This window comes from Streptosporangium sp. NPDC053982 (genome assembly GCF_055585205.1).
This window is the reverse complement of the sequence record NZ_JBVJKQ010000001.1, coordinates 282,163-338,340: the sequence shown is the minus strand read 5'-3', so window position 1 is coordinate 338,340 and position 56,178 is coordinate 282,163. Positions and strand designations below refer to the sequence as shown.

The 56,178-nt window shown below is 71.8% G+C and carries 52 protein-coding genes (1 of these 52 only partly in view); 28 read left to right on the top strand and 24 right to left on the bottom strand.

Annotated features, from left to right (window positions below):
* The 3 genes from ACZ6W9_RS01530 to ACZ6W9_RS01520 all read left to right on the top strand — a co-directional run.
* Window positions 1-690, top strand: partial view of a carboxylesterase/lipase family protein gene (locus ACZ6W9_RS01530; RefSeq protein ID WP_389958647.1) — the final stretch only. 861 nt of this gene lie to the left of the window's left edge; only the last 690 of its 1,551 coding nucleotides appear in the window; the start codon falls outside the window, past its left edge; its stop codon occupies window positions 688-690.
* Window positions 691-700: 10 nt separating this feature from the next.
* Complete coding sequence (locus tag ACZ6W9_RS01525) at window positions 701-1,924, top strand: sensor histidine kinase (RefSeq protein ID WP_389958644.1); 1,224 nt, start codon at window positions 701-703, stop codon at window positions 1,922-1,924.
* Between the two features lie 71 nt (window positions 1,925-1,995).
* Window positions 1,996-2,640, top strand: a complete 645-nt coding sequence (locus ACZ6W9_RS01520) for a response regulator (protein WP_389958642.1) — start codon at window positions 1,996-1,998, stop codon at window positions 2,638-2,640.
* A gap of 130 nt (window positions 2,641-2,770) precedes the next feature.
* Here ACZ6W9_RS01520 and ACZ6W9_RS01515 read toward each other — a convergent pair whose 3' ends face one another.
* The 6 genes from ACZ6W9_RS01515 to ACZ6W9_RS01490 form a co-directional block, all read right to left on the bottom strand.
* Window positions 2,771-3,652: a glycosyltransferase family 2 protein gene (locus tag ACZ6W9_RS01515; RefSeq protein ID WP_389958639.1), complete on the bottom strand. Its 882-nt coding sequence runs from the start codon at window positions 3,650-3,652 to the stop codon at window positions 2,771-2,773.
* 254 nt (window positions 3,653-3,906) lie between these two features.
* Window positions 3,907-4,674, bottom strand: coding sequence for a CDP-alcohol phosphatidyltransferase family protein (locus ACZ6W9_RS01510; RefSeq protein ID WP_470116537.1), 768 nt, complete (start codon window positions 4,672-4,674; stop codon window positions 3,907-3,909).
* Window positions 4,652-5,692, bottom strand: coding sequence for an iron-containing alcohol dehydrogenase family protein (locus ACZ6W9_RS01505; RefSeq protein ID WP_389958633.1), 1,041 nt, complete (start codon window positions 5,690-5,692; stop codon window positions 4,652-4,654). The genes ACZ6W9_RS01510 and ACZ6W9_RS01505 overlap by 23 nt, the downstream gene beginning before the upstream one ends.
* A gap of 5 nt (window positions 5,693-5,697) precedes the next feature.
* A complete protein-coding gene (locus tag ACZ6W9_RS01500) occupies window positions 5,698-6,432 on the bottom strand; it encodes a phosphocholine cytidylyltransferase family protein (RefSeq protein WP_470116536.1) in 735 nt (244 codons plus the stop codon).
* 104 nt (window positions 6,433-6,536) lie between these two features.
* Entirely contained in the window at window positions 6,537-7,196 is a 660-nt protein-coding gene (locus ACZ6W9_RS01495) for a DUF5941 domain-containing protein (RefSeq protein WP_470116535.1), read from the bottom strand.
* Window positions 7,197-7,281: 85 nt separating this feature from the next.
* Window positions 7,282-9,168 carry a CDP-alcohol phosphatidyltransferase family protein gene (locus ACZ6W9_RS01490; RefSeq protein ID WP_470116534.1) on the bottom strand — a complete coding sequence of 629 codons (1,887 nt, stop codon included), beginning with the start codon at window positions 9,166-9,168 and terminating at the stop codon, window positions 7,282-7,284.
* Between the two features lie 154 nt (window positions 9,169-9,322).
* Between ACZ6W9_RS01490 and ACZ6W9_RS01485 the strand changes: the two genes are divergently transcribed.
* Both ACZ6W9_RS01485 and ACZ6W9_RS01480 read left to right on the top strand, forming a co-directional pair.
* Window positions 9,323-10,735, top strand: a complete 1,413-nt coding sequence (locus ACZ6W9_RS01485; RefSeq protein WP_362929021.1) for a bifunctional cytidylyltransferase/SDR family oxidoreductase — start codon at window positions 9,323-9,325, stop codon at window positions 10,733-10,735.
* A 182-nt stretch (window positions 10,736-10,917) separates the two neighbouring features.
* Window positions 10,918-12,714, top strand: coding sequence for a hypothetical protein (locus ACZ6W9_RS01480; protein WP_389958621.1), 1,797 nt, complete (start codon window positions 10,918-10,920; stop codon window positions 12,712-12,714).
* 97 nt (window positions 12,715-12,811) lie between these two features.
* Here the strand turns inward: ACZ6W9_RS01480 and ACZ6W9_RS01475 are convergent, their stop codons facing one another.
* Window positions 12,812-13,843, bottom strand: a complete 1,032-nt coding sequence (locus ACZ6W9_RS01475; protein WP_389958618.1) for a glycosyltransferase family 2 protein — start codon at window positions 13,841-13,843, stop codon at window positions 12,812-12,814.
* Between the two features lie 71 nt (window positions 13,844-13,914).
* On the opposite strand from ACZ6W9_RS01475, the gene ACZ6W9_RS01470 reads away from it, so the two are divergent.
* Together ACZ6W9_RS01470 and ACZ6W9_RS01465 are read left to right on the top strand one after the other, a co-directional pair.
* The gene (locus ACZ6W9_RS01470; protein WP_389958615.1) at window positions 13,915-15,492 is read left to right on the top strand and encodes an LCP family protein; all 1,578 of its coding nucleotides are present in this window, start codon (window positions 13,915-13,917) and stop codon (window positions 15,490-15,492) included.
* Window positions 15,493-15,548: 56 nt separating this feature from the next.
* Window positions 15,549-15,908 carry an STAS domain-containing protein gene (locus tag ACZ6W9_RS01465; RefSeq protein ID WP_362929013.1) on the top strand — a complete coding sequence of 120 codons (360 nt, stop codon included), beginning with the start codon at window positions 15,549-15,551 and terminating at the stop codon, window positions 15,906-15,908.
* 80 nt (window positions 15,909-15,988) lie between these two features.
* Here ACZ6W9_RS01465 and ACZ6W9_RS01460 read toward each other — a convergent pair whose 3' ends face one another.
* Window positions 15,989-16,972, bottom strand: coding sequence for an ArsR/SmtB family transcription factor (locus ACZ6W9_RS01460; protein ID WP_389958612.1), 984 nt, complete (start codon window positions 16,970-16,972; stop codon window positions 15,989-15,991).
* A 360-nt stretch (window positions 16,973-17,332) separates the two neighbouring features.
* Between ACZ6W9_RS01460 and ACZ6W9_RS01455 the strand changes: the two genes are divergently transcribed.
* The gene (locus ACZ6W9_RS01455) at window positions 17,333-18,007 is read left to right on the top strand and encodes a helix-turn-helix domain-containing protein (RefSeq protein ID WP_389958609.1); all 675 of its coding nucleotides are present in this window, start codon (window positions 17,333-17,335) and stop codon (window positions 18,005-18,007) included.
* Between the two features lie 51 nt (window positions 18,008-18,058).
* Here ACZ6W9_RS01455 and ACZ6W9_RS01450 read toward each other — a convergent pair whose 3' ends face one another.
* Both ACZ6W9_RS01450 and ACZ6W9_RS01445 read right to left on the bottom strand, forming a co-directional pair.
* Window positions 18,059-18,508 carry a type II toxin-antitoxin system VapC family toxin gene (locus ACZ6W9_RS01450; protein ID WP_470116533.1) on the bottom strand — a complete coding sequence of 150 codons (450 nt, stop codon included), beginning with the start codon at window positions 18,506-18,508 and terminating at the stop codon, window positions 18,059-18,061.
* Entirely contained in the window at window positions 18,493-18,726 is a 234-nt protein-coding gene (locus tag ACZ6W9_RS01445) for a CopG family transcriptional regulator (RefSeq protein ID WP_389958604.1), read from the bottom strand. Before ACZ6W9_RS01445 ends, ACZ6W9_RS01450 begins: the two co-directional genes overlap by 16 nt.
* 234 nt (window positions 18,727-18,960) lie before the next feature.
* Between ACZ6W9_RS01445 and ACZ6W9_RS01440 the strand changes: the two genes are divergently transcribed.
* Genes ACZ6W9_RS01440 through ACZ6W9_RS01430 form a run of 3 tightly spaced genes read left to right on the top strand, consistent with a single transcriptional unit; the run spans window position 18,961 to window position 22,522 of the window.
* A complete protein-coding gene (locus tag ACZ6W9_RS01440) occupies window positions 18,961-20,163 on the top strand; it encodes a TetR family transcriptional regulator (protein WP_389958602.1) in 1,203 nt (400 codons plus the stop codon).
* Window positions 20,160-20,783, top strand: a complete 624-nt coding sequence (locus ACZ6W9_RS01435) for a transcriptional regulator (RefSeq protein ID WP_470116532.1) — start codon at window positions 20,160-20,162, stop codon at window positions 20,781-20,783. The genes ACZ6W9_RS01440 and ACZ6W9_RS01435 overlap by 4 nt, the downstream gene beginning before the upstream one ends.
* Entirely contained in the window at window positions 20,780-22,522 is a 1,743-nt protein-coding gene (locus tag ACZ6W9_RS01430) for a pyruvate, phosphate dikinase (protein ID WP_389958597.1), read from the top strand. Before ACZ6W9_RS01435 ends, ACZ6W9_RS01430 begins: the two co-directional genes overlap by 4 nt.
* A 7-nt stretch (window positions 22,523-22,529) precedes the next feature.
* Here ACZ6W9_RS01430 and ACZ6W9_RS01425 read toward each other — a convergent pair whose 3' ends face one another.
* Entirely contained in the window at window positions 22,530-23,498 is a 969-nt protein-coding gene (locus tag ACZ6W9_RS01425; RefSeq protein ID WP_470116531.1) for an endonuclease/exonuclease/phosphatase family protein, read from the bottom strand.
* Between the two features lie 709 nt (window positions 23,499-24,207).
* Window positions 24,208-25,137, bottom strand: a complete 930-nt coding sequence (locus ACZ6W9_RS01420) for a hypothetical protein (RefSeq protein ID WP_389958589.1) — start codon at window positions 25,135-25,137, stop codon at window positions 24,208-24,210.
* Window positions 25,138-25,490: 353 nt separating this feature from the next.
* On the opposite strand from ACZ6W9_RS01420, the gene ACZ6W9_RS01415 reads away from it, so the two are divergent.
* Complete coding sequence (locus tag ACZ6W9_RS01415; RefSeq protein WP_389958586.1) at window positions 25,491-25,715, top strand: hypothetical protein; 225 nt, start codon at window positions 25,491-25,493, stop codon at window positions 25,713-25,715.
* 238 nt (window positions 25,716-25,953) lie between these two features.
* On the opposite strand, the gene ACZ6W9_RS01410 is transcribed toward ACZ6W9_RS01415, so the two are convergent.
* Window positions 25,954-27,117: an acyl-CoA dehydrogenase family protein gene (locus ACZ6W9_RS01410; protein ID WP_362928971.1), complete on the bottom strand. Its 1,164-nt coding sequence runs from the start codon at window positions 27,115-27,117 to the stop codon at window positions 25,954-25,956.
* Between the two features lie 147 nt (window positions 27,118-27,264).
* Between ACZ6W9_RS01410 and ACZ6W9_RS01405 the strand changes: the two genes are divergently transcribed.
* Window positions 27,265-28,584, top strand: coding sequence for a UDP-glucose dehydrogenase family protein (locus tag ACZ6W9_RS01405; protein WP_389958583.1), 1,320 nt, complete (start codon window positions 27,265-27,267; stop codon window positions 28,582-28,584).
* A gap of 155 nt (window positions 28,585-28,739) precedes the next feature.
* Here the strand turns inward: ACZ6W9_RS01405 and ACZ6W9_RS01400 are convergent, their stop codons facing one another.
* Complete coding sequence (locus tag ACZ6W9_RS01400; protein ID WP_362928967.1) at window positions 28,740-29,048, bottom strand: antitoxin; 309 nt, start codon at window positions 29,046-29,048, stop codon at window positions 28,740-28,742.
* A gap of 131 nt (window positions 29,049-29,179) precedes the next feature.
* Here ACZ6W9_RS01400 and ACZ6W9_RS01395 point away from each other — a divergent pair, with 131 nt between their 5' ends.
* A complete protein-coding gene (locus ACZ6W9_RS01395) occupies window positions 29,180-29,644 on the top strand; it encodes a hypothetical protein (RefSeq protein WP_389958581.1) in 465 nt (154 codons plus the stop codon).
* Window positions 29,645-29,681: 37 nt separating this feature from the next.
* Here ACZ6W9_RS01395 and ACZ6W9_RS01390 read toward each other — a convergent pair whose 3' ends face one another.
* Window positions 29,682-30,287, bottom strand: a complete 606-nt coding sequence (locus tag ACZ6W9_RS01390; protein ID WP_470116530.1) for a TetR/AcrR family transcriptional regulator — start codon at window positions 30,285-30,287, stop codon at window positions 29,682-29,684.
* 70 nt (window positions 30,288-30,357) lie between these two features.
* Here ACZ6W9_RS01390 and ACZ6W9_RS01385 point away from each other — a divergent pair, with 70 nt between their 5' ends.
* Entirely contained in the window at window positions 30,358-31,626 is a 1,269-nt protein-coding gene (locus tag ACZ6W9_RS01385) for an FAD-binding oxidoreductase (RefSeq protein WP_389958576.1), read from the top strand.
* 261 nt (window positions 31,627-31,887) lie between these two features.
* Window positions 31,888-32,619 carry a helix-turn-helix domain-containing protein gene (locus tag ACZ6W9_RS01380; protein WP_389958573.1) on the top strand — a complete coding sequence of 244 codons (732 nt, stop codon included), beginning with the start codon at window positions 31,888-31,890 and terminating at the stop codon, window positions 32,617-32,619.
* A 276-nt stretch (window positions 32,620-32,895) separates the two neighbouring features.
* On the opposite strand, the gene ACZ6W9_RS01375 is transcribed toward ACZ6W9_RS01380, so the two are convergent.
* Window positions 32,896-34,413, bottom strand: a complete 1,518-nt coding sequence (locus ACZ6W9_RS01375) for an alpha/beta hydrolase (RefSeq protein ID WP_389958571.1) — start codon at window positions 34,411-34,413, stop codon at window positions 32,896-32,898.
* Window positions 34,414-34,756: 343 nt separating this feature from the next.
* Between ACZ6W9_RS01375 and ACZ6W9_RS01370 the strand changes: the two genes are divergently transcribed.
* Both ACZ6W9_RS01370 and ACZ6W9_RS01365 read left to right on the top strand, forming a co-directional pair.
* On the top strand, window positions 34,757-36,379 hold the full coding sequence (locus ACZ6W9_RS01370) for an alpha/beta hydrolase (RefSeq protein ID WP_470116529.1): 1,623 nt from the start codon (window positions 34,757-34,759) through the stop codon (window positions 36,377-36,379).
* A gap of 106 nt (window positions 36,380-36,485) precedes the next feature.
* Window positions 36,486-37,760, top strand: coding sequence for a phthiocerol/phthiodiolone dimycocerosyl transferase family protein (locus ACZ6W9_RS01365; RefSeq protein WP_470116528.1), 1,275 nt, complete (start codon window positions 36,486-36,488; stop codon window positions 37,758-37,760).
* Window positions 37,761-37,923: 163 nt separating this feature from the next.
* On the opposite strand, the gene ACZ6W9_RS01360 is transcribed toward ACZ6W9_RS01365, so the two are convergent.
* On the bottom strand, window positions 37,924-38,556 hold the full coding sequence (locus ACZ6W9_RS01360; RefSeq protein ID WP_389958564.1) for a hypothetical protein: 633 nt from the start codon (window positions 38,554-38,556) through the stop codon (window positions 37,924-37,926).
* A gap of 197 nt (window positions 38,557-38,753) precedes the next feature.
* On the opposite strand from ACZ6W9_RS01360, the gene ACZ6W9_RS01355 reads away from it, so the two are divergent.
* Both ACZ6W9_RS01355 and ACZ6W9_RS01350 read left to right on the top strand, forming a co-directional pair.
* The gene (locus ACZ6W9_RS01355; protein WP_470116527.1) at window positions 38,754-39,074 is read left to right on the top strand and encodes a hypothetical protein; all 321 of its coding nucleotides are present in this window, start codon (window positions 38,754-38,756) and stop codon (window positions 39,072-39,074) included.
* A gap of 15 nt (window positions 39,075-39,089) precedes the next feature.
* A complete protein-coding gene (locus ACZ6W9_RS01350) occupies window positions 39,090-41,840 on the top strand; it encodes a DNA methyltransferase (protein WP_470116526.1) in 2,751 nt (916 codons plus the stop codon).
* A 49-nt stretch (window positions 41,841-41,889) separates the two neighbouring features.
* On the opposite strand, the gene ACZ6W9_RS01345 is transcribed toward ACZ6W9_RS01350, so the two are convergent.
* Both ACZ6W9_RS01345 and ACZ6W9_RS01340 read right to left on the bottom strand, forming a co-directional pair.
* On the bottom strand, window positions 41,890-42,126 hold the full coding sequence (locus ACZ6W9_RS01345; protein ID WP_470116525.1) for a DUF397 domain-containing protein: 237 nt from the start codon (window positions 42,124-42,126) through the stop codon (window positions 41,890-41,892).
* Window positions 42,111-42,941 (bottom strand): helix-turn-helix domain-containing protein, encoded by an 831-nt coding sequence (locus tag ACZ6W9_RS01340; RefSeq protein WP_470116524.1) that lies wholly within the window; start codon window positions 42,939-42,941, stop codon window positions 42,111-42,113. Before ACZ6W9_RS01340 ends, ACZ6W9_RS01345 begins: the two co-directional genes overlap by 16 nt.
* 333 nt (window positions 42,942-43,274) lie before the next feature.
* On the opposite strand from ACZ6W9_RS01340, the gene ACZ6W9_RS01335 reads away from it, so the two are divergent.
* Together ACZ6W9_RS01335 and ACZ6W9_RS01330 are read left to right on the top strand one after the other, a co-directional pair.
* Window positions 43,275-43,568 (top strand): hypothetical protein, encoded by a 294-nt coding sequence (locus tag ACZ6W9_RS01335; protein ID WP_470116523.1) that lies wholly within the window; start codon window positions 43,275-43,277, stop codon window positions 43,566-43,568.
* Between the two features lie 216 nt (window positions 43,569-43,784).
* Window positions 43,785-44,603, top strand: coding sequence for an alpha/beta fold hydrolase (locus ACZ6W9_RS01330; RefSeq protein WP_389958561.1), 819 nt, complete (start codon window positions 43,785-43,787; stop codon window positions 44,601-44,603).
* A gap of 134 nt (window positions 44,604-44,737) precedes the next feature.
* Here the strand turns inward: ACZ6W9_RS01330 and ACZ6W9_RS01325 are convergent, their stop codons facing one another.
* Entirely contained in the window at window positions 44,738-44,971 is a 234-nt protein-coding gene (locus tag ACZ6W9_RS01325) for a DUF397 domain-containing protein (RefSeq protein WP_389958559.1), read from the bottom strand.
* A 1,103-nt stretch (window positions 44,972-46,074) separates the two neighbouring features.
* Here ACZ6W9_RS01325 and ACZ6W9_RS01320 point away from each other — a divergent pair.
* The 5 genes from ACZ6W9_RS01320 (at window position 46,075) to ACZ6W9_RS01300 (ending at window position 50,967) form a co-directional block, all read left to right on the top strand.
* A complete protein-coding gene (locus ACZ6W9_RS01320) occupies window positions 46,075-46,404 on the top strand; it encodes a hypothetical protein (RefSeq protein ID WP_389958556.1) in 330 nt (109 codons plus the stop codon).
* Between the two features lie 270 nt (window positions 46,405-46,674).
* Window positions 46,675-47,079, top strand: a complete 405-nt coding sequence (locus ACZ6W9_RS01315) for a YbaB/EbfC family nucleoid-associated protein (protein WP_470116522.1) — start codon at window positions 46,675-46,677, stop codon at window positions 47,077-47,079.
* The gene (locus ACZ6W9_RS01310; protein WP_389958551.1) at window positions 47,076-47,435 is read left to right on the top strand and encodes a hypothetical protein; all 360 of its coding nucleotides are present in this window, start codon (window positions 47,076-47,078) and stop codon (window positions 47,433-47,435) included. The genes ACZ6W9_RS01315 and ACZ6W9_RS01310 overlap by 4 nt, the downstream gene beginning before the upstream one ends.
* A gap of 6 nt (window positions 47,436-47,441) precedes the next feature.
* Window positions 47,442-50,585 (top strand): ADP-ribosyltransferase, encoded by a 3,144-nt coding sequence (locus ACZ6W9_RS01305; RefSeq protein WP_470116521.1) that lies wholly within the window; start codon window positions 47,442-47,444, stop codon window positions 50,583-50,585.
* A 13-nt stretch (window positions 50,586-50,598) separates the two neighbouring features.
* Window positions 50,599-50,967 (top strand): hypothetical protein, encoded by a 369-nt coding sequence (locus ACZ6W9_RS01300; RefSeq protein WP_389958546.1) that lies wholly within the window; start codon window positions 50,599-50,601, stop codon window positions 50,965-50,967.
* A gap of 446 nt (window positions 50,968-51,413) precedes the next feature.
* On the opposite strand, the gene purE is transcribed toward ACZ6W9_RS01300, so the two are convergent.
* The gene (gene purE / locus ACZ6W9_RS01295; protein ID WP_389958544.1) at window positions 51,414-51,917 is read right to left on the bottom strand and encodes a 5-(carboxyamino)imidazole ribonucleotide mutase; all 504 of its coding nucleotides are present in this window, start codon (window positions 51,915-51,917) and stop codon (window positions 51,414-51,416) included.
* A 151-nt stretch (window positions 51,918-52,068) separates the two neighbouring features.
* On the bottom strand, window positions 52,069-53,226 hold the full coding sequence (locus ACZ6W9_RS01290; RefSeq protein ID WP_389958541.1) for a 5-(carboxyamino)imidazole ribonucleotide synthase: 1,158 nt from the start codon (window positions 53,224-53,226) through the stop codon (window positions 52,069-52,071).
* Between the two features lie 330 nt (window positions 53,227-53,556).
* Here ACZ6W9_RS01290 and ACZ6W9_RS01285 point away from each other — a divergent pair, with 330 nt between their 5' ends.
* Window positions 53,557-54,036 (top strand): GtrA family protein, encoded by a 480-nt coding sequence (locus ACZ6W9_RS01285; protein ID WP_470116520.1) that lies wholly within the window; start codon window positions 53,557-53,559, stop codon window positions 54,034-54,036.
* On the opposite strand, the gene ACZ6W9_RS01280 is transcribed toward ACZ6W9_RS01285, so the two are convergent.
* Together ACZ6W9_RS01280 and ACZ6W9_RS01275 are read right to left on the bottom strand one after the other, a co-directional pair.
* The gene (locus tag ACZ6W9_RS01280) at window positions 54,020-55,294 is read right to left on the bottom strand and encodes an ATP-binding protein (protein WP_470116519.1); all 1,275 of its coding nucleotides are present in this window, start codon (window positions 55,292-55,294) and stop codon (window positions 54,020-54,022) included. The two genes, ACZ6W9_RS01285 and ACZ6W9_RS01280, sit on opposite strands and share 17 nt — an antisense overlap.
* A gap of 3 nt (window positions 55,295-55,297) precedes the next feature.
* Complete coding sequence (locus ACZ6W9_RS01275; protein WP_012888073.1) at window positions 55,298-55,966, bottom strand: response regulator transcription factor; 669 nt, start codon at window positions 55,964-55,966, stop codon at window positions 55,298-55,300.
* Window positions 55,967-56,178 lie beyond the last annotated feature (212 nt).

Below are 56,178 nucleotides of genomic sequence, written 5' to 3'. Positions count from 1 at the left end.
GCGGTGCCGCAGATCATGAACGTCTTCCAGGCGTACGCCTACGGCAACGAGGTGCTCCCCGTCTCCCCCGCGGAGGCGATCCGCGCGGGGCGCTTCCACCGGGTGCCGGTGCTCGCGGGCGCGACCCGTGACGAGCACCGGCTCTTCGTCGGGCTGAACTACGACGCGGCGGGCGCGCCGATGACCGCCGGGCAGTACGGCACACTGGTCGCCGAGGCGTTCGGCGACGACGCCGCGCGGGTGATGCGGGAGTACCCGCCCTCCTCCTACCGCTCCCCCGGCGAGGCGTGGGCCGCGGTGATGACCGACCGGATGTGGGCCAGGGGCGTGCACGAGCAGAACACGCTGCTGGCCCGGCACGTCCCCGTCTACGGCTACGAGTTCGCCGACCGGGACGCGCCGATGTTCCTGCCGCTGGAGGCGGACTTCGACTGGGGCGCCTACCACGCCTCCGACCTGCCGTACCTCTTCCCGGAGAGGAAGGCCCGGCTGACGGCCGCCCAGTCGCGGCTGGCGGACCGGATGACCGGCTACTGGACGAACTTCGCCCGCACCGGGTCGCCGAACGGCCCCGGCCTGCCCGCGTGGCCCCGCCTGTCCGAGGGCCCCCGGAGCACCCTGTCGCTCGCGCCGGACGCGATACGGCCGGTCGACTACGCGGCCGGGCACCGGCTGGACCTCTGGGAATAACCTGGTGCGCGTGGACGGGTCCTGGAAGCCGGGGGCGTCAGCCTTCTCCTTCTGGGCGGGGCTGGCCTACTTCCCCGCCCGAGAGCTGGCCGGACGCCCGGACTGGCCCGGCGTCCTCGGCCTCGCCGCGGTCGTCGCCGCCTACCTGCTGGCCGTCCGCGCCGCCTTCGCCGGACGCCTCCGGGCCGCCGTCCCGCTCCTCGCGGTCCTGGTCACGGTGACCTTCGCCCTGTGCGCGGCCCACGGCGGCAAGTGGCTCTACCTGTGCCCACTGCTCTCCATCGCCTGCGGCGTGGTGCTGCGCGGGCGGGTCCTGCCGGTCGCGCTCGCGGCGGTGACGATCGTCTCGATGCTCGTCACCTGGTGGCGGGGCGGCGGTGAGGACGCCATCGCGGCCGTCGCCTGGGGCACCTTCACCGCGGGCCTCGTCACCCACGTCACGCTCAGGCTGTTCGCCGTCATCGCCGAGCTGCGCGCGACCCGGCGGGAGCTGGCGAACGCGGCGGTCGCCGCGGAACGGCTGCGCTTCTCCCGGGACCTGCACGACCTGCTGGGACACACGCTCTCACTGATGGTCGTCAAGGCCGAGGCGGCACGCAGACTCGCTCCCCGCGACGCGGAGGCCGCCGCGGCGCAGTCCGGCGACATCGTCTCCGTCGGACGCCGGGCGCTGGCCGAGGTCCGCGCGGCCGTGGCGGGTTACCGCGGGCGCGGCTTCGCCGAGGAACTGGCCGCCGCGCGCGCGGCCCTGGCGGAGGCGGGGGTGCGTGTCTCCGTCGCCCTCGGCGGCCTGTGCCCGCCGCCCGCGGCCGACACGCTGTTCGGCTGGGCCGTGCGGGAGGGTGTGACGAACGTGATCCGTCACGCGGACGCCACGTGGTGCGAGATCACACTGACCGACCGGGAGGGGGAGATCGTGCTGGAGATCGGCAACGACGGGGCCGGGGCCCCGGCCGGACACGCGGCGGGCGGAGCCGGGCGACCGGCGGCCGGGACCGGCGGCCGGGACGGGGAGGGAGCCGGCGTGCGGAACGGGCCGGGCGCCCGATCAGCCCCGGCGGACGGCACGGGATACGGGCCGGGCCCCCGACCCGCCCCGGCGGACGGCACGGGATACGGGCTCCACGGGCTCGCCGAACGCGCGGCCGAGGCGGGCGCCGGGTTCGAGGCCGGTCCGCGGCCGGGCGGCCGGTTCACGCTGACGGTGGCGATCCCGGCGACGGCCGCGCGATGAGCGGACATAGGGCACCGGGTGACGACCACGCCACGGCGGGGGAAGGCTCGGCTCAGAGAGACGGCGGCTCCATGGCGGGGGACGGCTCGGCCTGGGAGGACGACGCCGCGGCGCTGCGGATCCTGATCGCCGAGGACCAGGGCATGATGCTCGACGCGCTGGCGCTGCTGCTCGGCCTGGAGGACGACCTGGAGGTCGTCGCCCGAGTCGGCCGCGGGGACGAGGTCGTCACGGCGGCACTGGCGGCGCGGCCCGACGTCGCGCTGCTCGACATCGAGCTGCCCGGCCGCAGCGGCCTCGACCTCATCGAAGAGCTGCGGGCGAGCCTGCCGGGCTGCGCGGTGCTGATCCTCACCACCTTCGCCCGCCCCGGCTACCTGCGCCGGGCCATGGAGGCGGGCGCGGCCGGCTTCCTGGTCAAGGACGGCCCGGTCGACGAGCTGGCCGCCGCGGTCCGCGACGCCGCGGCGGGACGGCGGATCGTCGACGCGGATCTGGCGGCCGCCGCGCTGCGCGCCGGGCCGAGCCCGCTGACCGGCCGCGAACGCGACGTGCTCGCCGCCGCGGTCGACGGCGCCACCATCGCCGATCTGGCGGCGCGCCTGCACCTGTCGGAGAGCACGGTGCGCAACCACCTGTCCTCGGCGATCGGCAAGACGCACACGCGCAACCGCATCGAGGCCGCCCGCCTCGCCCAGCGCAACGGATGGCTCTGACCGCCGCGTTCCCGAATGACACCTGCCGCGTGCTTGGGCGGCGGACGGCCAGGCCGAGCATTCCGGGCGTTCCACCCGGATCCGGCGCGGGCCGGCCGGAACCCGCACGGACCGCCGGATCCGGCGCGGGTCAGACGATCGGTGGGCGGCCCAGGCGGAGCATCCGCCAGGCCGTCTTCCAGCCCATGGGACGGCGCTCCCCGGCCGGCTCGCGCAGGCCCTCGGAGAACCCCCGGAACCACGCGCGCAGCGCCGTACCGGAACGCTCGCGGATCAGGGTCAGCATGACCCAGTTGACGAGGTACGGAACCGCCAGCGCCCAGGGCAGGTTGCGCCGGGCCAGCCAGACGCGGTTGCGCGCGTTGAGGCGGTAGAAGTCGGCGTGCCGGGTCGGCGGGACCTGCGGGTGGTACATGACGGTCTGCGCGTCGTACTCGATCCGGTAGCCCTCCCCCAGCAGCCGCCAGGCCAGGTCGGTCTCCTCGTGGGCGTAGAAGAACCGCTCGGGGAGACCGCCGACCTGCAGGAAGGCCGACCGCCGGATGGCGCAGGCGCCACCCAGGAAGGTGGTGACCGGGGAGGACCGCTCGGGGTCGCCCGCGCGCAGCCGCGGGACGTGCCGGCGCTGCCCCACGCCGCCGTCGGGGTCCTTCACCCGGAACGAGACGACCGCGAGGTCGTGCTCCTTGGAGAAGCGCTCACGCAGGTGGGAGACGACGTTCGCGTCGCCGTACCAGCCGTCGTCGTCGAGGAAGAGGACGACGTCGCCCGTGCACTCCTCGACGCCGCGGTTACGGCCGGCCGGGATGCCGGCGTTGTGGCCGAGCCGTACCGTCCTGATCGACGCCGACGAGCCCGGCGGCACGGTCACCGGCAGCTCGGGGACGTCGGCGCCGTTGCCGACGATGACCACCTCGACGTCGCCGTCGACCTGGTTCAGCGCGGACTCGACCGCACGACCCAGCTCGGGGACCCGGTTGCCCATGGTGAGGATGACGCACGAAATCTTCAACGGGTCATCGTCCTGACGCGTCGAGAGCACGTGCGGAGCATACTTTCATGATCACCGAGTCTGCTGGGTCGGGCGGCTGTGGCATTGCTGGAGCCCTCTGGTACGGGGGACAAGCGTATCGGAACCGTCGGCGGACACCCGCCAAACGACGCCGGATCTCCGCACCTACGACGCACCGCGCCGCCGTCCGGTTCCGTGCCGTCCACTTCCCCGGCACCCGCCCTTCAGCCGCCCGGTCCCCGGCCGCCCCCCGCTCACGAGAGCCGCCGGGAGGCCAGGATGCTGACCAGGTGCAGCACCATCTGCAGCACGGCCACCACGACGCAGGCCACCGTCAGCACCCTGGTCGCGGCCAGGCCGCCGGCGAGCTGGTCCCAGACCGCGGCGACCACCACGAGGAGGGACAGCTCGACCGCCTGGACGATCCGGTGGAACCTCAACGCGGCGGCCGCCCTGCGGGCCATCCCCAGGCCGCGCGAGCGGAAGTGCTCCGCCGACGCCTCGGTGGCCGCGACCAGGCCGGACCGGGCGCGCGCCACGTCCACCAGGTCGGTCTCCGCCTTGATCAGGATCGCGCCGAGCGCGGCGGCGAAGCCCAGCACGGTGTACCAGTCGGGGCGGACCTCCGACGCCCGGAAGCCCAGCCCGATGAGCATGGCCGCCTCGGCGAAGTAGTGGCCGACCCGGTCGAGGTAGACGCCGGTGATGGAGGTCCGCCCGGTCCACCGCGCCAGCTCGCCGTCGGAGCAGTCGAGCAGCAGGTAGAGCTGGACCAGCAGCGCGGCCAGCACGGCGGCCCACAGGGTGGGGACCGTCAGGACCACGCCCGCCAGCAGCCCGGTGACGATCATCAGCCAGGTGGTCTGGTTGGGGGTGATCGGCGTCTTGGCCAGCAGCCAGGTGACGTAGATCGACAGCTTGCGCATGTACAGCGCGCCGGCCCAGTGCTCACCGCTGTTGCGGTCCATGGTCGAGTGCGGCTGGGCGACCGCGCGGAACTCAGCGACCGATGGTCCGGACATAATCTTCCACCCGATCACGGATCTCGGCCTCGGACAGGCGCAGGTGCTCAAGGATCGTGTAGCGGCCCGGACGGGTCGCCGGGGCCAGCACGACCGCCTCGGTGAACTGCTCCACGCTCAGCCCGGCGTCGGCGGGGCTGACCGGGAGGCCGTGCGCGCGCAGACACTCGGCGACCTGGCCGAGCCGGCGTTCGTCCTCGCGCAGGAAGAAGCAGAAGGCGGCACCTATCCCGGCGAGCTCGCCGTGGTTGGAGGTGCCGGGGAAGAGCTGGTCCACGGCATGAAGGATCTCATGATCTCCGCCACTCGACGGACGGGACGACCCGGCGATCACCATCGACATCCCCGAGAGGATGAGCGCCTCGGCCAGCACGGTCAGGAACGCGTCGGACTCGACCGAGTCGGACCGCCCCATCACCGCCTCCGCCGCGGTGCGGGCCATCGCGCAGGCCACGCCGTCGATCGGCTCGCCGCGCTCGGTGTTGCCGAGCTGCCAGTCCTCGATCGCCGACAGGTTGCTCACGACGTCGCCGACGCCGGAGCGGACCAGCGACGACGGGGCGTCGTGGACGAAGTCGAGGTCGACCATGATGGCCAGCGGCATCGGCACGCCGAAGGAGCCCTTGCCGCCGTCGTGGGTCAGCGACGCCACCGGCGAGCAGATCCCGTCGTGCGACAGGTTGGTGGCCACCGCCACCATCGGGATGCCCGCGAGCGACGCGGCGTACTTCGTGGCGTCGATGGTCTTGCCGCCGCCGATGCCGACGACCGCCTCGTAGGCGCCCTTGCGCAGCTCGGCGCCGAGCGTGACCGCGGCGTCCACCGAGCCGTCGGGAACCCGGAAGATCCGGGCCTCGTCGAGGGAGGGGGTGATCATCGAGGTGATCCGGTCGCCCTGACCGGCGCCCACCGCCACCGCCACCCGCCCGGAGGTCGCCACCCGGCTGTCCGCCAGCAGCGAGCCGAGCTGGGCGATCGCCCCCCGCCGCACCTCCATGCTCAGGGGGGCGGGGAGCATCCTGGCTAGTATCGGCACGCGATCTCCCGCGCCTTGGCCAGGTCGTCGTGGTTGTCCACCTCGACCCAGGAGACGTCGCCGATCGGGGCGATCGCGATCTTCTCCCCGCGGTTCACCATCTCCTGGTAGCCGTCCTCGTAGTACAGCTGCGGGTCGCGCTCGAAGGTGGCCCGCAGCGCGTCGGACAGCCGCCCGGCGGCGCCGGGACGGATCAGCGTCGCGCCGATGTACTCGCCGGCGGCGTCGGCCGGGTCCATCAGCTTGGTGATCCGCGCGAGGTGGCCGTCTCCGCCGAGGGTGACCTTCATCTCCTCGTCGGCGAGCTTCTTGACGTCGTCGACCGCGAGCAGGATGTCGCTGCTCTCCGGCGCCGACAGCAGGGTGTGCTCCACGGAGACCGGGTGCACGGTGTCGCCGTTGACCAGCAGCACGCCCTGCTCGAAGTAGTCGCGGGCGCACCACAGGGAGTAGGCGTTGTTCCACTCCTCGGCCTTGTCGTTGTGCACGAGGGTGAGCTTCACGCCGTGCCGCCGCTCCAGCTCGGCCTTGCGCTCGTGTACGGCCTGCGCCTGGTAGCCGACGACGACCACGACGTCACGGAGGTCGGCCGCCGCGAGGTTCCGCAGCGAGATGTCCATGATCGTGGTCTCGCCGTCGACCGGCACGAGCGCCTTGGGCAGCGTGTCGGTGTACGGCCGCAGGCGACGTCCGGCCCCGGCGGCCAGCACCATTCCCAGCAACGTGCACTCCTCATCCGAATGAGCCCCTCATCGGGCGCTCCTGGCCCCAAAGGTTAGTTGCCTTTACGCCCCGATGGTGTATTCGGAGGTTCACCGGGGGTTTCTCAGCCGGTACCGGCGGGCCCGCCGGCGTCCGTCCCGGACCCCCTGGAACCCTCGGGGCCCTCGGGGCCCTCGGGGCCCGAGGCGGCCAGCCAGCAGGTGACGCTCTCCCACCCGAAGAGCCCCCACAGGTAAAGGGAGAGCAGTGCGAACAGGAGCGTGACCTGCCCGGCGAGGCCGCCCAGCGCGATCAGCAGCATGCGGCCGTCCCAGCCGAAACCGGCGGTGGCCAGCCAGGACGGCGGATAGACCCGCTGCCGCAGCCGGTAGACGACGTCGTAGTGGTGGAAGGCCATCGCGCCGAGCAGCAGGAAGATCAGCCAGTACGACACGCCGTGCGCGAACCCCACCGCGGCCGCGAAGCCGTACTCGGTGAGGCGCAGGATCGGCGGCACCAGCCAGTCGAGGCGGCCGTCGTGCGGGTGGGAGCTGCCGGGACCGGCCAGCAGCAGCGCCACCGCCGGGGCGAACACCGCCAGGCCGTCGGCGCCGGCCACCCCGACCAGCAGCAGCACCGCGGTGACGAACGTGCCGGCGAGCACGGGCGGCAGCGGCGGGAGCTGCCCGGCCACCAGCGCGCCCATCGCCCGCGACAGCACCCCGTCGTCCCGGTAGGCGACCAGGGTGCCGCGCGGCACCGTCGTCATCTGCACGGTCGTCACGATCGCACCCGCCTCACCGCCCGCGTCGCGGCCCGTCCCCCGCGCGGCGGCGGGACGGTGCCCTCGCGGAGCCCGTCACTCATGATCATTTGCTCAGCGACCTGCCGATCCGGCCGGTGAGCGTATAGAGGGTGGCGACGCCGCCCCAGGTCAGCAGCGCGAGGAAGGTCACGCGCGCGTTGAACAGCGCGGCGGTCACCGAGATCAGCGCCATCCGCTCCCCGATGGGGAGAACGACGATCTTCTTCAGCCAGCGGGTGGGCGAGCTCCGCTCCAGCAGCCGCGACAGCCGCACGACCGGGTTCCCCTGCGGCGGGCCTCCCGGCGGCACGGCCCGCGCCCCCTCCCCCGGCTCCGGCCCGGCGGAGGCCGGATCGGCGGGCGGGCCGGCGAGAGGCCCGGCTGCGGTGCCGGACGGCGGGGCGGGGCGTGCCGGCGGGACGGAATGGGACGGCGCCGGCCGCGCCGCCGGGCCGGACGCGCCGGCCGGGACTCCGCGGGGCCCGGCGGAGCGGGTCCGCGCGGCGTCGGCGCGCGACCCGGCGTAGGAGAAGTCGATCATGTGGCGGAGCGCCTGAAGGATCATCGCCGCCACCGCCAGCGCCCAGATGCCCTCCGGGCCGCCGCCCGGCGCGTCGTGCCCGGCCGCGTAGCCGACGGCGAGCCCCACGTAGACGACGTACTCCTTGGCCCGGTCGAAGATGGCGTCCAGCCACGCGCCGGCCGGGGAGAAGATCCGGGTGTAGCGGGCGAGCTGGCCGTCGACGCAGTCGAGCACGAACGACAGGTAGACCAGGACGGCCCCGGCGACCAGGGCCGGGCGGGTGCCCGCGGAGAACCAGGCCGCGGCCAGGAGCGCCAGTCCCGCCGAGAACCAGGTGACCGCGTTCGGCGTCAGCCCGAGCGCGGCGGCGGGCCGCAGGAGGTGCCCGGACCAGGAGCTCACGGCGTAGGTGGCGAAGAAGCCGTCGTCGGCCTTGACGGCGGCGTCCAGCCGGGCGTGGGTCACGTCCACCTCGTGCAGCCGCCGCACGGCCGCGTCGGCGTCCGCCTGCCCGGCGACCCGCTCGCAGCGCAGCCGTCCGAGCCCGCGGGCGCGGACGTGGACGCCGTAGCGGACCAGCCCGGCCAGCAGCAGGTCGCCGGCATCCGCGTCGCCCGCCGCGCCGAACGCGCCGGTCTCCGCGAGATCGGCGAGCGTCTCGGCGGTCTCGGCCAGCCGCCCGAGGTCGGCCTCGCCCACCCGCAGCGCCCCCCGGAAGGTGCCGTTGGCGCCGGTGACCTCGTGCAGCGAGGTGCCCGCGGCGGCGACCCTGCCGCCCTCGGCTCGGACCGGCGGGCGCAGCGGCCCCGGGTCGTCACCGTCCGTGACGACCAGCGCGGTCGTGCCGCCGCCCGGGGCGGACAGGAGTACGGCCAGCGCCTCGGTGTGCGCCACCAGGTCACCGGCGAGCACGGCCACCGGACCGGTCGCGGCGCGGGCCACCCGGGAGACCCGGCGCAGGTCGTCGGCCAGGCCGTGCGACCCCTCCGACCCGATGAGGTAGGCCCCGCCCGGCGCGCGGGTGATGTCGCCCGACCGCGCCACCACGTGGACCTCGCCGACGGAGAGCGCGACGAGCTGGGCGGTCAGCCGGTCGAGCAGCGTGCCGTCGCCGCAGCGCAGCGCGGCGCCGGCGGTGGTGGCGAGCACGACGGCGGCGGCCGTGCCGGGGGCGGACCGTCCGGGTCTCCCCGCGCGGCCGGGCGGCGCGTCGCCGGGCGCGCGAGGGCCGGACGACGGGCCGTACGACCTCCCGTCCGGCCCGCCGTACGGCTCGCGGAGGCCGCCGGGCGGCGCGTCGCCGGACGCCGGGTCGCCGGGCGGCGCGTCGCCGGACGCCGGGTCGCCGGGCGGCGCGTCGCCGGACGGGGGCGGGAGGTCGTCGGACGCGTGAGGGCCGGACGGCGCGGGCGCGTGGGAATCGTGCAAGACCGGGCTCCTTCGTATCCGACGGGATGACCGTGCGAATCGGGAGTGCGCACTTAGCGTAGCGAGATCTTGACCGGATAGCACGGGAGCGCGGCCTGCGATCGGGTACGCACCCATTACGCTCGCGGTAACCGACCGTCGAAGGAAGCTGACCTTGGCCGCTCTCGAACCCCGCCTCCGCACCGTCGCCGTCGTCCTCGCCGGAGGGGTGGGCCAGCGGGTCGGCCTGAACACCCCCAAGCAGCTCATCAAGGTCGCGGGCAAGACGATCATGGAGCACACGCTGTCGGTGTTCGACGCGGCGCCGGAGATCGACGAGATCGTGGTCCTGATGACGCCGGGCTTCACCGCCGACGTGGAGCGGCTCGTCGCCCGCAACGGCTTCCGCAAGGTCAGCAAGGTCCTGGAGGGCGGCGCGACCCGGCCGGAGACCACGTGGCGGGCGCTGCAGGCGCTGGGCACGCGGGAGTGCGACGTGCTGCTGCACGACGCCGTGCGACCGCTGCTGGAGCCGCGGATCATCACCGAGTGCGTCGAGGCGCTGAAGGTGTACTCGGCCGTCGACGTGGCGATCCCCAGCTCCGACACGATCGTGGTGGCCGCCCCCGGCCCGCGCGGGGAGATCGTCCGCGACGTCCCCGACCGGTCCCGGCTGCGGCGCGGCCAGACGCCGCAGTGCTTCCGGCTCTCGGTGGTCCGCGAGGCGTACGAGCGGGCCTTCGCCGACCCCGACTTCGACCGGCAGCCGCCCACCGACGACTGCGGCGTGGTGCTGCGCTATCTGCCCGACGTGCCGATCTACATCGTGCGGGGCAGCGAGCACAACATGAAGGTCACCCACCCGGTGGACGTGTTCATCGCCGACAAGCTCTTCCAGCTCGCCGCCGGCGCCGCCCCGCACCACTCCGCCTTCGCCCACCGGCAGGCGCTCCAGGGCAGGACCGTGGTGGTCTTCGGCGGCAGCTACGGCATCGGCGCCGAGGTCGTGGAGCTGGCCGGGCGGCACGGCGCCCAGGTGTTCCCCTTCTCCCGATCGCTGAACGGGGTGCGGGTGGAGGACCCACAGGCGGTGGGCGACGCGCTCGACCTCGCGGCCAAGGAGACCGGCCGGGTCGACTACGTCGTCAACACCGCCGGGGTGCTGCACATGGGGGACCTCGGCGAGACGAACGACGCCACGGTCACCGAGACCGTCGGGGTGAACTACCTCGGCCCGGTCAACATCGCCCGCGCCGCCCTGCCGCACCTGCGCGAGACCCGGGGCCATCTGCTGCTGTACACCTCGTCCTCCTACACCCGGGGCCGGGCCGGCTACAGCCTCTACTCCTCCACCAAGGCCGCCGTGGTCAACCTGACCCAGGCGCTGGCCGACGAGTGGGCCGAGGACGGCGTGCGGGTCAACTGCGTCAACCCCGAGCGGACCAGCACCCCGATGCGGGTGCGCGCGTTCGGCGAGGAGCCCGCGCACACCCTGCTGTCGCCGCGCGCCGTCGCCGAGACCTCGCTGGACGTGCTGATCTCCGACATCACCGGGCACGTGATCGACGTCCGCGTCGACGCGGGCTGACCCGGCGTCCCCGGCGGTTCCCCGGCGCCTCCGCCGCCCGGGACCCGGCGTGTCCGGCAGGTCCGGCGTCCCGGTCTTCCGGCGTCTTCCGGAAGCCTCCGGAGGCTTCCGCCGTACCCCGGCGGAACGCGGCACAGCGCGCCTACCAGGGCAAACAGCCTGGTCAAAGTTACCTTCTAAGGATGAAGCGTGACCTTCGCGCCCTGGTGGCGGCCGCCGCCGTGCTCGGCTCGTACCCGGCGCTCCTCGTGACCGCGCTGTGGCCCCGGCCGCGCCTGTTCCTGGCCCTGTGCGCGGTGTCCTACGCGGCCGAGATCGTCGCGCGGTACCGGGCGCGCCCCCTGGTCGACCTGATGGCCAGGGCGCACCTGGGCATCACGCTCCGGTTCCTGACGCGGGAGACGGCGGTGATCGTCCTGGTCGCCCGTACGGCGGGCACCGCGTCGCCCTGGTTCGCGGCCCTGGTCCTGGGGATGTTCGCGGTGCACGGCGCGCGGGGGCTGCTGGCCGGGCTGGCGATCCTCCACCAGCGCACCCTGAACCGGATGCCGGTGCTGACCCGCAACCTCGACGCGGTGCGGGTCCCGCCGCCGCCGTGGCGCGTCCTGACCGACCACCGGGGCATGCGGCCGCTGTACCTGGACGTGCTCCCGGTGGGCGGCGCGGCGCTGGGCGCGCTGTCCGGCACCGCGCTGCCGGGCGTCGCGGGGGCGGCGGGGGCGCTGGCCGTCGCGGGCGCGGGCGCGCTGTGCCTGCTGCCGCACCTGCGCCGGGTCCGGCCGCTCGGCGACGGCGCGGCCGTGCTGCGGGCCGCCGGGGAGCGCCTGGCCGCCCACCGGCCCGAGGTCGCCCTCTACTTCTCCGGCCCCCCCGACTCGGCCTACCAGGTCCGGATGTGGCTGCGCCCGCTGGAGCGGATCGACCGGCGGGCCGTGGTGGTGCTGCGGGAGCGGGAGATGCTGCGCCTGCTGGGGGAGACCTCGCTGCCCGTGGTGTGCGTCCCCTCGGCCGCCGACCTGATGGGGTTCGAGGCGCTCACCGGGGTGCGGGTGTGCCTGTATCCGGCCAACGTCGGCAAGAACATCCACATGCTCCGCATCCGGGGGATGCGCAGCGTCTTCGTGGGCCACGGCGACAGCGACAAGGAGGCGTCGTTCAACCCGTTCACCAAGGTCTACGACGAGGTGTGGGTGGCCGGGCAGGCCGGGCGCGACCGCTACCTCCGGGCCAGGGTGGGCGTGCGCGACGAGGACGTCCACGAGGTGGGCCGCCCCCAGCTCAGCGGGGTCGGCACCGCCGGCCCCGGCCTGCCGTACCGCACGGTGCTGTACGCGCCGACCTGGGAGGGGTGGACCGACGACCTGTTCCACACCTCGATCACCACGATGGGCCCGGCGATCGTCCGCGCCCTGCTGGCCTGCTCCCCCGCGGTCCGGGTGATCTACAAGCCGCACCCGCTGACCGGTTACCGCAGCCCGGCCGCGCGCCGCGCCCACCAGCAGGTCCGCGCGCTGCTGGACCGGGCGGAGCTGCACCGGTCGATGGCCCGCCACCCCTCGGGCGGGGGGCTCCGCCGCCGGGACGCCGGGACGATCAGGCACCTGGTCGTCACCGGCCCCGAACCGGCCCTGTACGACTGCTTCAACCAGTCGGACCTGCTGGTCGCCGACATCTCCAGCGTGGTGGCGGACTTCGTCGCCAGCGGCAAGCCGTACGCGGTGACCAACGTGGCGGGGCTGGCGGAGCAGGTGTTCCGCGAGCGGTACCCGAGCACCGAGGGCGGCTACCTGCTGTCGGCGGACCTGCGGGAGCTGCCCGCCGTGCTGCGGGCCATGGCGGAGTGCGGGGAGGACGCCCTGGCGGCCACGCGGCGCAAGCTGCGGACCTATCTGCTCGGCCCGGACCACCCGGACGCCATGACCCGCTTCAACGACGCGGTGAACGGCGCCTGCGAGCGGGCCCTGCGCGCGTCCGGCTGAGCCGCTCGGACGCCCCGGACGCCCGTCCGGGGCCGGACCCCGGGCGCGGACCGGCCCGGCCCGGCCACCGGGTCGCGCCGCCGCGGGCCGGGCCCGCTCAGCCGGACGCGGCGCCGGGCCTGCTCAGCCGCCGGGGGCTCGTCAGGAACCCCCAGCCCCACGACATGTGCATGGTGGCGTAGACGAGGGGCAGCCGCAGCCGCGCGCCCGGCGGCAGGCCGCTGCCGGTCACGGCCGAGCCCGCCAGGATCGCCAGCGCGTAACCCCCCGGGATCAGCAGGCCGGGCCAGAAGAACGGGGACACGACGAGACCCGCGATGATGGCCGCCACCGCCACCGGCGGCGCGAGGTAACGCAGGTTGATGGTGCCCTCGTGGGTCCTGGCCACCACCCTGCGCCAGCGGCCGTAGTGGAAGTACTGCTTGGCGAGGGCCTTGACCGTGGGCCTGGGCCGGTAGGAGACCCGCATCCGGGGCTGGAACCACACCAGGCCGCCGGTCTCGCGGATGCGGTGGTTCATCTCCCAGTCCTGGGCGCGCTGGAAGTGCTCGTCGTAGCCGCCGACCCGCTCCAGGGCCTCGCGGCGGAAGACCCCGAGGTAGACCGTGTCGGCCGGGCCGGCGGTGCCGCCGGTGTGGAACCGGGCGCCGCCGACGCCGATCTTGGACGTCATGGCGCGGGCCACGGCCCGCTCGAACATCGTGACGCCCTCGGCTGCCATGACGCCGCCGACGTTGTCGGCGCCGGTCTCCTCCAGGGTCTCCACGGCCACGCTGAGGTAGTCGTCGGGGAGCATGGCGTGACCGTCCACCCGGGCGATGATCCCGTGGCGGGAGGCGGCGATGGCGGCGTTGAGGGCGTTGGGAGTACGGCCGGTCGGGTTCGGCACCACGACGACCCGGGGGTCCTCGGCGGCGATCGCGTCGGCGACCTCCTGCGTGCGGTCCTTGGACGGGCCGATCGCGAGCACGACCTCGATCGGGCCCGCGTACCGCTGCGACAGGACCTGCCGTACGGCCTCCCGCAGGTGGCGTTCCTCGTTCAGCACCGGGATGACGACGGAGATGGGCGGCCAGACACGCGTCTCGGGGGACGACGCCGGCGCGGGCGAGTCGGGAAACTGCTTCATGGCGGGGCTCACGCTACTGTACGAACCGGTAGCTCATCGACCCAGCCGAGCCGGAGCCTAGGGGGCCATGGATGCGCGACCCGGAAGACGACTCGGGTGTGCAGGTCGGCGGTGACGCCTACGGCAAGGTACGGCTGGCCCCCCGGCGTGAGCGCCGGTCGTCCGGGAGGGCGCGGTCCCGGCGGCGCGGCCTGCTCGTCGCGGGCGCGCTGTCGTCCCTGGTGCTGGGCGGCTCCGGGGTGATGTGGGCGCTGCCGAACTACGCCGCCGGCAAGATCCAGGCGGTCGACGCGGGGGTGGCGGGGTCGCGGTCCACCGGCGCGATGAACATCCTCGTCGTCGGCGTGGACCGGCGCGACGACCTCACCCGGCAGCAGCAGAACGCGCTGAAACTGGGCCGCGAGGCGGGGCAGCGCACCGACACCATGATGGTGGTCCACCTGTCGGAGGACCACAGCAGGGCGACCGTGGTCAGCCTTCCCCGCGACACCTGGACGACGATCCCCGGCAAGGGCGACCACAAGATCAACGCGGCGTACCAGCTCGGCGGCCCGAAGCTCGCCGTGCGCGCGGTGCAGACGGTGACCGGGCTGACGATCAACCACTACGTCGAGGTCAACGTGCTCGGCTTCATCGACGTGGTGGACGCGCTCGGCGGCGTCTCGGTCTGCACGCCGGTCCCGATCGACGACCCCAAGACCGGCCTGAACCTCCGGCCGGGGACGTACTCGCTGCCCGGCGCCAAGGCCCTCGCCTACGCCCGCACCCGGGCGACGGCCCGCTCCGACCTCGATCGGATCGACCGTCAGCAGCAGGTGATCTCGGCCCTGCTGCACCAGGCCCTCAGCGGCGGCACGCTGACCAACCCGGCCAGGCTCGTCTCGTTCGTCGACAGCACCCTCGGCACGCTCCGGGTGGACGACGCGCTCCGCGGGGACCTGCTCGGCCTGGCCCGGCAGCTCAAGGACGTCTCCACCGACGACGTCGCCTTCGCCACCGTCCCGCTCGCCGACGTCGACTACCGGACCCCGACGGGCGAGTCGGCCGTGCTGTGGGACAAGGACGCGGCAGGGGAGCTGTTCCGCCGGATCGCCGCCGACGAGCCGCTCGTCGGGCCCTCGAAACCCGCCTCGCCCGCCTCCCCGAGCGCGTCCGCGTCGGCCACGGCGGCCACGTCCCCCTCGTCGTCCCCTTCGTCCACGCCCTCGCCCACGGCCGGCGCGCTGACCGTGCCGCCCTCGCGGATCTCCGTCAGGGTGCTCAACGGCACCACGACCACGGGCCTCGGCGCGCGGGTCAGGGGCGAGCTGCAGCGGGCCGGCTTCACGGTCCCCGACGCCGCCGGCAACACCCCGGAGAAGGACCACGACAGGACGGTGGTCCGGTACGGTCCCGGCCGTGAGGACTCGGCCCGGACCGTGGCCGCCGCCCTGCACGGGGCCGAGACGCGCCAGGTGGACGATCTCGGCGGCCGGGTCGAGGTCGTCATCGGCCGTCGGTACCCGGGGGTCCGGAAGGTCACCGTCGACGAGACCGCGGCGCCGTCCGCCACCTCCTCCGCGGGACCCTCCGCCGGGCCGTCGGCGACGCCGGCGCCCGTCGCCACTCCGATGGCGAAGACCGCAACGGAGAACATCTGTAAAAAGTAATTTCTCTACATGAAAAACACCTCCGAGGGCAGGAACCAGGCACGGAGGTGATGACCGTGGTTCTTTCGAATCCGACGTTCGAGGTGGAGAGCTGGCACCAGGGGCCGTGCGCGGTGGTGCGGGCGGCGGGCGAGCTGGACATGGCGGTCGCACCCCGGCTGCGAGCCGAGGTGGACCGCGTCCTGGACGCCCCCGGCCGCCCCTGCCTGGTGATGGATCTGACGCAGGTGCCGTTCTGTGACTCCGTGGGACTGGGCGTACTGGTGAGCGCGCTCGCCCGGGTCAGGGACGCACAGGGCCGCCTGATCCTGGTGGTGGGGCCGGGAATGATCACGCATCTTCTGACGATCACCAATTTGGATCGTTATTTCGAGACCCGCTCCTCTCTGCGGGAGGCCTACGAGGCCGCCGCCTGACCGTTCCGGCCCGGAGCGGCCAGGTGGCGGTGACGGCTCCGGGCCGGGCCAGGCGACCGGCCGCCGGTGGCACCGGCGGTTCAGCGGGTAGAGACGTGGCGGGCGGGGTCGCCGCCCAGCAGGGCCTCTCCGAGCGGGGTCAGCGTGTGCAGCACGGCGCTGCCCGTCCGGACCGTCGAGACGAGCCCGGCGTTGCGCAGCACCGCGGCGTGCTGGCTGGCGGAGGCGGGTGAGACGCCGGTCCGCTCGGCCAGCGCCGTGGTGGTGGCGGGCCGGCGCAGGGCGGCGAGCACGGCGGCCCGGGTACGGCCGAGCAGCGGGCCCAGGACGTCCGGGGCGCCGTCCGGCCGGCCCTCCGGGACCATGGGGTATATCAGGGCGACGGTCCCGCCGGGCCGGTAGCCCACCAGGGGGGCGGACGCGAAGTACGACGGGACGAGCGTCAGCCCGAGCCCGCACAGCGGGATGTCGTAGGTGCCGGCCGTGCCGACGTGCAGGACCGGTGGCTCCCACCGGCAGGTGACGCCGAGGGTCGCGAGGAGGGCGTCGACGCCGCCCCGCATCAGCGTCTCGGCGCGTAGCGCCCGATCGGCCGCGGCGGTCGCCCGGATCCGCGGCCACAGAGGTTCCATCGACGCGGCGAAGTAGTCGTCCAGCTCGCTGACGAGGGTCTGCCGCGCCTCCGTGTCTCCGTCGGCGAGCTCCCGGTACCACCCGGAGACCTCCCGCGATGGGTTCAGGTGGCTCAGGTCGACGGCGAGCTGGGCGGTGGGCGTCCGCCTGATCCGCTCGATGCCCGCGGAGAAGTCCCCGGCGTCCGGCTGGCACAGGAAGGCCGGCATCGCCTCGTCAGAGGAGACGAGGTCGAGGAGCCTCCCGGCCCGGGTCCCCGAACCGGCGGCCATCCCCCTGTTCCATTCGAGTACGGCGGGCCTCGACCAGCCCGCGCCGCCCGGCGCGCCGCGGAGCCGGCGCAGGCTCAGGCCGATCTCCAGCAACGCGTCCGGAGCCGGGGCGAGCGTGACCCTTCGCAGGTCCGCCTCGGTGAAATGCAGACGGATCATGCCGGGCGCCTCCCGTCCGGAACCCCTTTTCGATCAGAGCTGAAAGGCGTTGCTTCCCGCGGCCGCCCGAATGATGCTCTGAAGGCGTGCCCGGAGCACGCGCCGGCCCGGGGCCCGGGGCACGCGCCGGTACACCGCGACGGCCTGCGGGGGAAGATCATGCTCCTCGACGATACCGCGCCGGGCGATCTCCGGAGGCGGATCGCCCCCGCGGGGAAGCGCCGCGGTCTCCGGAAGCGGATCACTCCCGCGGGGAAGGGCCGCTCCCCGCCCCGGGAGCCGTCCGGCCCGGCGACTCCGGGCCCGGGAGCCGGGGCGCTTCGGCCCCGGTGGACTTCGCGATCACTCGACGGGGAAGAGATGACGCCTGCCTACACGCTCCGGCCGGACGACCTTCCGGACCGTGACCGTTTCGACGCCTGGTGGGAGGCGGAGGTCGAGCGCCTCCTGGTGCGGAGGCTGCCCGGCCGCGCGGGCGCCGGCGCACTCCTCGCCGGCCTCCTGTGGGATCTCGCCTCCCACGACCCCGGCGTGGACGCCCGGGTGGCCACGGCCGCCCTCGACCTGCTCGCCGCCCTCCTGACCCAGGAGCTGGGCGCGGACCGGCCCCCGGTGGACGACTCCCGCGCGAGCATGGTCGCGCGGGCCCAGGCGTTCATCGAACGGAGGCTGGCCGACCCCGGCCTCTCCCCCGCGCTCGTCGCCGCCGAGCACCACGTCTCCGTCCGCCACCTGCAGAAGCTCTTCGAGGAGCAGGGGCTGAGCGTGGCCGGCTGGATCCGGCGGCGCCGGCTCGAACGCTGCCGCCACGATCTCTCCGACCCCGCGCGGAGCGACCTGCCGGTCCGCGCCGTCGCGGCCCGGTGGGGCTTCACCAGCGAGTCGCACTTCAACCGGGCGTTCCACGCGGCGTACGGCACACCCCCCGCGACCTACCGCCGCAGGCTGCGGGAGTCCGGCGGTACGGCGTCCGTGCCTCGGCCCGCCGATGAGACCGCCCGGACCCGGAGACGGACGGCGGGCGGAGCCGCCTGACCGCGTCCCGGCCGCCACGGCGTCATCGGCGAATGCGTTCGGCCGACGGCATCAGTGGCCGAGCCTGCCGACGTGGACGACGCCGGTCTTCGGGTGGGCGGCCGTGAGGGCCGTCAGGTGGGGGACGTCGGATGCGACGATCAGGACGGGTCCCTGCTGGGTCAAGGCCGTGGCGGCCAGCATGGCGTCAACGGCCTGGTCAGTGGTCAAGCCGGCTGCGCCGATCAGCTTCCCGGCGCGTTCCCCGATATCCGGGGTCACCGGCTCGACCACCACACCACCCAGGACGCGATGCACGCCGGCGTCCCGCGACCCTCCGCGAAGGATTTCCGCGAGGATGGCCGCCGACGTGATGACACGACGCCCGTCGAGGTGCGCGACCTTGAGACGGATGTACATCGTCCGGTCGATCGCCGCACGGTTGAGACCCTCGTTGTCGAGGACCAGGGCGCCGTGGTCATGCGGGCTCAGCCGCTTCCGGCGGCTCACGCGCCCGGCCATTCGGCTCGGGCCGCCGCCATTTCGTCGTCGGTGACGGGGTCGTGGATCCGGTCGAGCGCTGTCACCAGGTCTCCCAGCCGGTCATGTTCGAGCTGGCGGACCAGCGCGTGGGTGACGTAGGCCGACACGTTGCCTCGCCCGGCACGGACGCGCAGCTCAGCAGCAACATCAGCCGGAACGGTGATGCTCATTTTGTCGGTTCGCAGCGGTTCGCTCACCCATCAATCCCACCGCCGGTGGGATCACTGCGCGGGGGTCCGGCGAATCGCCATGGATGAGTTCTCCCCACACCCGGCGACCGTTTCCCGCGCCGGGGACTCCGGGGGACGAGTCCACCTCCGGGCCGTCGCCCCCACCTTCCGGACTCACAGCTCCCATGCCATCATCATTCGGATGTCAAGAGAATTCGGATTCAATAGGTATCCTGATGCCGTGATGGGAGAGGAGTGACGATGGCGCGATTGACCCGGGCGCAGCAGCAGGAGCGCACCCGCGCGGCGGTGCTGGAAGCGGCGGGACGGGAGTTCGCCGAGCACGGATACGCAGGGGCGAAGATCGACCGGATCGCCGAGCGGGCCGAGATGACCCGAGGCGCGGTGTACTCCAACTTCCCGACCAAGCGCGCGCTGTATCTGGCCGTGCTGGTCGGCCTGGTCGAACGCTCCACCGGCGAGACCGCAGGAGCCGTCGGCGTCACCGGCGTCACCGGTGCCGACGAGACCGCCGGGCCTCCAGGGAACGCCGGGTCTCCCGGAACCACCGGAGTCCACGGGCGGGCCCCGCGGCCCTCATCGGCCTCGGTGGCCGGGTCGCTGGGCTCCTTCGCCAGGGTCTGGCTCGAACGGCTGCCGTTGAGCGGCGACTCGCCGGCCGACGGTCACCTGCGGTTGCGCTCGCTGACCGGCGTGCTCGACGACGAGCCTTCCCGGACCGCGCTGGCCCAGGTCGCCCGTCTGGAGGCGCTGCTGCTCGCCCTCGCGCTCGAGTCGCACCCACCGCGGGACGCCCGGCGCGTACGGCTGGCCGAACTGGCGCTGACGCTGCTGAACGGCTCGGCGGGCCTGGCCGAGACCGCGCCCGGGTTCGGCGACCCGTTCGACGTGGTGCGGGCCTGCGGCCATCTGGCCGGCATCGACCTGGCGGACGCCTGGAACCCGCCTCACCTGCCCTATGTCTCCCCCGCACGCCCCTGCGACGATCCCTGGATCCCGCCGGCCGGGGTGTCCGACCGGATCACCGGCCGCCGGGCCGACCTCGGCGACGACGGTGTGATCGCGATCCTGGGGGCCGGGCGGCTGGCCGCGGCGGAGGAGGCCGTCCGCGGCGCCCTCCCGGCCGACCGGGTGACGGTGGTCGCCGTGACGGGCGACCCGGCGGAGATCGGCCGCCTGGTACGGCTCAGGATCGACGATCTCACCGCGTGCCTGCGGCGCGTGTTCGCCGCCGACGCGTGGCCGTCCCTCCGCGTGGTGCTCGACGACCACGCCCTGGCCGCCGCGGCCCTCGGCCTGCCGGGCGTCGGCGACGCCACCGAGGCCGCCGTGCGGGTCCGGGGCGGCAGGATCGTCGCCCGAGCCGAGGGCCGCGGCGCGGCCCACGCCGTGGCGACCGCCGGCGCTCCGGACGTCGCACGATCCGGTGGGAGCGGGGCATGACGGCTCCCCCGACTCCCCCTGCCGGCGACCTGCGGGTCCTCCACGCGCTCCGCTGCGCCGGGTTCACCGACACGGCCAGGGTGGCCGCGGTGACGGGGCTCGGCGAGTCCGACGTCGAGTCCGAGCTCATCGACCTCGCCGTCGCGGGCCACGTCACGTACACGGCGGGCGTCTTCGGCGGGTGGGGCCTCACCGAGGCCGGCCGGGCCGCCGACGCCCGGCGGATCACCGAGGAGCTGGAGGCGGCCGGCGCCCGGACCGCCGTGGCGGTCGCGTACGACCGCTTCCTCGTCCTCAACCCGGAGCTGCTCGACATCTGCGGGGCCTGGCAGCTGCGCTCCACCGACGACGTACCGGTGGTGAACGACCACACCGACCCCGCCTACGACGCCCGGGTCCTCGGCCTGCTCACCGATCTCGACCGGCGCGCCCAGGCGGTCTGCGCGGACCTGTCCGCGGCGCTGCCGCGGTTCGGACGGTACGGCGTCCGCCTCGCCGGCGCGCTCGCCCGGGTGGCCTCGGGCGACCTCGACCATGTGACGGACGACATGGAGTCGTACCACTCGGTGTGGTTCCAGCTCCACGAGGACCTGCTCGCCACCCTGGGCATCCCCCGGTGACCCGCCGGAACGGGCGGCCGCCGACGAGATGGATCCACCCGCTCTCGCCGGACGCCGGGGAGACGGCCGACGCCATCGGGGGCAAGGCGTACGGCCTCGTCCTGCTGCGGCGGCTCGGACTGCCCGTGCCGCCGGGGTTCGTCATCGGCATCGACGCGTGCCGCGCCTTCCTCCGTGACGGGCGGCCGCCCGACGGCCTCGACGGCGAACTGGCGGCCGCCGTCGCCGCCCTGGAGGAGGCCACGGGCCGCAGGCTCGGCGGGCGGGAGAGACCGCTGGCGGTGTCCGTCCGCTCCGGCGGGCGCGAGTCGATGCCCGGCATGATGACCACGATCCTCAACCTCGGTCTCACCACCGCGGCCACGACGGCGCTGGCGGCGGAGACGGGTGACGCCCGGTTCGCGCTCGACGCGCGGCTGAGGTTCCTGTACGGCTTCGCCACCGCGACCACGGACCTGACCGCGGAGACCCTCGACGCCGTCGTGGGCGAGGCGACCGGACGCGGATCCGGCGGCGTCTTCGCGGGTGAGGCGACCGGACGCGATCCCGGCGGCGCCGCGGCGGATGAGGCGGCCCGGCACGGGGTGGACGGGCCCGGCGACGTCCCGGCCCTCCTGTCCCGGGCGATCCGCGAGGTCGAGGCCGTCATCGGGCGGCGCGCCGGCCGGCCCGTCCCGGACGACGCGGCCGAGCAGCTCGGGCAGGCCGTCGCGGCGGTCTTCTCCTCGTGGGAGACGCCGCGCGCGACGACCTACCGCGAGCTCCACGCCATCCCGCACGACCTCGGCACGGCGGTGGTCGTGCAGGCCATGGTGTTCGGGAACCGCGACGACCGCAGCGGCACCGGGGTCGCGTTCAGCCGCGATCCCAACACCGGCGAGCCGGTCCCGTTCGGCGAGGTCCTCTTCGGCCGCCAGGGCGAGGACGTCGTCTCGGGCAGGTCGTCGACCCTCCCCCTGCGCGACCTGGCCGACCGGGAACCGGTCGTGTGGGCCGCCCTCCTGGACGCCCTGGACCGCGTGGAGGCTCACTACCGCGACGCGTGCTACCTGGAGTTCACCTTCGAGGCCGGTGAGCTGTGGCTGCTGCAGGCCCGCCCGGGCCGGTTCACCGGCGCCGCCGCCGTCCGTCTCGCGACCGGCCTCGCCGACGAGGGCGTGATCGGACGTCACGAGGCACTGCTCAGGGTCTCCCCCCACCATCTCCGGCACGCCGGCGCGGTCCGCCTGACGACGGCCGGCGAGGCCGGCCTTCTCGCCCGCGGGCTGGGGGCGTGCCCGGGTGTCGCGGCCGGCCGGGTGGCGGCCACCGCGGACAGCGCGGTCCGGATGGCCGGGGAGGGCCCCGTCATCCTGGTCCGTCCGGAGACCTCCCCGCTCGACATGCACGGCATCGCCGCCGCCGCCGGAATCGTCACCGCCCGCGGCGGCCCGGCCAGCCACGCCGCGATCGTCGCGCGGGCGATGGGCAAACCGGCCGTCGTGGGGGTCGCGGGCCTCACCGTCACCGGCGGCTCCGTGCGGGCCGGCGGGCGGGTGCTCCCCGAGGGGACGCTCATCTCCATCGACGGGACCGGCGGCGAGGTCGTCCTCGGCAGCCCTCCGCTCACCGCGTCCGCGGCCGACCCCCACCTGCGCCGCCTGCTCGAATGGGCCGACGAGGTGTCGGGCGACGCCTCCGGCCGCCCCGCCCCCCAACGCCTCGCCGCCGCCCACGCCGCCCTCGGACGGCGCCCCTGACCCGGGATCAGGGGCCGGGGATCGTGATGGTGGCGTAGATCGGCTTGTGGTCGGAGCCGGTGTCGGACGTGTCCACCCGGCACCGGTACCCGGCCGACTTCGGCCCGAAGATGTAGTCGATCTTCGAGTTGCCCGAGGTGGGGACGCCGGTGCGGGCGCCGCCGTGGGCCGGCTGGTCGCACCCCCGGTACGCCTCGTACACCGGTGCCAGCGCGTCGGGCACGGGTCCGGCCGGGCTGTCGGGCGGGGTCAGGTTCAGGTCCCCGCCCAGGACGGACCGGTATCCGGGCCTGGCCGCCGCGGCGAGCAGCTCGGACACCTGCCGGGCCCGGTAGCGGCCGTCGGGGTCGTCGGCGGACAGCGCGGAGCTGAGGTGCGCGGCGCAGAGGCTCAGCGCCCTGGACTCCACCACCGCGCACAGCGCGGTGCGCTGCTCGTAGCCGGGCGGCGAGGTCAGCGGCGTCGCCGCGTACCAGGTGTTGACGTCGGGAACCGCCAGCGCGATGCCGTAGGAGCCCCGGTCGACATTGTTCACGTCGGGCACGCAGACCTTCTGCGCCGCCACCGCCGTACCGGAGACCAGTTGCCCGATCGGCACGAGTCTGTATCTCTCCCAGGACCCGATGGAGGAGGCGCGGGCGCGCAGCATGCCGGCGCCGCCGCCGGCGTAGTCCTTCTCCGCGGTGACGTACAGGCCGTTGGCCTTGGCTCTGAGCGCGTACAGGCCGGATCCGGCGTCGACGAGCGTGAACTGCTCCCACGACTTCACCAGCCCGCCCCGCGCCCGGAGTATGCCCTCGTCCGTTCCCTGGTCGTCGGCCTCGGCGCTGACGTACAGGCCGTTGGCCTGGGACAGCAGGGCGAAACGCTGGCCGGCGCCCGACGGCGGCGCGCCCGCCGCGTGCGCCGGTGCCGGGGCCGCCACCACGAGCGCGGCGGCGCAGCCGGCGACGAGAGAACGAACGAGGCGACGCAACGAGCCTCCCGGGTACGTCATGGACCGGGACACCGGCATCCGTCCCGCCCCGGCGGCGTACCTCGGCGGCCCACTCCCGCCCGTGATCGGGTGATGGCGACCCGCCATGGGTTCCCCGTCCGGTTCGACGCGGTACCGGCCTCTCCGCCGGACTGATCGATCGTCTCCTGAAAGATCCCGATCGCCATAAGACATGATCGTGACATTCGCGTCACTCGTAAGGTGCTCGCCGCGCCGACGGTGACGGCGGGCGCGACGGGCTTTCCCAAATGTTTCCGGAATTCCCGCACATTTCTGGAGCCCGAACGTTCACCGGGCTCCAGAGCGGACCCGAGCGGCCGGTGACCTTGTCATAGCGGGTGGCGACGGCTTCACCGTTGCTTGAGCTCGGCGAAGCACCGCTCCACCGCATCGCGCCCCTTGCAGGCCGCAGCATTGAGAGCGGGCGGCCCACGCGGTCACCTCGCGTTCGCGGCCGGCAATCCGACCGGGCCGTTCGGAGGTGATCGCGCCGATGCCGCGTCGCCGCAGACGGAAGCGAATCTTCCGGGAGGAGTGGTGGCCCTTGTCGGCCACCAGCCGGTCCGGCCGGGTGCGGGGGCGGCCGATGCGGCGGCGCAGCCGGAACATGCTCATCACCGCTTCAAACGCGGTGCGATCGTTGAACATCGCCGACGGTCACGTGCAGGGCTCATGTATCAGACAGATCTCAGGCTCCATCGAGCACACCACCGTCTCCTGACGTGTCGAGATCATTGAAGACGGCGACTTCTCCCGGCCTCGTGTCCGTTGCGGATGCGAACTTGAGGCCCTGGACAGCCCCTTCCGCCTTCGTAACCGCTTCGAAGAAGGCTATCGAGCCAACACTTCCAGCCTTCTTGTGATCAACGGCCAGAGCGCGAGCCGCATTAACCAGTTGAAGGCCTTGCAGCCGGAGCTCTGCGGCTTGAGCAACCTTTCCCATCGCTCTCGCCCTCCAGTAGGCCGCCGCGTCGCTCCAGTACTTCGCCCCCTCTGGGTCGCTCTCGGCCATACCGGCAGCCTCGCATGCCAGCAGTACGGCCAGCTCATAGGCAGCCCAGGCGTCGCCGTCCTGAGCCTGCTTGAGCCTTTGCCCACCTGGGCGCCCCCAGCTTTCTGGTATGGGAAACACTGTCGGTGCAGTCCTCTGGGCAGGAGCCTCTCCGGCGAGTGGAGCAAGGATGTCGCCGGCCATCTCGTTCTCGGCGGTTTGCTCCTCGCCCTCCGAGAGCGACTCCTCCTGAGGATGGGCTACAGGCGAGGTGATCCCTTCCCATTCCTTCGCAGCTCGCCAAAGCTGTTGGAACTCCCCAAAAAGATCACTCAGGGAAGCGATGTCAAGGTCGGACTTAACGGCAATACGGTGACAAACAATCACAAGAGTTCGCACCAGCAGCCAATCGGGAATTCTCTTGGACTTTCCACTCACAAGATCGTGAGCAGTGGTACGCGGGAGAGGCCTCAGCCACTCACGCTCCTCACCGGCCTCGGCGATGACGCTCTCCGCCACTCGAGTGAGCATCGGATAGGGCGGCTGACCGGCCTCAACGGAGTACAGCTTCCGCATCCGCGCCACAAGCGACGCAAGGGGGTCACCACCTGGATCGGCTTCACTCATGATCCAACCTGCCTGGGATCGCAAATGCCCTATAAATGAACAAAGAGGACACGGCTAGACAGGGAAAGAGTCCGTCCTGCCACCTGGCCCTCAGAGGTAACCATGGTCCCACAGGTCAGGATCGCGGCAGTTCGTTGCGCCAAACACGACTTGTCGCACTTAGAAAGCTTGACCGGATGCGTCCGATCGCGTCCGGAGGCGTCCGGAGACGTCCGGAGGAGCAACTACCTCATCCGAAGCGGGCCAACGAAGAGTTTCCAAGGTTTACGCCCTGCTACTCCTAGTGTCATGAATCTTCGTCCGACATCCAGCCGGAACAGGCGTGCGGTCTCCTGGGAAGGAGAGAGCAGCCTGTGAGCACGACGAACCTCATCTGGTGGGCCATCGCCGGCACCTTGCTCTCGCTCCTGGTTGGCGTCGCAGGCACCCTTCTCGCCCTCGGGGATGGCGGCTCGGTCGCCGGATCCGTCATGATCGGCGCCGGAGCCGCAGGGGGAGCAGCCGGACTGTGGATTGCCGGCACAGCGGCGGTGTGCTCGACACTCAAGCGAGATCGCGGCAGCGATCCAGAAGCGTGACCCTTCTCCAAGAAGGGGGCGCCACCGCCAGGGGTCCACACCCTTACACGACTCTCTGGAGTCCTCCCCGGCGACGCCCGCTCATGGCCGACCCACAGAAGCAATGAATATGAGCCTGTTCCGTCCCCGCATCGTGTTCCACGGAGCAGGGGCGGAACAGGGACACGCGAGACCATCCGGGAGCCACGAAGGCAGACGGACGATTCCACGGAGGAGAGGGCTTCTCCTGCCCAAGGGCCTACTTCAGCAGCTGGCGCGCCATGACCATGCGCTGGATCTGGTTGGTGCCCTCGTAGATCTGGGTGATCTTGGCGTCGCGCATCATGCGCTCCACCGGGTAGTCGCTGGTGTAGCCGTACCCGCCGAGGAGCTGCACCGCGTCGGTGGTGATCTCCATGGCCGCGTCGGAGGCGGCGCACTTGGCGGCGCTGGAGAAGAACGTCAGGTCGGCCTGCGGCTCGCCGTGCATGGCCAGCTCGGACCGGGCGGCGGCGGCGTAGGTGAGCTGCCGGGCGGCCTCCAGCTTCATCGCCATGTCGGCGAGCATGAACTGCACGCCCTGGAACTCGGCGATGGCCTTGCCGAACTGCTTGCGCTCCTTGACGTAGCCGACCGCGTAGTCGAGGGCGCCCTGGGCGATGCCCAGCGCCTGGGCGGCGATCGTGACGCGGGTGTGGTCGAGCGTGGCCAGAGCGGTCTTGAAACCGGTGCCCGGCGCGCCGATCATGCGGGACGCCGGGACCCGGACGTCCTCGAGGATGACCTGGCGGGTCGGGGAGCCCTTGATGCCGAGCTTCCTCTCCTTGGGCCCGAAGCTGACGCCCTCGTCGCCCTTCTCCACCACGAACGCGGAGATGCCGCGCGCCCCCGCGCCCGGCTCGGTCACGGCCATCACCGTGTAGTACTCCGACACCCCGGCGTTGGTGATCCACATCTTGGCGCCGTTGAGCACGTAGTGGTCGCCGTCGGCCACGGCGCGGGTCTTCATCGAGGCGGCGTCGCTGCCCGCCTCGGCCTCCGACAGGGCGTAGGAGAACATCGCCTCACCTCGCGCGACCGGCGCGAGGTAGCGCTGCTTGAGCTCCTCCGACGCCGACAGCAGCAGCGGTACGGTGCCCAGCTTGTTGACCGCGGGGATCAGCGAGGACGACGCGCAGGCCCGCGCCACCTCCTCGATGACGATGACGGCCGCCAGGGCGTCGCCCCCCGCGCCGCCGTACTCCTCGGGAACGTGGATGGCGTGCAGGTCGGCGGCGACCAGCGCCTTGTAGACGTCCCAGGGGAACTCCCCCGTCTCGTCGGCCTCGGCCGCACGGGGGGCGATCTTCTCGTCGGCGAGGGCGCGGACGGTCTCCCTGAGCATCTGGTGCTCTTCAGGCAGGGCGTAGAGAGGGAAGCTCATGGGCAAATAGTAGGACGTCCAACAATGTATGGACCGATCCATCCCGTGTGAGATGCATCGCTGCCTGTTTGTGCAGGTGGCAAAGTGGTCTCCTAGGATGCCGATACCCTGACGGCACAGAATCGGGCAGAACCGAAAGGAACGCCAGTGGCCTACCGCCTCACGATGGTGGGAACCGGATACCTGGGTGCGACGACGTCCGCGTGCATGGCGGAACTGGGCTTCGAAGTCCTCGGCGTCGACGTCGACGCCGAGAAGATCGCTCGGTTGCAGGCCGGGGACCTGCCCATCCACGAACCCGGCCTGGAGGAGATCCTGCGGCGCAACATCGCCGCGGGCAGGCTGCGCTTCACCACCTCCTTCGAGGAGGCCGCCGCCTTCGGCGACGTGCACTTCCTGTGCGTCGGCACTCCTCAGAAGGCCGGCGAGTACGGAGCCGACGTCTCCTACCTCGACGCCGCGATCGAGGCTCTGGCCCCGCACCTGGATCGCGAGTGCCTGGTCGTCGGCAAGTCCACCGTCCCGGTGGGCACCGCCCAGCGCCTGGCCGACAAGCTGGCCCGGCTGGCGCCCATCGGCGCCGGAGCCGAGCTGGCGTGGAACCCGGAGTTCCTGCGCGAGGGCTACGCCGTCCAGGACACCCTGCGGCCCGACCGGATCGTGCTGGGCGTGGCCTCCGACAAGGCCGAGAAGGTCATGCGGGAGGTGTACGCCTCGATGCTGGAGGCCGGCACCCCGCTGGTGATCACCGACTACCCGACCGCCGAGCTGGTCAAGGTCGCCGCCAACGCCTTCCTCGCCACCAAGATCTCCTTCATCAACGCGATGGCCGAGGTCTGCGAGGCCGCGCACGCCGACGTCAAGCAGCTCTCGCAGGCCCTGTCCTACGACGACCGCATCGGGGGCAAGTTCCTCAACGCCGGTCTGGGCTTCGGCGGCGGCTGCCTGCCCAAGGACATCCGCGCCTTCATGGCCCGCGCGGGCGAACTCGGCGCCGACCAGGCGCTGACGTTCCTGCGCGAGGTGGACATGATCAACATGCGCCGCCGGGCCCGCATGGTCGACCTCGCCCGCGAACTGGCCGGCGGTTCCTTCCAGGGCTGCTCGATGACCGTGCTGGGCGCCGCGTTCAAGCCGAACTCCGACGACATCCGCGACTCGCCCGCGCTCGACGTCGCCGTCAAGATCAGCGAGCAGGGGGGCCGGGTCACCGTCTACGACCCCATCGCCCAGGAGAACGCCCGCCGCGCCCACCCGCACCTGTCGTACGGCGAGTCCGCGATGGAGGCGGCCCGCGGGGCCCACGTCGTGCTGCTGCTCACCGAGTGGCGGGAGTTCGTCGAGCTGGACCCCGAGGAGCTGGGCGCCGTCGTGGCCTCCCGCAAGATGGTGGACGGCCGCAACGCCCTCGACGCCGAGCTCTGGCGCAACGCCGGCTGGCACTACCGCGCCCTCGGCCGCCCGTGACCGGGCCGCACCGGCCGGAGGCGGCACCCGCCGGACCGCCGTGGTCCCCATCAGCGTGATCGTGGCCGCCGTCACGGGGTGCCGGCGCGGACGCGTGTCCTGACCGCCCGGTGCGGGGTCCCGCGGAACGGGACCCCGCACCGGGCGGTCCGGCGTCAGCCTCCCTGGACGCGCCCTTCGGGGCCCGCGTCGTTCTGACCACCCTGGGGCCTGGCCTCGGGGCCCGCGTCCCCGCGGGGATCCACGGGTTCCGTGCCGCCCCGGGGGTCGGCCTCGGGGCCCGCGTCGCCGCCGCCGTAGCGTCGCTGGACGGCGTCGACGCCCTTGCCGATCTGCTCGTCGTACTTGTGGCCGGTCCGCTCGCCGGCGAACTCCTCACCCCGGTCGAGCACCTGGTCGGCCTGGTCCGGGTGTTCCCTGGCGAGGTCCTCGGCCTTCTTCGCCCAGTCTCCGATCCCGCTCATGACGACCCCTCCCTCTCGTCCTGTACGGCCTCAGGGCGGGCCCTACCCGCCTCGGGCGAGGGCACACACCGCCTCCCGTCGTGCCGGGAAAGTAGAGTGGCGCGATCACCGCGACCGCCAAGGAGCCGCTCATGATCACTGACCCGACGCTCGCCCGGATCGGCGAGGCGGCGGTGTTGAACCACCACCGGGGTCAGCGGGAGGCCGCCCGCGACCTTCTCGCACGGATCTGGGGTGACATCGGCGGCGAGCAGGGCGATCCGCTGCACGTCTGCGTCCTCGCCCACTCGATGGCCGACACGCAGGACGACGTGCACGAGGAGCTGATGTGGGATCTGCGGGCGCTCGCCGCCGCCGACCTGGTCACCGACGAGCGGGCGGCCGAGGCCGGGGTGACGCTCTCGGTGGCCGGCCTGTATCCGTCGCTGCACCTCAACCTGAGCGACTGCTACCGCAGGCTGGGCGATCTCGACCGCGCCCGTGAGCACCTCCGGCGAGGACGGGCCATGATCGGCGCGCTCGGCGACGACGACTACGGGAGGCTCATCAGGGGCGGCCTGGAGCGGCTGACCAAGGAACTGGGCGACACCGCCTGACCGCGCACCCGCCGACGGGTGCGGCGGCGATCGGGTCTCAGCGAAGAGCCGCGGCGGCCTGGGCGACCAGCCAGCGTTCCGCCTGCTCGTAGGTCCAGCCGTTGTCATCGACCATGGTGAAATAGCCGGAGTATCCGAAGTAGAACCAGAGGATGTCGGTCGCCTCCGCGACGGTCATCCCCGCCCGCAGACCACCGACGTCGCGGAGCCGGACGGCGACGGCTTCGATGGCATCGCGGTAGCGTCTCGTGGCCACCCGCAGGTCCTCGGCGAGCCCGGTGTCGTGCGGCGCGGTCGTCAATATCAGCCGCACGATGTCGCCGTACGTCTCACGCATGTCCCGGACCACGGACGCCGTGCGCCGCAGGATCTCGTCCGGGTCGGTGAGGGTCTCCTGCCGGGAGAGGGTCTGCGCGATGATCGGCGCCTGGCTCCACCGGTCCACCAGCGTCCGGATCAGCCCCCGCTTGCCGCCGGTCACCGCGTACACCGTGGCCGGTGCGACGCGGGCTTCCGCCGCGATGTCCTCGACCTTCGTCGCGAAGTATCCGTTGCGGGCGAAGAGCAGACGCGCCGCGTCGATGATGGCGGCGTGGGTGGCCGCGGCGTACTCGGCCCGGCGGCTTCTCGGCGGTTCGGTCATGGCCATCCGAGCATAGCCTGCGCCACTCATCAGAGTTTGGCTCTGATGAGTATGCGGTTACTCTGGCGACATGAGCGACATGCTGACATCCGGAGCGGAATATGAAGCAGCCCTGAAGATCTGGAACGGCGCGGTGACCAGCCGTCCGCTCGCCGTCCTCCGATGCGCCGACACGGCTGACGTCCAGGCCGGGGTCCGGGCCGCCCGGGAGAGAGGTCTCCCGCTGTCGGTCCGTGGCGGCGGGCACGACTGGGCCGGTCGCGCACTGGCCGACGGCGGGCTGACGCTCGACCTGAGCCCGATGCGACAGGTGAGCGTCGACCCGGCCACCGCGGTCGCCACCGTGGCGGGCGGCGCCACCTCGGCCGACGTGGCCGCGGCCGCGCAGCGGGCCGGCCTGGTCGCGGTGACCGGGACGGCCGGTTCGGTCGGGATGGCCGGCCTGACGCTCGGTGGTGGGTACGGGCCGCTCAGCGGCCGGTTCGGCCTCGCCGCGGACAACCTGCTGTCGGCCGACGTGGTGCTCGCCGACGGCACGCTGGTCACCGCCGACGAGGAGCACGACCCCGAGCTGCTCTGGGCCCTGCGCGGCGGTGGAGGCAACTTCGGCGTGGTCACCACGATGCGGATCAGGCTGCACACGGTGCCGGCGATCCTGGCCGGAATGATCATGTTTCGGTTCGACGTCCTGCCGGAGCTGGAGGAGTCACTGCTGCGCGGGCCGGACGAGCTGACCGTGCAGGCCGGCTTCATCACCGCCCCGACCGGTGAGCCGGCGCTCTTCGCCGCACCGACCTGGTGCGGCGACCCCGAGGCCGGGACCCGGGTGCTGCAACGGCTCACCGAACTCGGCGAACCGCTGACGGCGCAGGTCGGCCCGGTCACGATGACCGATCAGCTCGCCCAGATCGACGCGATGTTCCCGCCCGGCCGCCACGTCGAGATCGGGACGAGCACGGTCACCGGACTCGACCGGACGGTCCAGGAAGTCCTGACCGACACCGCGAGCGCCATGACCTCGCCGTTCTCCGGGATCTCGCTGCACAGCCTCCACGGGGCGGCCGCCCGTGTCCCCGCCGACGCCACCGCATTCCACAACCGGACGCCGCACCTGATGATCGAGACCATCGCGGCCTGGGAACCGGGAGACCCCGCCGAGGACCGGCACCGGGCCTGGGTGCGGGGAACCGACCGGCTTCCGGGCGGCTACCCCAACCTGCTCGGCCCGGAGGACACCGAGCGCACCGCCGCCGCCTTCGGACCGAACGCCGAGCGCCTGCGCGCCGCCAAACAGCGGTACGACTCCGGCCTCGTGTTCCAGGCCCCCGGAAGGCTCTGACAGCCGGTATCCGCGACGTGACCGCCGCATGACGCGTACCCCGGCGGTCCTGGCCGTGGTCCACGATCAGGTGCGGGCGCCGGTCAGGCCGGCCTGGACGCGGGGCGTGAAGGAGCCGGGGAACCCGTGCCTGCGCCGCGGAGACCGCGGTCCGGAACGGGTTCCCCGGGGGCGGCTCGACCGTGCCTTCACGGGATGGTCTTCACTGGAGCCGATGGGGTAGCACGGCGGCGGAGAAGCGCCGCCGGACGGAGGAACGACGTGACCTGGAGCACCCGCGAGATCGCCCAACTCGCCGGCACCACGCTGCGGGCGGTACGGCACTACCACGAGGTCGGGCTGCTGGCGGAGCCGCACCGGCTCGCCAACGGCTACAAACAGTACGGGGTCGCTCACCTCGTCCGGATACTGCGCATCAAGCGCCTGACGGACCTCGGGTTCTCGCTGTCCCAGATCGCGGCCATGGACGACACCGATGACCATCCGGTGGAGGCCCTGCGCAGCCTCGACGCCGAACTCGCGGTCACCATCGAACGGCTCCAACGCGCCCGCCTCGAACTCGGTTTCCTCCTGCGGCAGTCCACCCCGACCGAACTGCCGTCCGGCTTCGCCGCACCCGATGCCGTGGCGAAGATGCCGCACGCGGACCGCTCGTTCGTCGTCGTGCTGACCCGGATCCTGGGCGAGGAGACCATGCGCGCCTGGACGGACATGCTGCGCGAACCCGCCACCGACCCGGTCGCCGAGCGGTTCAACACCCTCCCCCCTGACGCCGACGAGCAGACCCGCATCGCCGTGGCCCGAGACATGGCGCCCTACGTACGCACGCTGTACGCGAAGCACCCCGAAGCGAAGATCACGAACGCCGGCAGCCGGTACAGCAAGCGCTACGTCGAGCAGATCGTCGACAAGGCCCTGGCAGAGCTCTACAACCCCGCGCAGCTGGACGTCCTCCGGCGCACCGGCCGACTGCTGTCCGACACGGACGGCTGAGGCCATCACCGCGGAACGCGGCGGTCGCCCGGCATCCGATCGCGCCGCCGCTGCCGCGGGCGAAACGCCGCAGGATTCGGGCGTACAGACGGGCGGCGCCGGGTGAGACGTCCGGGGCCGCGGCGGCCGGGGACGTCTCACCCGGCGGGTTCGTCCCGGCCGAGGATGACGTCGACACGTTGCGGGACGTCGATCTGCGCGGGGTTGTACAGCTCGACGACCCCGGCCGACATTCCCCCACATGCCGGCATTCCACACCATGCCCTCGGGGCACAGTCAACGCGAGTCGCTCCGGCAGGTCCTGTCACCGGCCGGCATCGTGCCGTCGACCAGGTAGGACGTGGTCACGTTCAGTGCGCAGGCGTTGCCGCCGAGCACGTAGACGCCGTGCCCGCTCTCGTCGGCGACCACCAGCCGGGAGCGCTTCTCGAACTTCTCCCGCAGCAGCCTGCCACCCGCGAGCGGGGTGACCGGGTCCCGCCGGTTCTGCAGGATCAGCACGTTGCGCGGCCCCTGGTCGTTGATCTTGACGGGCGGCTCGGCCGGCTCGTGCTTCCAGAAGGCGCACGGGATGATGTTGGCGCTGGCCGCGCCGAACAGCGGGTACCGCTCGCGGTCCTGCGTGACGGCCCGCCGGTAGGTGTCCACGTCCTCGGGCCACTGACGATCGTTGCAGGTCACGGCAAGATACACGGTGAAGGCGTTGTCCGCCGGGTTGGGAGCCGCCGTCTTCGGCGCCTTCGTCGCCTTCGGCGGCGTCTGGCCGGGCTTCAGCAACGCCTGCCAGCCCTGGGCGAGGGGGCCGTACTGGAGCTTGTTGTAGAGGGAGGCGAAGGTGAACTGCCGGAAGGCGGGACCGGTGATCCCGTCGGGGGACGGTGTGCGGTCGAGCCGTTCGGCGATGGCGAAATACGTCCTGCGCACCTGCTGCGGTGTACGGCCCAGGCCGTAGGAGTCGTGTCGCTTCGCCGCCCACTTCGCGAAGTCGGGGAACGCCTGTTCCATGCCGAGCGCGTACCGGCGCAGGCCGGCCCGGTCGAGGTGGGTGTCGCCGATGTTGCTGTCCAGCACGACCCGGTCGGTGGTCGCCGGGAACATCGAGGCGTACGCCGCACCCAGCGCCGTACCGTAGGACGCCCCGTAGAAGCTGGCCTTCTTCTCGCCGAGGGCGGCGCGGATGCGGTCCAGGTCGCGCGCCATGTTGGCGGTGCTCAGGTGCCGCAGGCGCCCGCCGGTGTCCTTGGCGGCGCACCGGGCGGCGACGTCCTTGGCGACCTCCGCCTGCCGGGTCACGGCCGCGTCGTCGGCCGCGTACGGCGGGATGTTGGCCCAGTAGGCGTCCCCGGCGGTGAAGCCGCAGCTCACCCGAGCCGAATGGCCGACACCCCGGGTGTCCATGCCGATCAGGTCATAGGCGTCCGTGACGCTGGACGGCAGTCCCTTCGAGAACAGGAGCGCCGGCTGGTCCAGCCCGGTGCCGCCCGGACCGCCCGGGTTGAACATCAGCACACCGCGCCGCTTGTCCGGATTCGTGCTCGCGATCCGCGACACCATGATCTCGATCTGGGTGCCGTCCGGGTCGCCGTAGTCCAACGGAACCGGCACCTTCGCGCACCGCACCATCCCCTGCGCCGCCGGCGCCACCACCACGTCGGCCGGACACGCCGCCCACGCCGGCCCCGCGGCGGGTTTCCCCACCGCCGCCGCCCCGGTCGTCGCCGGAATCACCGCGACCAGGGCACCGGCCAGCCCCAGCGCCCCCACCAGGGCCGTACCACGCCTTCGAAACATCATCGCCTCCTGTCCCGCCCCCTCAGCGGGGGCTCGTCCCCCATCTGAAACCGTGCCCTCAGGTCATGGTCAAACGGACACCGGGCAGGTCTTCCCCGGACGGCCCCGAAACCCCGCCGGGGCGGCGCCGATCGTCTGGACCGTCAGGAAGCCGCCGCCGCGGGCTCACGGCCGTACGCCACCGCGTCACACGGCGCGGGCCCGGCCGTGTCACCGCCGAACGTCCCATGTGAGGTCACGGACCGTCCCCGGAAGGTCACACCCGCACGAAGTTGAGTGTGCCGCCACGGCATGGTGTCTCGTTGAGGGTTCAACCTGCTGAACCGATCGACTCCGAAGGAATCCCATGCCCCTGTTCGACCCCGGCGCGTCCACGGACCGGTCCCGTTCACTCGTCCCCCGGCTCACCGCGGGTCGCGTCGGCGCCGCCCCGGCGGCGGCGGTGGTGCTCGCGCTGGTCGCCGCCTGCACGAGCACCCCGACGTCGGCGGATCGCAAGCCGCAGCCGTCCTCCGCCGGGCTGGATGCCTACTACGGGCAGAAACTGTCCTTCGGCTCGTGCGAGGGCTACGCCACCACGCCGGGGCAGAAGAAGCTCTACGTCAATCCCTTCGAGTGCGCCCGGCTGAAGGTGCCGCTGGACTACCAGGAGCCGAACGGCAAGGCCATGCAGGTCGCGGTGCTCCGGCTTCCCGCCCAGGGGGACCCCGGACAGCGCATCGGGTCACTGGTGCTCAACCCGGGCGGTCCGGGTGGTTCAGGCATGGTCCAGGCGACGAGCTTCGCCGCCGCGTACGCGAAGAGCCCACTGCTGCAACGGTTCGACGTCGTGGGGTTCGATCCGCGCGGGGTCGGGTCGTCGACCCCCGCGATCAGCTGTTTCACCGACGCCGAACGCGATCGCGGCGAGGACCAGACCACGCTGCTGGCCTCCGCGGGTGAATGGGCCGAGGACGACACCCGGCGCCTGGCGGAGCGCTGCGCGAAGGGCTCGGGCGGGAAAGAGGTCCTGGCAGCGGTCGGCACCCGCAACGCCGCCCGGGACATGGACGTCCTGCGCTCGGCCCTGGGGGACGAGAAACTGACCTACGCGGGCCAGAGCTACGGCACCCGGCTCGGCGCGGTCTACGCCGAGATGTTCCCCCAGAAGGTACGGGCGCTGGTGCTGGACGGCGTGGTGGACCCCACCGCGGAGAACCCGCGGCGGCGGCTCACCCAGCAGGCCGGCTTCCAGAAGAACTTCGAGAAACTGGCGGCCTCCTGCGCCGCCGGCAAGGACTGCCCGCTGGGCGACGACCCGGCCAAGGCCACGGAGGCCTTCCAGAAACTGGTCCGGCCGCTGATCGACAAGCCCGTCCCCGCCGGCAAGGGGCGCACGATGAACTTCAACCAGGCCGTCGGGAGCGTCACCGCCGGCCTCTACTACCCCGAGGCCTGGCCCGTGCTCATCAAGGGCCTCGCCCAGCTCAAGAAGGGCGACGGGACGCAGATAACGAAGGTGGGCGACCTGTTCGGCGGCCGGGACGCCTCCGGCGTCTGGGACAACTTCCTGGAGGCCAACCTCGCCATCAACTGCAACGACGAGGCGCGCCGCACCCCGGAGGAAGAAGCCCGGCTGCGCGCCGACATCATCAAAACCAGCCCGTACGTGGACAGCGGCGAGAAGGTCGAAGGCGTCACCCGGGACGCGTGCGAGTCCTGGCCCGGCGAGCCCAGCCTCGGCATCCCCTACGCCCAGGACGTCAAGGACCTGCCCGGCACCCTGATCATCTCCGTCACCGGCGACCCGGCCACCCCCTACGCGGCCGGCAAGGTCCTGGCCGACGCGATCGGCGGCACCGTGCTCACCGTCGAGGGCGCGCGGCACACCGTCGCGCAGGAGGGGGTCAACCCCTGCGTCAACGCCGCCTTCGCCGACTACCTCATCGATCTGAAGCTCCCCGCGGAAGACCGGCACTGCCGGCTCTGAACAGGACCGCCGGTCATCGATCTGGATTTCCCGGGCAGGAATCCGGCGCCAGGAGACCGAGCGGTCCGAGCACCGACGCGCCCGGCCCATCGACACGAAGGACGGCATGCACAACCCTCAAGCACACCCGGTCATGCGCTCGCTGGGAGCGTTCGAACACATCATCGACCTCTACATCGGCCGTAACCCGGTGCAGTTCTCACTCGCCGTCGAACTCGGGTCGCCCGTCTCGGCGCAGCGGCTGGAGGACGCGCTCGCACACCTCCAGAAGACGCACCCGCTGCTCACCGCCGGCATCGACCGCACCGGCGACCGCCCGGTGTTCCGGGGGTCTGCCGAGACCATCCCCGTCCGGCAGGTCCGCGGCGGCGACTGGCGCGAGGCGGCGGCACAGGAGCAGACCCGCCCCATCGACGCCGGCGGGAGTCCCCTGGCACGCGCGACGCTCGTGAGCGACGCCTCCGGTGACCACGGAACCGTCGTCCTCCTGACGTTCTCCCACCAGGTCACCGACGGACGCGGCGCGCTGCGCGCGGCACACGACCTCCTCGCGATCCTCGACGGGCGGACGCCCCCGGCCCGGCCGGTGCCCATCGATCAGGAGAGCCTGCTGGAGCGCCTGCCCCGGGCGGAGCGGCCGGCCGATCACACCCCCGCCCCCGCTCCTCCGGCGGAGGCGGCCGATCACGTCCCGGACGCTCCGGCGGATCCGGCCGCCGCCACGATCCGCCCGTTCGACGCCACGGCGCCGAGCGTCGAGGTCGCCGAACTCGACCCCGCGACCACCGGACACCTCCGCTCGACCGCCCGCGTCCACGGGTCGACCGTCCAGGGCGCGCTCTGCGCCGCCGCCGCGCAGGCGCTCTCCGCGCGCACCGGTGCCGAGAGCATCCGCATCAACGTTCCCATCGACCTCCGCTCGGCGCTGGGCCTCGATGACGACGTCGTCAACCGCTTCACGGCGACGACCGTGGTTCTGCGGGAACCCGCGCGCGGCACACTCTGGTCCCTCGCGAAGGACGCGACCGCGCAGCTGCGGGCGGCACGCGACGCCGCCCGCGACGCGGCGCTCATGCTCGCCTCGCTCGACCCCGCCGACGCCCTGGAGGCGGAGGCGGCGATGCTCGCCGCCACCTCCGCCGACCTGGAGATCACCAACCTGGGAATCTCCGAGCCCGGCACGCCGTCCGCGGTCGCGATCTGGGGCCCGACGATGACGACGCAGGTCCGCGACGAACGGATCCTCGGCGTCGTCACGCACGCCGGATCACTGCGGATGGCGCTGACGACGCACGGCGACACGAGAGGTCTCCCCGCCGACATCGCCGGCCGCCTCACACACTGCGGGGTCGTTGAGGGGGCCGACGCTCTGCGGACGTAGTACGGCGCGCCCCGGACATCGGGTCCGAGACGACGGGTGACGGCTCCGCGGGCGGCGGGGCCGTCACCCGTCCGTCAGCCGTCGAGCTGCACACCGCCCACGAAGGCGTACCGCTCCGTGCGGGTGAAGAACGGCCTCGGCCCGTCCGCCGGCGCCGTACAGGTCACGGTGCCCCCATGCCCACCGGCGAGGGCCGACGCCGCCACGCGGCGAGGAAGCGGACGACGACGAGGCCGGCGGCCACCGCGGCCGCCGCCAACACGATCGCCTGCCCCATGGCCTCGATCCGCTCGTTCCTGCCGGGCGGAAGCACGACCATCTGCACGGCGGCGCCGACCGGCACGACCAGCCTCGCGAGCAGACCGGCCACGTCCGGCCGCCGGGCGCAGGCGCCCACGGCTCCCAGGGGCGCACCGAAGAGGATGCTGGTGACCCACCAGAAGAGAGGTTCGGACTCGTACCAGGAGGACAGCGGCCCACCGCCCCGGACGGTGTCCACGAAGCTGTAGGCCGCCGTGGCGGCGAGCAGGGCCAGGGCGGCGGCGGCAGCGGCCCGGACCGCCGTCCCGGGACGGTCCTCTCCGGCGCACGCGACCAGCCAGCCGATGAGGACCGCGAACCCCGCCCACGCCCAGCCGGAGTCCACCAGCACGCTCACGATCTCCAGCGCCGAGACCCCGCCGGTGGTGGCGGCCCGGCTTTCGAGATCCGCGTAGTGGTTGGAGAGGACGTTGGTCAGGGAGGTCGCCGCGCCGAAGCCCGCTCCGGCCGCGAGGGCGCCCGCCAGGATCTTCACGAGGCGCGCCGTACCCGGTCCGGTCCGACGTCGGGAACTGTTTCGGTGGTCTTCGGTCACGGGCGCCTTTCTACCGCACCCGCCACGAGCCGGGAGACGGCCGGTCCGACGGCCCCGGCGAGGGGTGCAACAAGATCATGGTGCTCCTTCGATGCCGTCGAGAGAGGCGTGCGGCAAGTGACGGGAGGATGCCCGATATGGTGAAAGCGCTCAACGTGTCTGAGGGGAAGACCATGAACCAGCCACCTGAACTGAGGCCCTTGATCGACGACTCCCGTGACGTCCGTTCGCCGCAGCAGTACGCCGACGAGATGTCCATGAACGAGATCTCGGGGACGATCTCCGGCATTGAGGACGCCATCATCCGTGCTGGTAAAGCCCGGAAAAATGTCAGCCGCATGGTGGACAATCCCAACCTGGTGGTCGCCCTCGACTCAGCGATCACCCAGCTGGAATCCGTTCGCCGGGAGCTGTTCCAGGCGACCCACTTCGGGGGCGACCAGCAGCGGATGTTCTGATGCCAGGAGGCGGCGTTGCGCAGCGGTGAAGAGATCCAGTCCGCCCTACGGGACTTCGTCTCCCGGTGGAAGGACTACCAGGGCACTGAGCGATCAGAAGCTCAGACATTCCTGAACGAACTCTTCGCCTGCTACGGCAACGACCGCAAGGCGGCCGGCGCCGTGCTGGAGGACAACAAGTCGTCCCAGGGCTTCATGGACCTCCACTGGTCCGGTGTGTGCATCATCGAGATGAAGGCCCCCAGCCAGGCAGGCCGCCTCGACCAGCACCGCAAGCAGGCTCTCGCCTACTGGCGGGAGTCCTCGGACTCCGACGAGAACCGCGCGGCACCGCCTTACGTCGTGCTCTGCGCGTTCCACCGCTTCGAGGTGTGGGAGCCGGGGCGCTTTCCGAAGGCGCCCCGAGCGGTGCTGTCCCTCGAAGAGCTGCCGGACAAGTACGAGACGTTGCAGTTCCTCGCGGGCGGTGACGAGGAACCGATCTTCGATGTCGCCGACCGGGGTCTGACCACCCAGGCCGCCTCCACCATGGCGAAGCTCTACCAGAGCCTGGTGTCCAGGCGAGCGGCATCACGCGAGAAGATTGGAGCGTTCGTCCTCCAGACCGTCTGGGTCATGTTCGCAGAAGACTTCGGCATGATCCGGGGCAACGCGATGAAGCACCTCGCCAAGGCCGTGCTCGACCACCCGAAGATATGGAACACCTATATCGCCCTGGGCGGCCTGTTCGACGCCCTCGGCGATCCCGATTACCGCGTGCGCACCGACCCCCTCAGGGGAGTTCCCTACGCCGGTGGCGATCTCTTCTCACGGCCATCGAAGATCGACCTCACCGAAGACGAGCTGAGGATCCTCCTCGAGGCCTGCGGATACGACTGGCGAGAGGTCAACCCCACCATCTTCGGCTCGTTGATGGAGGGTTTCCTCAGCAATGAGGGCCGCCACGAGCTCGGCGCCCACTACACCCATGAGTCGGACATCATGAAGATCGTACGGCCGGTGATCGTGCGACCGTGGACGGAGCGGATCGAGGCGACGACCACCCCGGCCGAGGCCCGGCAGGTGCTCGACGAGCTCTGCGAGTTCCGGGTGCTCGACCCCGCCTGCGGCTGCGGCAACTTCCTCTACATCGCCTACCGGGAGCTTCGCACCCTGGAACGCGAGCTGAAGCTGCGTATGGTGCGTCTCTCCGAGGAAACCGGGCTTCCGGTGCCTCCCGGCGTCCCGCCGTACTTCCCGCTGCGCAACATGCTCGGCATAGAAATGAACAGCGTCGCGGCCCAGATCGCCCGCCTGACGCTCTGGATGGGCCAGCGGCAGATGATCGAGCGCTTCGGACCCGCGGAGAACCCGCTTCCGCTCCCGGAACTTGCGGGCATCCAGCGCGGAGATGCCCTGCTCGCCCCCTGGCCGGAGGTCGACTGCGTGATCGGCAATCCACCCTTCCTCGGGTCACAGCAGCTTCGTTCCTCCCTCGGTGACGAGACGGTGAAGTGGCTGCAGAGAACCTTCAACACCGGGATCAAGGACTACTGCGTCTACTGGTTCCGTAAAGCCAACGATCACCTGAAGCCGGGCCAGCGCGCGGGCCTCGTCGGCACGAACTCCATCTCGCAGAACCGGGCCCGCTCGGCGAGTCTTGAGTACATCACCGCCCACGGCGGCGTGATCACCGATGCGGTCTCCAGTCAGAAGTGGCCGGGCGAGGCCAAGGTACACGTCAGCTTGGTGAGCTGGATAAAGCGTCCGGAGGCCCAGCCGGCCGAGTTCCTGTTGAATGGCCGTCCCGTTTCAGGCATAACGGCCGAACTCCGGTCGGCAGAGGAGTCCACAGCAAGCAGCCATGAACTTCCCGCCAATAAGGGCCGCTGTTTCCAAGGGGTGATCCCCTCGGGGGACTTCTTCATCAGCGACGAGGAAGCACGGAGACTTTTATCGCATTCGACTCCACGATATCGCGATGTGATACGTCCCTATCTCATCGGCGAGGACATCGCAGAACACCCTCAGCAGCAGGCCACCCGCTGGATCATCGATTTCGCCAACATGCCGCTGGAGAGCGCGATGCGCTACCCGGAGGCGCTTGAGATCGCACGGCTGAAGGTGAAGCCCAAGCGGGCAACCAACAACCGGAAGATCTACAGGGAGCGCTGGTGGCAGTTCGCGGAGGGCCGACCTGGAATGCGCCAGGCCCTCGACGGACTTCCACGCTATATAGCAGGCGTCCGCATAGGGAAGCGACCATTGTTCACATGGGTGGACCCTTGGACGTGTCCAAGTGATCTCACCAATGTCTTCGCCCTTGACGACGACTACTCAATGGGCATCCTTTCCTCTTCCACGCACATGGCATGGGCGTGGGCTAAGAGCTCCACCCTCAAGGGCGACATCCGCTACACACCAACGACGGTCTTCATGACGTTCTCCTGGCCAGATCCCGTGAGCAAGGAAATCGCGAAACGGATCGGGGAAGCGGCCCAGAAGATCATCGAGTGTCGGCAGAAGATCTGCGCTGAGGAGAACTTCGGTCTCACGCGGCTCTACAACCTCGTAGAGGAGGGTGCCTACACCGACCTCAAGGCGCTCCACAGAGAGCTGGACGAGGCGGTTGCAGCCGCATATGGCTGGCCGAGCGCCGTGGCTCACAATCCTCAGGAGATCGTGGCCCGGCTGCTCAAGCTCAATGAGGAGATCGCCACGGGGCGGCGCCCCTACGCTCCCTTCGGCATCGGAGACGACCAGGGCACCCTGGACATCGGGGTCTGAAGCGAAGACGGGTGACGGCCCCGCGAGTCGCGGGGCCGTCACCCGTCCGTCAGGCGTCGAACTCGCCGAGCTTCACTCCGCCCACGAAGGCGTCCCACTCCGCGCGGGTGAAGAGCAGCTTCGGCCCGTCCGGGTCCTTGGAGTCGCGCAGCGCGTACAGCGGGCCGAAGTCGGCCTTGTGGCCGGCGGCGGGGGCGTCCACCACCGCCATCTCCACGCAGTCACCGCCGTTGTCGCTGCTGAGGGACGCCTTGCGCCAGACGGCCCTGCTCAGGTCTGCTTCCATGTCTCCATCACCTTCGTCATCAGGTCGATGCTCGCCCGCGGAGGCAGGGCCTCCGTGCGGAGCTCCTCGAAGCGGGTGCAGATCTCCGCGACGTCGCGGGGGTGGTCGGTGACGTGCCCCTCGGCGGCGCAGTCCACGTAGACAGTATCCGCGGCGCCCTCGGCCCCCGCTATCACGAAAGCCCCACTCAATCCGGCCGTGACGGTGACATCCCCCGGCACGATCTGGAGTGAGACCCACCGGTTCTCCCGCATCGTCGCCAGGATGGCGGCGATCTGCTCGTGCATGACCTCCGGGCCGCCGATGCGGCGGTGCAGCACGCTCTCGTCGATCACCGCCCAGAGCAGCGGCGGCCGGGCGCCCCGCAGGAGGTTCTGGCGCTCCATCCGGCCCGCCACCAGCTCGTCGGCCCGGTCCTCGGGCATCCCGCGCCGCCCGGTCAGCAGGGCGCGGGCGTAGGCCGGGGTCTGGAGCAGACCGGGGAGGACCAGCGGCTGCCAGCTCTTGAGGACGGCGGCCTCGCGCTCGATCTCCACCCACGGCCGGAACCACGAGGGGTAGACCTCCTGCCGGAGCAGCGGCCAGGCGCGCATCAGCGCGCCGCCGGTGTCGAGCGCCCGGTCGCATCGCTCGGTGAAGTCGCGGGACGGGCTGCGCTTGGCGGTCTCCACCATGCCGACCAGGGCGGTGGAGTAGGCGATCTCCTCCGCCAGCCGTTCCTGCGTCCATCCCGCCTGGTCACGCAGGCGGCGCAGTTCGGCGGCGAAGAAGGCGAGCGGACCGGACCCGCCGTCGATCACACGCGAGGGGGGCATGGGGACTCCTGTCTCACGCCGGGACCACGCCGGAACGGCTCCCGGAGCACGTCCGCCGAGGTGGTCGTCGTTTTCTTACGGAAGGTAACCACTTCCTGTCACGCTGTGAAGGCGTTCGGGGAAACCCGGCGCGAAGGCGGCTCCGCCCTCCGCTGGAGGGGGGAGGGCGGAGCCGCCGCCGCACGTCCGGCCGTGGTCCCCCGCCACAGGCCGGATCCCGTCCCCGGATGAGGTGCCCACCGCCGGGGACCCGCTCTTCCGGTCGCCTTCCAGCCCCCTGGGAGCGGCCGGGAGAGCGGCCGCCCGTCACTGCTCACCGCACCGGAGCCGATCATGTCCGTGACCGAAGACCCGGCGGCCGTCGCCGTCGCCCACCTCAGGACCCTGCGCGAACTCCTCGCACGGTACGGCCTGCACGCGCGGGTCCGGGTCGCTCATCGGCGGCCTCCCCGGCTGGTCGTGATCAACCCGGCCGCCCCCGTCCTCTCCGAGGACGTCTACGCGACGCCCCACGCGGAGGGCTGGTGCTACCGGTGGTCGTGGGCGGAGCCGATCTGCCCGGTGGAGGACGCCGACGACGCCGCCCGGCGGATCCGCCACGTCCTGACCCCGGCGGGAGAAGGCTGACCCGACTGAAGGGCGGCGGGGGAATTGCCGATGCGTGACTGATTCGGCGGGACACCGGTCTTCCGTAGCGTTCTGAGCCACGGGGGCGAGCACATCGCCCCGGGAGGGTTCCGGACGGCGACGAGCGCGCCCCCGGAGCGTTCCGTCAGCGGGAACGAACGCGTCCCCCGAGAACCCGGCCGGTTCCCCGATGCCCCGGCCAGTGAGGAGATCGACATGCCGTACTTCGAGACCGCCGACGGCACCCGCCTGGCCTATGAGGACTACGGCACCGGCGCGCCGATCGTGTTCGTCTCCAGCTGGGTGCTGAACAGCGACATGTGGGAGTACCAGGTGCCGTTCTTCGCCGAGCGGGGATACCGCTGCGTGCTCCTCGACCGCCGGGGCCACGGCCGCTCCGACCGTCCCTCGACCGGATACGACATCGACACCCGGGCCGACGACCTCGCCACCCTGATCGAGCACCTCGACCTGCGGGAGGTCACGCTGGTGGGGCACTCGGCCGGCGGCGGCGAGATCGCCCGCTACCTGGCCCGGCACGGCGAGGACCGCGTCGCGCGCGTGGCGTTCGTCGCGGCGATCCTGCCGTTCCTGAAGCTGACCGACGACAACCCCGGCGGCGTCCCCGAGGAGATGAGCGAGGCCACGGTCACCCAGTTCCAGACGGACCGGCCCAAGTGGTTCGCCGACCGGGCGCAGGGCTTCTTCGCCACCCACCTGGGCAACGACGTCTCCCCCGCACTGATCGACCTCACGATGCGGCAGTGCCTGAGCGCGTCCCCCTGGGCCACGACCGCCGTCTGGCGGGAGACGTTCTCCTCCGACCACCGGGACGCGCTGCGCGGGATCACCGTCCCGACGCTGATCGTCCACGGCACCGCCGACCAGTCGGCGCTGGTCGAGATCACCGGCCGGCGTACGGCGGAGCTCATGCCGGACGCCGTCTACAAGGAGTACCCGACCGCGGGCCACGGACTGTACGTGACGCACAAGGACCAGCTCAACGCCGACATCCTGGAGCTGATCAAGGGCTGACCTGGGTCCGCCCGCCTTCGGGCCGGCCACCGTACGAAGGACCGGGCGGCGGGCCGTACGGAGGGCCGCCCGCGTTCGCGGAGGTCAGGAGGGTCCCACCTCGGTGGGGCCCTCCTTCCAGCATTTCCACCAGGTCAGTCGTCGAACTCGCCGAGCTTCACGCCGCCCACGAAGGCGTCCCACTCCGCACGGGTGAAGAACAGCTTCGGCCCGTCCGGGTCCCTGGAGTCGCGCAGCACGTACAGCGGGCCGAGGTCGGCCTTGTGGCCGGTGGCCGGGGAGTCCACCACCGCCACCTCGACGCATTCACCGTCGTCGTCCCCGGAGGTCGCCCTCCGCCAGACGGCGCCGCTCAGATCCGCCTCCATGTCGCACCGCCTTCGCCGTGGGTCCGGCGCCCGTCCGGGGCGCTCCTTGGTATCCCGGTCAGTATCCGGGCCGTCCCCCTCACCCGCAACGGCTTGCGGTCAATCCACCGTACGCCGGGCCGGGTGGAACGACCGGTTCCGGGCCGGCCCGCCGGGATCACACCCGAACGCTTTGCGGCCAATCTCTCACGCAAAGTAACCGACTCGTGCCACGCTGTGAAGCGCAGTTCGACGAGCGACCGGAGGGACGGCGGCATGGCCGAAACGGCTGACCACACCTTCCGATCATGAAACGCCCGCGCCGCCGGGTTCCGGGTGATGGCGGCGGCGCGGGTCACGCTCCGGGAGGGCACGGCGCGGACGACCGTCGGCCGCCCCTTCCGGTGAAAGCCGGTGGCTCCGTTCCCTCACCGGAGGAGGGAGGGAGCGGGGCCACCACCACGCGTCCTGCCGGGCGCCTTCCACCACCGTCCGGCCGGACCGTCCCCGATGGAGTCCCCCACCCAGCGGAGACCCACCCGGCGACGTGCCCCGTCCACGCGCCCCCGAGACGGGCGGCGGCACGCGAACCCGACGCCCATCCCTTTCCGCACGGAGCAGATCATGACCATCATCACCGACGACGCCCCGGCCGCGACGGCCGCGGGGCCTCGTCCCGGAGCCGCGGTCCATCGGGGGAAGACTCCGGACACGCACGTCCATGACGGTCCGGAGGCAGCTCCGGACCCCGGTCCCACCGGGGCGGTCCCCGGCCGCCCCGGCACGGCGCTCGCGCCCGGCGGCCCGAGCGACCCGCACGGCCTGAACGGCCTGAACGGCCCGAGCAGCCTGAGCGACCCGAACGACCCGAACGGCCTGAGCGGCCCGAACGGCCCGGAGGCGATGCCCGCCCCGGACGGCCGGGGAACGGCGGACGTCCCGGAGAGCGGGCACGGCCTCGGCCCCGCGGGCGACCTGGAGGCGCTGGCCGAGTCCCTGGAGCGGCGGGGGCTGCTCGGACGGGTCCGCGTGGCCTACCGCCGTCCTCCCCAGCCGGTGAGGACCGATCCCGAACTGCGCGCCCTCACCGAAGAGGTCCGCGCCGCATCCCGTGAAGAAAGCTGGTGGCAGCAATGGTCCTGGACAGAGCCGACCGCGCCGGCAGGCGAGGCGGGCACCGCCGCGGCGATCCACCCCCCGCTGCCCGCGCAGCGGCGGGACGAGAGCAGTCCCTCGACTCCGCGGTCGAGGTGGACGGACTCCACCCTGACGAGGCGGCCCGCCCCGGATGGGTGGTCCTCTGGCGCCGATGGGCCCGCTCGTTCTGGGCGTTCCCCTGCTGGATCACCGACGACCCCCGGCCCGTCGAGGCGGGACGGGTGAGCGAGTTGCTGTCCCTGATGACGGAGGTCGAGGTCGCCGACGCCGCTCGGCGGCGCGACCTCGGCGGGTAGGGGCGCCGGGAGAACGAGGGACGCCCGGTCGGGGGAAGCGGCCGGAGCCGTCCGCGTCGCGTCTCCGCCGTCCATGCGGTCCGGAGATCACCGCACCGCGTCGTGGCCGCTCAAGCGCCCGGTGACCATTCAGGCTCGGCTGCGGGTCCGGCTCCGGGCGACGGAATCCCGCCATAGGATCCGCCGAAATCTGCCAATCTGATCTACAGGCGTCTATCATCTCGGGATATTCAAGGTTACGGGGCGGCAGCGAATACGAGAGATGAACCGGTGAACGACGGATTCCCGCAGACCATCAAGGCGATGGCGCATGAGTACAACCGGCAGGCCGCGCGCCTGCGTCAGGTGTACAGCGAACTGGCCGAGCTCACCGCGACCGCGCGGTCGGACGACCAGATGGTCACGGTGACCGTGGGGCCACGGGGGCAGATTCAGGACATCGAGCTGGATCCCCGGGTGTACCGGAAGCTCTCTCCGTCGGAGCTGTCACAGTCGATCATGGAGCAGATCGGGGCGGCCGTGGCCCAGACGGCGGAGCGCACCAAGGAGCTGATGGAGCCGTTCCTGCCGGCGGGTCTGCCGTACGAGCAGGTCTTCGGTGAAGAGGCGAGCCTGGAGTCGTTCCTGCCTCAGCCGGTCGACCTCCGGCGGTTCGAAGAGGGAGCGAACGGGTGACCACCGGCCCCGACGACGGCTACGGGAGCGAGACAGGACTGTCCGGAAGCGGAGGAACAGGTTCGGACGGGTACCGGGCCGAGTGGGAAGAGCTCCGGAACCGATCGCTGTGGGCCGACGACAGTGCACTGCGACTGGACGACGAGCGCCACCTCCTGTCCGACGTGTTCTTCCGGGAGGGCAACCCCCTGGGCAGCGACCAGTACGGTGCGGCCCTGGAGAAGAACCTCTACACGATCAGGGAAGGCATCTTCGGTGCCTTCTACACCGCCATCGGACAGGCTGAGGACATCCGCGACGGACTGCGGGACAACGCCTCGACGTACGAATCGGCAGAGTCTGCGACGGATTGGTGACCGGCCTTGGGGTTCGACGGGTTCCTGGTTCCTGACTGGGCCAAGCCGTATGTGGGCTGGGCCGTGGGCATGGACTGGCCGGAAGGCGACGAGTCGGGGTGTTACCGGCTGGCCGACGCCTGCGCCGCCTCCGCGAAGAACGTCGCCCAGATGGAGGGGCTGATTCCCCCGATGGGCTGGGGCGACGGCTGGGACGGCGACGCGCTGAAAGAGCACCTCGAGTACGTGCGGAAGTACGCCGATCCGGTTCTGGTGGACCTCGTCGACCAGCTGGTCAAGGGGGCTCTCGAGTTCAACGAGATGGGCGTGCAGGTCGAGTACACCAAACGGATGATCGAGGTCTCCGTCTGGTTCCTCATCTTCCAGATCGGCTGGCTGCTCGTGGCCGCGGTGGGACCGTGGGGAAGCGTGTCCCTCGCCATGATCGGACCCCGCGTGCAGCTCGCCAGGCTGACGATCGCGCAGCTCGGCAGAAAGCTGCTCATCAATGCGGGTCTGTTCGGCGGGCTGATGGGCGGCATGGACCTGGCTGTGCAGGCGTCACAGTCACGGCGCGACCATCTCGACTGGGCCCAGATCGGGACGTCGGCGGGCATGGGCGCGCTGATGGGCGGCTTCCTGACCGCCTTCACCGGTTTCTTCCCCACCAGGTCCATGTGGGGTCTGATGGGCAGGTCGGCTCTGGCCAGCGGTGCGACCACGGCGGCCCCCATGCTGTTCAGCGGCGAGCCGATCGACTGGGAAATGGTCATGAAGGGGGTCACGTCCGGCGCGCTGGGCGGCGCCGACGCGCACTGGGCGAGCTGGGGTCAGGGCGCGCACCCGATCGGCGACGGACCCGTGGGAGGCCGGGGAGGCTGGGGAGGAGGTCACGGCGGCCCCGACGCCTCGCCCGGTCACGTTCCGGGTAAGGGGCCCGACCCGTTCCCGCCCCCGGGGAGTGACGGCTACGGACCGGGTGTGTTCGGCAAGTCAGGCACGAGCGAGGGTGCGCCGCTGTCCGCGTTCAAGCAGGGCGCCGACCACCCCGGCTCCCACCTGACCGCCGACCCGGCGTCGTCCGTGCCCGGCAAGGCCGGATGGCCGGACGGCACGACGACCCATCAGACGGGACACCACGCGGTCCAGCAGACCGGACACCACGCGGTCCAGCAGACCGGACACCAGACGGCTCACCAGACCGCGCACCCGGCAGGGCAGTACGCCGACGGGCCCGCCACGACGCACACCACGCTGAGCGGCACCGGTCAACCGGTTCCGAAATCCGATGCCGTTCCCGGGTCCTCCATCGACTCGCTGATCAACGGACCTCACGCCGGCGATGTCCCGGCCGCGTCCAAACCCGGCGTCGGACCCGTCAACGGGCCGATCGCCGGAGCAGTCGCCGGTCTCAAGATGAACTGGACGGGCGGGAACGGCTCGCCCGGCCACCTGCCACCGACCTTCCATTCCACCGCACAGGGACCCGTCGCGCCGCACGCCCCCGGAACCGGGACCCACCCGGGCGCCCCCTCCTCCCTTCATACTTCCAAGATCGACGCATTGCTGCACCGGACGGAGGGCGGGACCGAGCCGGGCGCCCATGGAGGAGTGTCCGCTCACTCCCCGGAGACGACCGTCCCGGCGGCGACCACTCACTCGGCGGCGGTGAGGGAACCGACGTCTCCGTTCCAGATACTCGCCGATCCCGGGCTGTCCGGCGACGGCTACATCGGCCATGGAGTGTGGGGGAAGTACGGGGCCGCCGGTGTCCTGATCAAGAACGTGGACCAGCACGGTGTGCCGCGTTATCTCCTCGTGGAGATGGGCCCCGTCTCCCCGCACGTCGGCAAGTGGCAGCTGCCCGGCGGAGCCCTGGACAGCAAGGAGACCGCCCCCCAGGGCGCGGCCCGTGAGCTGAGCGAGGAACTGGGCGTCGACCAGGCGTATCTCGACAAGCTCAAACTCACCGGGTCGCACGTCTTCGAGGGGCCAGGCGGGTGGACGTACACCAACCTCGCCGCCGAAGGGGAGATGTTCTCACCGAAGATCGACAGATATGAGACCACCGACGCGAAATGGTTCACGCTGCCGGAGCTGGCCGAGCTGGCGAACGAAGGGCGGCTTCACCCCGCCTTCAAGAACGCCTTGCCCGACGTGCTCGCGCTGTACGACCAGCCGGTGACCGCCCTGAGCACGGCGGCCGAAGCGGCGCCGAAGACCGCCGCCGTGGACGGGCACACGACGACCGCCGCCGTGGACGGGCACACGAAGACGGGCGAGCAGGCGGGCAAGGTCACGAGTGATCCGGCCGGTGCCGTCCCGGACGGGAAGACCGGCCACCCGAACCTGTTCCTGGCCACGGGTTCCTACACCCCCATGTCCGGATCCGTTCACGTCACGCCACCGGTGGACTTCGGAGCGATGCCGCCCGGTCACGTCCGCGCGGCCCTGCCCGACGGTTCGGTGCTTCCGCTCAAGGGGCTCAGCGCGGAGGTGTCGCAGGCATTCGGCGAGACGCTCAGGAACTGGGAATCGGGGCTCTTCTACGTCGGGCCGCCTCCCCACGTCACGCTGGACGCACCGTTCGGTGCGCGCCTGGTCGACACGTCGTTCGGTGACGCGGTCTGGGGCGGCACCGTCAAGGCCATGCCGGACGGCGTCCGGCAGTCGGTCGAGACCTACACCGGCTCCGGATACATGCCCATCAATGGATACCTGCGAGACAGCGCCTATTTCGAGAAGAACCCGGATTACACGGGCATGCCTCCCGAGGAACAGCGCGCCCAGGCGATCTCGCACATCGAGCGGCTGAACGAGGCCACCAACCTGCGTCTGGTGCCCGAGACGATCGACGTGTTCCGCGCCCTGCACATGGCCCCGGACCTCTTCTCCGTGCCCATCCACGAGTTGCCGGGCACCGTCCAGCGGGATCCGGCGTTCATGTCGACGAACATCGGGAAGGCAGCGGTCTGGGACTACCACCCGATCATCCTGCATCTGCGGGTGCCGGAAGGCACTCCGGCCCTGTACGTCAAGGCCATCAGCAAGCACGGGAGCGAGCAGGAACTGCTGCTCGGCAATGGCCGGGCGTGGTTCGCGGAGGACGTGGTGCGGCGGGACGACCAATGGCACATCTACGGCTGGGTGCTGCCGGACGACGGCGGCTGAGGAGGGATGACCGATGTCATTGCAGGACCAACCGGAGTTCAGGACCGTCTGGGCGCCTGAGGGCTTCGCGCGCACGACCGAGTCGGCCGTGCGCTTCTCCCCCGTCGTTCTCGGCGACGCGGTGGTGGGGTACCTGTGGGCGGCGACCGCCGACGACGCGGCTCAGTACATGGCCCGCGAGGACAGCGGCGACGCCGGCTTCAACGCGGCCGTGTCGTGGGTGCAGCGGCTGCGCTGGGCCAAGGCCAACGGGCTCACCCCGCTTCAGGCGCTGCGCCACTGGGCAGGGCAGGAGGAGGACCCGCGTGCGGGCCGGGTCCCGCCGGACACGGAGCGGGAACTGCCCAGCCTGCGGGCGCTGGAAGAGCTGGCCGCCGGTTGACGGGCCGCGCCCGGTGACGCCGATGGCGAGTCGCGCCGGACGGCCCGCTCAGGCGAGGCGGCGCCGGGCACCGCGGCATCAGGCGTCGGGCGGGGCGACCGTCTTCGGAATTCACACCCGTGAGCGGAACCCGGCGGTTCCCCACCCACCCGCCGCACGGAGAACGAGATCAGCGGGTGGACACGGACCGCTTCTCGGCACCGGTGTTCTGGTGATCGTCTCCCGCTCCCAGGCTTCCGAAGACCGCCGTCACGGCCACGGTGAGCCCGAGGATGGCACGTATCGCGTTCCGCATCATTCTCACCTCCATAGCATGGAGGTCTGTTTCTTCCCTGGATGCGGTTGGCTATCCCCAACGACACTGATATATCAATACATCTGCACCATAATGGGCATTTTTTCGGCCTTCCGATCTTGACGCCGGCCGGTTCTCCCGCCTCACGCGTTCAGGCCCCGAGGTCCGCGGCCTCCGCGCGGAGCCTGGCGCCCTTGGCGTGGGCCTGCTCCTTCAGCGCCACCTGGAACGCCTCCATCCTGGCCCGCAGCTCCTCGTCGGCGGCGGCGAGGATCCGTACGGCCAGCAGCCCCGCGTTGCGGGCGCCGCCGACGGCGACGGTCGCCACCGGCACCCCGGCGGGCATCTGGACGATCGACAGCAGTGAGTCCATGCCGTCGAGGTACTTCAACGGGACCGGGACGCCGATCACCGGCAGCGGGGTGACCGAGGCGAGCATCCCGGGCAGGTGGGCGGCTCCCCCGGCGCCCGCGATGATCACCTTCAGGCCGCGCCCGGCGGCCTCCGAGCCGTAGGAGATCATCTCCTCGGGCATGCGGTGCGCGGAGACCACGTCGGCCTCGAACGCCACTCCGAACTCGGCCAGCGCCTCGGCGGCGGCCTTCATCACCGGCCAGTCGGAGTCGCTGCCCATGACGATGCCGACGTCGGTCATGCCTTCTCCTCGCGATGTCGTGATCTCAGATCCCGTGGTCTTGCGTTCCCGTGGTCCCATGGTCTGCCCACGGACCGCGCCGTGGGCGCTCCCGGCGCGAGAGCGGGTCCCGCGGCGGACGGCCCGGACGCGGACGCCCTCGAAGGAGGGCTCAGGTGTAGACGCCCTCGGAGAGGTAGACGGCGGCGTGCCTGGCCCTGGCCCGGACCTCGTCGAGGTCGGTGCCGAGGGCCGTGACGTGGCCGATCTTGCGGCCGGGCCGTACCTCCTTGCCGTAGAAGTGGACCTTGATCCCCGGGTCGTGGGCCATCACGTGCTCGTAGCGGGAGAAGACGTCCGGGTCGTCGCCGCCCAGGAGGTTGGCCATCACCACGACGGGGGCCGCCATCGAGGGCGAGCCGAGGGGGAGGTCGAGCACGGCGCGCAGGTGCTGCTCGAACTGGGAGGTGCGGGCGCCGTCGATGGTCCAGTGGCCGCTGTTGTGCGGGCGCATGGCCAGCTCGTTCACCACGAGACCCGAGGAGGTGGCGAACATCTCGACGGCCAGCAGCCCGGTCACGCCCAGCTCGTGGGCGATCTTCAGGGCGATCCGCTGGGCCACGGCGGCCTGCTCGGGGTCGAGGCCGGGCGCGGGGGCGAGCACCTCCACGCAGATGCCGTCCTGCTGGACGGTCTCCACGACCGGGTAGCTGACGCCCTGGCCGTGCGGGGACCTGGCGACGAGGACGGCCAGCTCGCGCTCGAACGGCACGAACGCCTCCGCCATCAGCGGCACCCCGGAGGCCAGCACCTCGGCGGCCTCCCCGGCGGACCGGCAGACCCAGACGCCGCGGCCGTCGTAGCCACCGCGGACCGCCTTCAGCACGACCGGCCAGCCGTGCTCGGCGGCGAACGCCTCGACGTCGGCGGCGGTCTCGATCCGCCGCCAGGGCGGGCAGGGAGCGCCGATCGCGGTCAGCCGCTCGCGCATCACGGCCTTGTCCTGGGCGTGCACCAGCGCGTCGGCGCCGGGGTGCACGGCGAAGCCGTCGGCGGCCAGCGCGCGGACGTGCTCGGTGGGGACGTGCTCGTGGTCGAAGGTGACGGCGTCGCACCCCTTGGCGAAGTCGCGGAGGTCCGCCAGTTCGCGGTAGTCGCCCAGGCGCACGTCGGAGATCACCCGGGCGGCGCTCTCGCCGGGGGCGGCGGCCAGCACCCGCAGCTCCACCCCGAGGGCGATCGCCGCCTGCTGTGTCATCCGGGCCAGCTGACCGGCGCCGATCATGCCGACGACGGGGCCGAGGGAACGTGCGGAGGAAGGGCTGCTCACGTCGGTCGAGTTTACCGGCCCGGTACGGCCGGCCGCCGCGAGCCCCGGATCCGGAGGATCAGGCGGCGCGGGGAGGCTGGGCGACCGTTCCGGGTCGCCTGGCGAGGCACGGCCGCCCAGCGGCTTTTTCCGCCCGATCAGCGTAACGTGATGTTGACGGATTTATCCGACTCATCCATACATTTCGTGGAATGCTGTTAACTGACCGCTGACATCCCCACCGATCCACCGGGACGCGGAACGGGAAGGTATCCCGGTACCCTGGCAGCGCAAGTATCCGGGGTCCCCGAGCGGCGGGTCCTCAGCCGACCGAAAGGACCAGGCAGAGACGTGGAGTTTCTACGACGCGCCTACCTGCGGTTCGCCGACCTGGTGAAGGAACTGGCGAAGTTCGGGACCATCGGGGGGATCGCCTTCGTCATCGACGTCGGCATCCTGAACCTCGCCCAGTACGGCCTGCACCAGGGCCCGCTGACCTCCAAGGTGGCCTCCACGGTCGTGGCGACCACCTTCGCCTACTTCGGCAACCGCTACTGGACCTACCGCCACCACGAGCAGAGCGGCCTGGCCCGCGAGTACTTCCTGTTCTTCCTGCTCAACGGCATCGCCCTGCTGATCGGCCTGCTCTGCCTGGGCTTCACCTACTACACGCTGAAGCTGACCGACCCGCTGAGCACGAACCTCGCCAACCTCGTCGGCATCGGCATGGGCACGATGTTCCGCTTCTGGTCCTACAGGAAGTGGGTCTTCCTCGCGGCCACCGAAGAGGTGCCGAAGGAACTGCCCGACGACGTCACGCGGGCCCGCTGACCACCCGGTTCCTCCCCGTCTCGGCCTTGCGCAGGAACAGCGCGAACACCGCGGGGCGGGGCCGTACGAGCTCCAGGCGGCCGCCGTCGGCGGCGGCCAGCGCGCGGGCCAGGGTCAGCCCGAGGCCGGTGCCGCCCTTGCCGCTGACGTTCCGCTCGAACACCCGGCCGGCGAGGTCGTCGGCGATGCCCGTCCCCTCGTCGGCCACCTCGACCACGACGGAGGTGTCCTTCTCACCGGTGGTCACCGTCACCGTGCCGTCGCCGTACCGCAGCGAGTTCTCCAGCAGCGTGGAGATCACCTGACTGATGCCGCCGCTGGTGGCCAGTGGGCGCAGGTCGCGCGTGCCCCCCAGCCGGATGTCCCGCCCCATACGGCGGAACGCCGGACCCCACTCGGTGAGCTGCTGCTCCAGTATCCGGTCGAGTTTGACGGCCTCGGCCTGGGCGTGCCGCTGCCGCCGGGCCGCGGCGAGCAGCTCGTCGATCACGGCGGTGAGCCGTTCGGCCTGCACGATCGCGGCCTCGCCCTCCTCCTTGACGACCGAGGGGTCGTGCGCGGCGGCGACGATCTCCTCCAGACGCATGGTCAGGCCGGTGAGCGGGGTGCGGAGCTGGTGGGAGGCGTCGGTGGCGAACTCGCGTTCCCTGGCCAGCAGGTCGGAGATGCGGGTGGCGCTGCGGTCGAGCACCTCGGCCACCCGGTCGAGCTCCTGGATCCCGTAGCGGTGCTTGCTCGGCCGGGCGTCGCCCGAGCCGAGCCGCTCAGCGATCATCGCCAGGTCGCTGAGCGGAAGCGTCAGCCGTCGCGACTGCACGATGGCGAGCCCGACCGCCACCGCGAGCGCGGCGGTGGCCAGCCCGAGGATGAGCAGCAGCCACGCCCGGACCTCCCGCGCCACCGCGGTGCGGTCCCGGGTGACCGCGACGTACACCCCGTTCTCCGACTGGGCGTCCTCGGTCATCTTGCGACTGTCCGAGGGCTCGGTGCCCACCGTCGTCACCTGCGGCGGCGTGCCCTTGACGTAGATCTGGATGTACCGGTCGGGATACTTGCGCGCCAGCTGCACGGAATCGATGGGCTGATCCTGCAGCCGGGCGTACTCGACCTCGTTCAGCAGGCTCTTGGCCTGCGAGACGAGGCCCTGGGTCGCCTCTTCCTCGATCAGCCGGTTCACGGCCACGCCGAGCGGGATACCGAGCAGCAGCACCGCGATGACCGCGACGAGCAGGGTGGAGGAGAGGAGCCGCCGGCGCATTCCCTACTCTCGCTCGAAGCGGAAGCCGACCCCCCGGACGGTCGTGATGTACCGAGGCTTGGCGGCGTCGTCGCCGAGCTTGCGGCGCAGCCACGATATGTGCATGTCCAGGGTCTTGGTGGAGCCCCACCAGTTGGTGTCCCACACCTCGCGCATGATCTGCTCCCGGGTGACCACCTTTCCGGCGTCCCGGACGAGGACCCGGAGCAGGTCGAACTCCTTGGTCGTGAGATGGAGCTCCTTGTCGCCCATCCACGCGCGACGGGAGTCGGCGTCGATGCGGACGCCCTGCACGACGGGCGTCTCGGATGTGCCGCGCCGCAGCAGGGCGCGCACCCGGGCGAGGAGCTCGGCGAGGCGGAAGGGTTTGGTGACGTAGTCGTCGGCTCCGGCGTCGAGGCCGACCACGGTGTCGACCTCGTCGACGCGAGCGGTGAGGATGAGCACGGGCGTGCCGTGCCCCTCCGCGCGAATGCGCCTGGCGACTTCGAGGCCGTCCATCTCGGGCAGGCCGAGGTCAAGAACTATCAAGTCGATGCCACCCGACAGCGCCCGTTCCAGGGCCTGCGGGCCGTCGGGGCTCACCTCGACTTGGTAACCCTCGCGGCGCAGCGCACGCGCGAGCGGTTCGGAGATCGAGGTGTCATCCTCGGCGAGAAGTACACAGGTCATAACGCGATCGTAGGACCTTAGAGGATCGTTTCCCCGGTACAGCGCGCGGTTTGACTCGTCATTGACCTATCCATTGACCTGGGCAAACACTGATAAATCCCGGATAGTCACGCCGCAACGCCCCGAGGCCGCGCGGTACGGCTCCCGCATCGGAAGAACCTCGAAAGGGCAGTCTTCCCAATGACCCGGATAACAGAACCCGTAAATCACTT

Excerpts from the sequence above, each read along its gene's own strand:
- ACZ6W9_RS01370 (WP_470116529.1), top strand. The coding sequence starts at position 34,757 with ATGCCCCTGTTCGACCCCGGCGCGTCCACGGACCGGTCCCGTTCACTC.
- ACZ6W9_RS01475 (WP_389958618.1), bottom strand. The coding sequence starts at position 13,843 with ATGAAGCAGTTTCCCGACTCGCCCGCGCCGGCGTCGTCCCCCGAGACG.
- ACZ6W9_RS01450 (WP_470116533.1), bottom strand. The coding sequence starts at position 18,508 with ATGGCCGGGCGCGTGAGCCGCCGGAAGCGGCTGAGCCCGCATGACCAC.
- ACZ6W9_RS01505 (WP_389958633.1), bottom strand. The coding sequence starts at position 5,692 with ATGCTCCCCGCCCCCCTGAGCATGGAGGTGCGGCGGGGGGCGATCGCC.
- ACZ6W9_RS01390 (WP_470116530.1), bottom strand. The coding sequence starts at position 30,287 with ATGACCGAACCGCCGAGAAGCCGCCGGGCCGAGTACGCCGCGGCCACC.
- ACZ6W9_RS01375 (WP_389958571.1), bottom strand. The coding sequence starts at position 34,413 with ATGATGTTTCGAAGGCGTGGTACGGCCCTGGTGGGGGCGCTGGGGCTG.
- ACZ6W9_RS01410 (WP_362928971.1), bottom strand. The coding sequence starts at position 27,117 with ATGAGCTTCCCTCTCTACGCCCTGCCTGAAGAGCACCAGATGCTCAGG.
- ACZ6W9_RS01480 (WP_389958621.1), top strand. The coding sequence starts at position 10,918 with ATGAAGCGTGACCTTCGCGCCCTGGTGGCGGCCGCCGCCGTGCTCGGC.
- ACZ6W9_RS01435 (WP_470116532.1), top strand. The coding sequence starts at position 20,160 with ATGACGGCTCCCCCGACTCCCCCTGCCGGCGACCTGCGGGTCCTCCAC.
- ACZ6W9_RS01520 (WP_389958642.1), top strand. The coding sequence starts at position 1,996 with ATGGCGGGGGACGGCTCGGCCTGGGAGGACGACGCCGCGGCGCTGCGG.
- ACZ6W9_RS01510 (WP_470116537.1), bottom strand. The coding sequence starts at position 4,674 with ATGTCCGGACCATCGGTCGCTGAGTTCCGCGCGGTCGCCCAGCCGCAC.
- ACZ6W9_RS01345 (WP_470116525.1), bottom strand. The coding sequence starts at position 42,126 with ATGGAAGCAGACCTGAGCAGGGCCGTCTGGCGCAAGGCGTCCCTCAGC.
- ACZ6W9_RS01340 (WP_470116524.1), bottom strand. The coding sequence starts at position 42,941 with ATGCCCCCCTCGCGTGTGATCGACGGCGGGTCCGGTCCGCTCGCCTTC.
- ACZ6W9_RS01330 (WP_389958561.1), top strand. The coding sequence starts at position 43,785 with ATGCCGTACTTCGAGACCGCCGACGGCACCCGCCTGGCCTATGAGGAC.
- ACZ6W9_RS01280 (WP_470116519.1), bottom strand. The coding sequence starts at position 55,294 with ATGCGCCGGCGGCTCCTCTCCTCCACCCTGCTCGTCGCGGTCATCGCG.
- ACZ6W9_RS01440 (WP_389958602.1), top strand. The coding sequence starts at position 18,961 with ATGGCGCGATTGACCCGGGCGCAGCAGCAGGAGCGCACCCGCGCGGCG.
- ACZ6W9_RS01395 (WP_389958581.1), top strand. The coding sequence starts at position 29,180 with ATGATCACTGACCCGACGCTCGCCCGGATCGGCGAGGCGGCGGTGTTG.
- ACZ6W9_RS01400 (WP_362928967.1), bottom strand. The coding sequence starts at position 29,048 with ATGAGCGGGATCGGAGACTGGGCGAAGAAGGCCGAGGACCTCGCCAGG.
- ACZ6W9_RS01455 (WP_389958609.1), top strand. The coding sequence starts at position 17,333 with ATGACGCCTGCCTACACGCTCCGGCCGGACGACCTTCCGGACCGTGAC.
- ACZ6W9_RS01470 (WP_389958615.1), top strand. The coding sequence starts at position 13,915 with ATGCGCGACCCGGAAGACGACTCGGGTGTGCAGGTCGGCGGTGACGCC.
- ACZ6W9_RS01385 (WP_389958576.1), top strand. The coding sequence starts at position 30,358 with ATGAGCGACATGCTGACATCCGGAGCGGAATATGAAGCAGCCCTGAAG.
- ACZ6W9_RS01420 (WP_389958589.1), bottom strand. The coding sequence starts at position 25,137 with ATGAGTGAAGCCGATCCAGGTGGTGACCCCCTTGCGTCGCTTGTGGCG.
- ACZ6W9_RS01365 (WP_470116528.1), top strand. The coding sequence starts at position 36,486 with ATGCACAACCCTCAAGCACACCCGGTCATGCGCTCGCTGGGAGCGTTC.
- ACZ6W9_RS01325 (WP_389958559.1), bottom strand. The coding sequence starts at position 44,971 with ATGGAGGCGGATCTGAGCGGCGCCGTCTGGCGGAGGGCGACCTCCGGG.
- ACZ6W9_RS01355 (WP_470116527.1), top strand. The coding sequence starts at position 38,754 with ATGGTGAAAGCGCTCAACGTGTCTGAGGGGAAGACCATGAACCAGCCA.
- ACZ6W9_RS01275 (WP_012888073.1), bottom strand. The coding sequence starts at position 55,966 with ATGACCTGTGTACTTCTCGCCGAGGATGACACCTCGATCTCCGAACCG.
- purE (WP_389958544.1), bottom strand. The coding sequence starts at position 51,917 with ATGACCGACGTCGGCATCGTCATGGGCAGCGACTCCGACTGGCCGGTG.
- ACZ6W9_RS01335 (WP_470116523.1), top strand. The coding sequence starts at position 43,275 with ATGTCCGTGACCGAAGACCCGGCGGCCGTCGCCGTCGCCCACCTCAGG.
- ACZ6W9_RS01300 (WP_389958546.1), top strand. The coding sequence starts at position 50,599 with ATGTCATTGCAGGACCAACCGGAGTTCAGGACCGTCTGGGCGCCTGAG.
- ACZ6W9_RS01460 (WP_389958612.1), bottom strand. The coding sequence starts at position 16,972 with ATGATCCGTCTGCATTTCACCGAGGCGGACCTGCGAAGGGTCACGCTC.